The following is a 57,671-nucleotide window of genomic DNA, read 5'->3' on the forward strand; positions in this document are numbered from 1 at the left end:
ACGCTACTGAAGGCCAACTCCCTGCTTATCGAAAACAACCGGGAACTGGAAGCCAGCAACATCATTGATCTGGAAACCGGCCTGTGCAACAGCAAATACGGACGTGAGCGGCTGGGCAAACTGCTGCGCCACGCCGAGGCCCGGGGTGGTTCGTGTGCCTATGTCCTGTGTGGCATTCGCAACTGGCAGGAACTCAAACGCAAGCATTCCCCTACCGTCATGAGCGAACTGGCCATCGGCATCGCCCGGCGGCTGAAATCCCTGATCCGACCCATCGATGCGCTGTGCCGGGTTGGCGACAACCAGTTCGCCATCGTCGCTTACTTCCCCAACAGCGACCACTGCACCACCACCGCGTTCCGGCGGATCTTCGACGGCATCAACCACAAAGCATTGAAGACCACGGCAGGCTATATCTCCGTGGAGGCGGGCATGGTGTTATGCCGTGCTGACGCGGAAAAAGGCACGCCACTGGTTCAGGCCATGGAACGATCAGCTGTGGAAGGTTTGATGGAGGCGTACGAGACAAGACGGTTTACGGAAACATCCCCGGACGTGGGCGCCGAGGCGTAACAATTGAGCAAATTTCAGCCAACATTGCGTAACACAGGGATACGCTTCACACACAGACACCCGAGCCGGAAGCCACTAATCTAGCACTCGTGGATTCAAGCAGTATCCCAATAGCGGAGGAGCCGAGTAGTAACTTCGCTGCAGTATGGGCAAGCTGTGAACCCATGACGAAGGATCTGTGTAGTACCTTCGCGCAGTATGGGTTAGCAATCCCCCATGGCGGAGGAGCCGTGTAGTACCTCCGCCGCCATATGGGGTTGCCAGGCTCAGACTTGAATCACCACAGTCAGAACGCCCTCAACCAGCAGCTTTGCTGGTTTTGTTGTTTCTGGGGCCCTGTTTTTCTCACCGCCCCCGCCCTGCCAGACGCCAAAACTTTGTCAGACACTCCTACTTCGCTCCGGTGCGATAACACATCTCGTAACACCGTGACACCGTTCACACACAGACAGCCAAATGCACACCACCTAAGGTGTGAATGTGGATTCAAGCAGTATCCCCATGGCGGAGGAGCCGTGTAGTACTTCTGCCGAAAAATGGGATGCGCTTCCACAGGATTAACGATTGATTCAGGCCTTTCGTTTTTTCCGACTTTCGGGCCAGCTTTTTAGCTGGCCCTTTTATTTGCCCCCTCCGCACACAGCACCCGACTGCCACAGAACAACGGGCTTCCGTACCCACCCAGGCACAAGCAGATTCTCCCGCATATTTCGGTATACTGTGGCAAAACAAACAGATGCAGTCGCCACCATGAAACCGCTTGGGACCGCCTCCGTCGCCGCCTTGCGCCAATATGTCCGCGCCGCTGAGGCCGCCGGAATTGATACAAAACCGCTTATGGAGCGCTGCCGGCTTGATCCGGCGATACTGGATTCCGATGACGGTCGCATCCTTGGCGAACAGCTCCAACAATTCATTCGCCTGCTGGTGGAGCACACCAACAACCCGATTCTAGGATTGGAAACCGGTGACTTCGTTCAGCCAGGAAGTTACAGCGTGGTTGGCTACATCACGATGAGCTGCGCCACCCTCGGCGAAGCCGTGACCCGCATCCCTCCCTTCGAACGGCTCGTTGGCGACATGGGTACCACGCGGCTTGCCCTACAGGGAAAACAGGCCATCCTGAGCTGGCGATGCAACTACACCGATCCACTGGTTCGGGATCACATCGTCGATAACGTCATTTCATCCTGGATTAACTACGCCCGATGGCTGGCCGACGACGATGCCGCCGGCCCAACTCGAGTTCGCCTGTCCCGCTCATCGCCAGGCAAACATCTGGAAGGCGCTTACCTGAAACGCTGGCACTGCCCGGTTGAATTTGAAGCAGACGAGGATGCCATTGTGTTTGCGAAGGAACTGCTTGAGGCCCGGCTGCGACAACCGGACCCACTGCTGCGCAAAACTCTGGAAACCCACGCCCTCACGCAACTGGCCGCACTGGATACCGACACTGCCCTCACTGCGCGGGTCAAACAGATGATCCAAAGCCAGCTGATGCAGGGCATTACCCGGCAGGACATGGTGGCAGAGGCTCTTGATATGACCAACCGCACGCTGCAACGCCGGTTAAGCCAGGAAGGCACGTCGTACCAGAGACTGCTGGATGAGGTGCGGCAATCCCTTGCCGAGGACTACCTGAAGAACAGCGACCTCTCGATCCCGGACATCGCCCTGCGGCTGGGATACGGCGAAACCACTTCCTTCCACCGGAAATTCAAAGCCACAAACGGCAAAACGCCCGGAGAGTTCCGGGCGTTGAGTCGGCAAGACATCAGGGAGTAATCAGAGCTTTCGGCCCTTGCCGGCGGCAATCCGAAGGCGCAGCGCGTTCAGCTTGATGAAGCCTTCCGCGTCCTTCTGATTGTAAGCACCCTGATCTTCTTCAAACGTCGCGATCTTCTCATCGAACAGGGAATCTTCCGACTTCCGACCCACCACATCGACATTGCCTTTGTAGAGCTTCAGGCGAACGGTACCGTTCACGTACTCCTGAGTTTTGTCGATCAGCGCCTGCAGCGCCTCACGCTCGGGCGACCACCAGTAGCCGTTGTAAATCACTTCCGCGTAGCGTGGCATAATGCTGTCTTTCAGGTGCGCTACTTCGCGATCCAGAGTGATGGACTCGATGGCACGGTGGGCGCGCAGCATGATGGTGCCACCCGGGGTTTCGTAACAACCACGGGATTTCATCCCCACGTAGCGGTTCTCAACGATGTCGATACGGCCAATACCGTTGGCGCCCGCCACCTTGTTCAGGTGCTCCAGAACCTCGTGGGGTTTCATCTCCTGGCCATCAACGGCAACAATGTCGCCCTTACTGTAGGTCAGCTCGACGTACGTCGGCTGATCCGGCGCTTCTTCTGGAGACACGCTCCAGCGCCACATATCTTCCTCGGCCTCGGCCCAGGGGTCCTCGAGGTTCATGCCCTCGTAGGAAATGTGCAGCAGATTGGCATCCATGGAGTACGGGCTCTTGCCCTTTTTCATCTCGACCGGGATGCTGCGCTCTTCACAGTAGGCCAGAAGCTTCTCACGGGAGTTCAGATCCCACTCACGCCAGGGCGCGATCACTTTAACACCCGGCTTCAACGCGTAGGCACCCAGCTCAAAGCGAACCTGATCATTACCCTTACCGGTAGCACCGTGGGAAATAGCGTCTGCGCCGGTTTCATTAGCAATCTCAATCAGGCGCTTGGCAATCAGTGGACGGGCGATGGAGGTACCCAGCAGGTACTCACCTTCGTAGATGGTATTGGCCCGGAACATCGGATACACGTAGTCGCGCACGTATTCCTCGCGCAGATCCTCGATGTAGATTTCCTTTACACCCAGCGCTTCGGCTTTCGCGCGCGCCGGTTCCACTTCCTCACCCTGGCCAATGTCGGCGGTGAAGGTCACCACCTCGCAGTTATAGGTATCCTGCAACCACCGCACGATCACGGAAGTATCCAGGCCACCGGAATAGGCCAGAACCACCTTTTTGATGTCAGACATGTCCTTGCTCCTGACTGAATGCAAATGAATAGCTTGAAAAATAGGGCGCCCATTGTACGGCAGCGCGGGGGGAATGGCTATTGGGGCGCTGGCTGAAAAGAGGCCGAGACGCCCTACAGGTAGGGAATCAAGGCTTCCCCATACAGATGAAGCTCTTCGAGAATGTGCCGCTTACTCGGGGTTAACTCCGGATCAGCGGCCAGTCTCTGCAACTCTTTCCCGTATGCCTCAAGAGAACGCCAGCCCTGCTTCGGACTCATCAGGCGCTGCGAACGGAAGCTTTCCCAACGCTCGACGTCTTCTCCAATGAGGCTACCCGGGTAATTGCGGGCTCGATATCGGAACAGCATCTCATCCAGACGACCATCTTCGAACTGGACCTCCTGTTCACCAAGCTGTTCCACCGGCTGGCTTAGCACCCAATTCAGCTTTTCTCGATCGGTACGACTAATAAAACCACCGGCATAGAGCTGCTCATCCGGGTCGGTCAGATCCGATCCTTCAAAGTCACGATCAAACGCTTGCGCGATCCGGGCCGGCAAATCGCTGCCTGTGCGCAATGTTGCAAGATTAGCCCGCAAGGTCTCACCGTTTAGCTCCAACTCGGCAAGACGCTCCTGAGACAACGTAGACAGCATATTGGCCGGGGCCAGCACGGGGCACTTGTTCAGATGAACCGCTTTCAGGGGGAAGCGACTTGTGGATTCGCCCAACTCCGCCTGTGAAGTAAATACCCGCTCACGAATCTGATCAGGGGTTGCCTGAAGAAGTTCAGATGGGTCTTCACGAAGGTCATACACGATGACCGCATTCTTGTTGGTGGGATGCTCCGCCACGGGTGCCACCAGAGCGCAGCAACCTCGGGTTGCAGGGTATTTGGAAGAGATGTGGAAAACGGGCTTCATCGAGGCCGTATCGAGCATGGACCGGGCGGAGTGCTTGTTCTTGTTATTCAGAACAAAGTCGAACAACTTGGGCTGCTTGTCCTTGATCAGCCTGGCAACGGCAATGGTCGCCTGCACATCCGACATGGCATCGTGTGCGCTCTCATGAGCAATCCCATTCGCCGCGGTAAGCTCTTCGAGACGAAAACTCGGACTGCCGTCCTCTTTTCTGGGCCAGTTAATGCCTTCCGGGCGAAGCGCGTAGGTCAGCCGCACCATGTCAATAATGTCCCAGCGCGAGTTACCGTTCTGCCACTCACGGGCATACGGGTCACGAAGGTTCCGGTACAGGGTGTGACGTGTCACTTCATCGTCAAAGCGAAGGCTGTTGTACCCGACCACACAGGTACCCGGCTGGCTGAACGCTTCATTGATCTGCGCGATGAATTCCGCTTCAGGGTAACCATCCTCAAGGGCTTTCTGGGGGGTAATTCCGGTAATCAGGCACGCTTCCGGGGAAGGCAGGTAATCATCCGCTGGCTTGCAGTAGATCACCAGCGGGTCTTCGATGATGTTCAGGTTTTCGTCCGTTCGGACACCGGCAAACTGGGAGGGGCGGTCGTGAATCGGGTCGACACCGAAGGTTTCGTAATCGTGCCAGTAGAACGAGCGGATCAAGGGACGAAACTCCTGTCATTAAACGGGTGAATGGCAGGAGTTTAACACTTAAAAGAGGTTTGTCCCCAGATCGGTTTGGTGGGTTCGGAGACGCGAAAGACCCGTTGCCAGGTCACTCATATTCACCGTCATGCTGGTCGGCAAATTAAGATAAACCCCTTTTCCGGCATTGATGACATTGGCGCCTGCAGGGCTCTGCCAGGGAACGTCCTCGGCATGGAAGCCTATAAAGAAATCGCTGGTCAAATCCGTCGCCCCATTATTGTCCTGGCCCACGATCAAGGACTGGGCATGGGACAAAGGCGCGCAATTCGCGCCAGTGGCGCAGTCCGTCGTCACTGCCGCGTCATCAATGCCTATGTGGGTCGCGCGGTAATTGGTCGCCTGGGAGTTTGCATTAAGTAGCGCTGCGTCATAAACGACGCCGGTACTGTCGTCCGTAATCTTCAGGCCAATATTACCGCTGAAGCTCGACGTTACAGACGAAACGGAACCTCGCGCCTGCTCGAATCCCATTCGAAAACCAACCAACCGCGGATTTGTGGGATCAGGATCCTCCGCCAATTCGAGGTAAGGCCTGGCAGCCTCAAATGGAACGGTTTCATCGGCAAGATAGTTTTGCCCGTTGTACTCAGCACCGTCGGCCCGGGCGATGTGGCCGAGCGCCACACGGGAAGCTGCCAGATCGGCACCGCTGTTGATATCACCCAAGGTGACGTCGTCAATATTGACTCGAGTCTCGACCTCCATACCCAGGGTCATCCGGGTATAGTCGAGAGTTGAGCCGGTAACATTGTTGAAGTTCTCGATTTCCATAAACGCCTGCCCGGTTACCTCACCCATGGTCTCATCCGACATAGGTGTTAACTCAGCCTGGGCAACGGCAGAAATACCCATAGAAAGCACGGTAAGGGCAGCGTATCCGTACGCCGTATAGTTCATAGTTTGTGCGTCTCTGATTAGTCAGTTAGAGCCAGTTTCGACGCCGGACTCTACCGCCCCCTTTATTCTGCAATCATTAATGAGCGGAGGCAGGTGGCCTGTGAGTTACTCATCTTTTTGCCACAGGTGCACTATATCGGAGGCAGATCAGCCAATGGAGTGAGGCTTGTCACAATCGGGACGCCCATTCACCAGCAACCTGAGCCAAGCATGATCCAACGCACAAAACGCACCAGAGCATCTGTCTGCAACACCCCCATAAGACGCATCAGGCAGCTATCACAATTTGAGGAAATACAGCGCCCTTTGCGGACACTTATTTTCGACAATAAAAAACCCGGCAAATTGCCGGGCTTTTTATTGGGTACCGGTAAGTAACCAGCTTAATCCTGCTGCCAACCCTGTACCGCTTCTTTACCGTACTTATCACGCCATGCGTTCAAAGTTTTATGATTGCCACCGCGAGTCTTAACCACTTCACCGGTATGGGGGTTCTTGTACGTTTTCATCGGGCGCTTCGCACGACCAGCCGGTGCCTCAACTTTTGAGCCAGCCAATGACGGATCAATAGCGGAAAGGATTTGAAGCACGTCTTTTGGTGACTTGTCATATTCGTTCATCAAGTCACGTACTTTATTTTCAAACTCAAGTTCGCTCTTCAGAGCCTGATCTTCTTCTAGCTTTTCCAGCTCTAAAGCCAGCTTCTCCATAAGCTGCTTCTTTTGATAATAATCGTTAATTTTTGCCATGGAAAAACAACCTTATTCAAATTTAGGCTTCAAGGAAACCATCAACATCGCCCGGGCGACGGCGACGATCATATTAAAACATTTAAAAAATAGCAAAACTTTTTAGCAGCACTCAAAAAAGGAATTATTTAATTTGACCACTGAATACGAAAAGATCAAAAAAACAGTTCACACCTACAGATACTTAAAAACTCCAAACCATCGGCATAAGCAAAATAGCAACAAAACCAACCGGCACACTAAGTGGCAGCCTTATGTTCACACAGTCATTAAAACGATAACGCCCCGGACCATAGACCACAATATTGGACGACAAACTATATTGTCAGCCAAAACAATCTCCCCAGATCGCTTTGCGGTCCCTCAGCTCCAATAGGTTTGAAGCACTTCAATGAACTCGTCGAGCTTGTCAGACGGTAATTCATTAATACCAGCAGCGGCCTTCCGACCACCACCAGTAGGAAATCGACGAGCAACCTCATCTGCCCCCGTTCGATTGCTCAAGGGGGCCCGAATACTTACCAGGTAGGTTTGATTGGGCCTCTCAGTGACAATGGCACAGGCCTGGTCGGGATGACGATTGGCCAGCTCATTTCCCAGGACTCCACTGACCCGGCGGGCCCAGGGCTCATCGGGTAGTTGCACAATCAGAGCAGAATCCGATTCAGCAAGCACCGGCGCGGACAGACCTTGTTCCATATCTTCTTCATACCCCTTTCGGAGCTTCGTCCACGCCTCAGGTTCCGACGCTATCAGATCCAGCGGATCTTCGAACTTCACAAACTCACGGAATAAATCGGCAGGGTGAAAGTGCAGATCCTCAACCGTGGCACCGTAACCATTGTAATTGATGCATACGCCCAGGTTTTTCAGGGCTTCGCCCTGCTCTTTTGACAAACCGGCTTTTTCAGCCAAGTCATTGCCAACCGCATTCAGATTATCACCAAAGGCAGCTGCGATAGCCCAGTGGTGAAAGCGCCCACCCAGATAGTTGTCAATCAAGAGGCTGGTGCAGGTAGTAGGTTGGGTATCAATCAGAGCGGTAAACTTTGGGGAGCTGGGCAGCTCGTCACCCGGGAAATGATGATCGACGTAAAATACCTCGCTGCCGACGTCCAGGAGCGCATCTACGGCCTCGCGGTTTTTTTCCAGGCTTACATCGAGGATGTGGGCCCGAACCGGTTCAGATACCGGCACCTGTCGAACGAGCGCAATGTCCCGCTTTACGCCGGTAATCAAGGTGGTTTCAGCAGGCTCAGCCAGACGCAACTGAATGAGGGCACAAATTCCATCTGCGTCGCCGTTAAAAACGTCGTACACCTTCATATGAACTCGCCATTAACAAGTAAGCGGTGGGTTGTCTGGGCAGTTTTTGGCCGTGATAGGTGAGAAAGCACTTCCTATTATTCATCACCTTTTCACTTTGACCAGTGACAGCGTCCTTGCCTGTTATTTTTTTAACTTATCTCACTTCACATTAAAGGCGAATATCAGCTTCACCAGTTGGAAGCACGCCCTTTAAATCAAAAAGCACCCCATCACCTTTGATATAGGTCCTTAATTCAGAACTTGCCTTTTCCGAATATTCACGATGAGGTACGGCAAGAAAAACGGCGTCGTACTTTGATTGCTCAGGTTCACCAATCAGAGAAATACCATATTCATCCTGCGCTTCTTCACTATCTGCCCAACAATCGGTGACATCTACCTGACAACCAAAATCTTCAAGTTCACGAATCACATCAATGACCCGGGTATTTCGCAAGTCCGGACAGTTTTCTTTGAATGTCAGCCCCATCATCAGCACCCGAGAACCGGCAATCGTGTGGCCTTTCTTGATCATCGCCTTCACCAGCTCGGCGGCCGCATAAGGCCCCATATTGTCGTTCACTCTCCGCCCGGCAAGAATTATCTCCGGGTGATAACCAATCGACTGCGCTTTGTGGGTCAGGTAATACGGGTCCACGCCAATACAGTGCCCCCCGACCAGCCCGGGCTTGAACGGCAGAAAGTTCCATTTGGTACCGGCTGCCGCCAGCACTTCATGGGTATCAATCTTCAGCCTGGAGAAAATCATGGAAAGCTCATTCATCAACGCGATATTTAGGTCGCGTTGGGTGTTCTCGATCACCTTCGCCGCTTCCGCCACCTTGATGGAACTGGCCTTATGGGTACCCGCGATAATCACCTCTGCGTAAAGCGCATCCACCTCGTTCGCAATGTCCCGTGTGGAACCGGAAGTCACTTTCATAATGGACGTCACCCGGTGTTCCTTATCGCCCGGATTGATTCGTTCCGGGCTGTAACCGGCAAAGAAATCCTGATTGAACACCAGTCCCGAAACCCTCTCCAGCACCGGCACACAGACCTCCTCTGTAGCACCCGGGAATACGGTGGATTCGTAGATCACAATATCGCCCTTCTTGAGCACCCGGCCCACACTCTCGCTGGATTTGATCAGCGGTGTCAGATCCGGTGTCTTGTACTCATCAATAGGTGTCGGCACCGTGACAATGAAAATCTGGCAATCGGCGATGTCGTCGAGCTGATCGGTAAAAGACAAACCACCGGCTGCGGCCAGCTCCTCGCGGGACACCTCCCGGGTGAAATCCACACCGTCCTTGAGTTCGGCAATGCGCTTGCTGTTGATATCAAAGCCCACGACCTCACGTTTCTCACCAAACGCAGCCGCCAGCGGCAAGCCCACATAGCCCAGGCCGATTACCGCAATTTTTTTCATTTTTCCTCCAACATCTAACAAACGCAGGGGCTGATTGACTTTTTTATCTGCCCGCAAAGTAAACCTTACTCGGGAATCATAATCCGAGTATTGAACGTTTCTTCCAGCAGCGCCCGAAACGCCGCCTTGGCTCCGGAATCCCCGTGAACAATCCGGATCTCCTCCGGCACCTCCGGAATCCCCTCAACAAATCTCAGCAAATCACTCTGCCCAGCGTGGGCCGAGTATCCCCCGACCTGATGAACCCGGGCACGAATGTCGTAGCGCTCACCATCCAGCGTCAACCAGCCACCTTTTGGGCCATAGTTAAGAATATCACGCCCCGGCGTTCCGGCGGCCTGGTAACCGACAAAGAGCACATCATTGCGCTCATCACCCAGCATCGCCTTCAGGTAATTCACCACCCGGCCGCCGGCACACATACCGGAGCCCGCCAACACCACACAGGACCGATGAGACCTGGCGAGGTAATCCACGGCATTCAGATGATCCTCATGGGAATCAATCACCGTCAATTGCTCGAAAGACAGCGGATGCCGGCCGGAGCGGACCCGTTCCCGGGCTTCGGCATCCCAGAAGGGTTTCAGATCCCGGTAGATTCGGGTGAAGTTGGCAGCGAGGGGCGAGTCGACGACGATTTCCAGAGAACGCCAGTCGAACCCGGGTTCAGATGAGTCGGCAATAATCCCTTCAATCTCATACAATAACTCCTGCGTCCGCCCGATACTGAACGCCGGAACCAGAACCGTCCCGCCATCCGCGAGCGCACTCTTCAGCACCGCCTTCAGCCGATGCCTGCGAGTCTTGCGATCCTCATGATCGTGGTCCCCATAGGTACTCTCAATCACCAACCGATCCGCGCGCTCGGGCGATTTCGGCGCTGGCAACAGCGGCGAATGCGGCGCACCGAGATCCCCCGAGAACACGATGCGCTCTTCCATATCTCCGATCCGGGCATCACATTCGACGTAGGCAGATCCCAGAATGTGCCCGGCCCGCTGAAGCCGTACCGACAGCGAACACTCACCCTCATCAAACACCCGGTGCCACTGGCCGTAAGGCACCGGCACCAGCCGCTCCCTGATCAGCCCAAGCACTCGTTCGATCAAACGCCGGTCCCGGGTAAAGCCGATTTTCAGGGCATCCTCCAGAATTTCCGGCAACATGACTGCCGAAGGCTCAGAGCAGACAATGGGCCCTTCAAATCCGGCCGCCAGCAAATAGGGGATCCGTCCCACATGGTCGATGTGGACATGAGTCACCAAGAGCGCACGGATGTGGTCAATAGGGAAATCAATCGTTAGATCGGCGGCAGAGGCCGAGCGCCCCTCATCCTGGCCCTGGAAAAGGCCGCAATCGATGAAGATTCCATGCTCCGCAGACTCAAGCCCGGAAGCGGACTCGGTCTGCAAGCTCAATTCATGACAAGAGCCCGTCACACCAGACGTGGCTCCGTGATGTTTAATATTGATCATTTACAACATTCCCTGTCTTTAAACAAAGAGTCAGAAGAAAGCTTTCTTCTGACACATCTTCAGCTCAGTTTCACAACCGATGCTGACTTGGGCTTGGGCGTCTGTCCCTGACACCAAATCAAATCCGCTACATCACCGTTCGGCGCAAACCCCGTCGGGGCATCACGTAACAGTGAAACAATCCGCCCACAATCAAACTCCTGACTGGCTCGCATCAACTGATCCAAAACCCTCTCCAGCTCATCCCACGGCATGGAAACTTCCCGGGCCTTCATAATCCTCGGATGAGAGGTACCCTGTGGATCATCACCGATGAGCAACTCCTCATAAAGCTTTTCACCGGGGCGCAAGCCGCTGAAGACCACTTCAATGTCACCCTCCGGCTCTTCCTCAGTTTTCTCGGTGAGCCCCATCAGGTGAATCATCTTTCGGGCCAAATCTGCTATCTTTACCGGCTCTCCCATATCCAGGACAAAAACCTCACCACCCTGCCCCATGCTACCTGCCTGAAGCACAAGCTGACTGGCCTCGGGAATCGTCATGAAATAGCGGATGATATCCGGGTGGGTAACGGTGACTGGCCCTCCATCCCGGATTTGATCTCGGAAAAGCGGCACAACCGATCCCGAGGACCCTAACACATTTCCGAAACGTACCATCGAAAACACAGTACCTGCCTGGCGATGGGCAAGCCCCTGGAGGACCAGTTCCGACAATCGCTTGGTTGCCCCCATGACGTTAGTAGGACGCACCGCTTTGTCCGTCGAAATCAGGACAAAGCGGTCCACCCCGGCAGCAATTGCAGCCTCGGCAGTGTGCCAGGTTCCGAAAACATTGTTCTGAACACCTTCAATAACATTATGTTCAACCAGAGGAACATGCTTATAAGCAGCCGCATGATAGACAGTTTGGACGTCAAAGGTTTTCATCACTGCTTCACAGCGACGACGGTGAGTAACACTGCCTAAAACGGGCTGCAGCGCAACCCCAAGCCCCTCTACCAGGTTAATGGATTGGAGCTCACGCTCTATAGAGTACAGGGAAAACTCTGATTGCTCGAAAAGCACCAAAATCTTCGGCTTGTGCCTTAGAATCTGCCGGCACAGTTCAGAGCCGATCGAGCCACCAGCACCAGTAACCATGACCGACTTACCTAATAAAGAAGATGCCACGAGATTTGTATCTGGGCGAACAGGGTCACGCCCCAGCAAATCCTCGATCTCGAGATCTCGTATATCGTTGATCCGAGCCTGGCCGGCTACCAGCTCCGACATCGAGGGAACGGTCTGAACCGGAATTGACAGAGCCTCTAGCTTACGAATCAGTTCTTTCCGGTTTACAGAACCTGAATCCTCCAGCGCGAGAAGAACACGGTCGACACCTAATTCCCTCACCGCTTTGTCGATATGCCCCATTGAGTAGACAGGGAGGTTTCCGATCAGAGAACGATGATTGCCGTTGTCGAGGGAGACAAACCCCACGGGACGAAACTCAACACCTTGGGCTAGTGCTGATGCCAACTGCATTCCTGTGGGGCCCGATCCTACAATCAGAGCATTGTCTTTGGACTTTTCACCTGGTCTGCGAACCACATTCCTAACAACAAACCGTGTCCCTGCCACTAACAAAAAGGCGAAAGCACCATAAATGACCGGTACAGACCTGGGAACAAGGGCTTGAAAAACAAAACCAAACACGATCAGCGATATACTGGAAAAAGTAACGCCGACCATGATCGCGAGAAAGGCGTGTTCACTAAGGTAACGAATTACCGCCCGGTAGAGTCCGAGCTTGATAAACGCAGCAAGTGTCACCGTAACAGTACCCACGGAAACTAAAAGCTGCTTCTGGTCTGGCATCCAAGATGAACTCTCAAATCTCAGCGCAAACGCGGCCCAAATAGCCACGGAAAGTAATACGATATCCGTCACGACGGATATCGCTCGTTTTTGTGGGCGTTTAAGGCGCAATACCTTATTGATCACTGCCGATCTCAAAATCTATGTTCCTTGCATCTAATGTTCGAATAGCCTGTCGCCGATTCAAAGTGAACATTCATCCATCACGGCGTGGATCGCGCCGACTGTCTTCTCCATTTCCTGTTCGGTCAGGGTCGGGTGAACAAGAAACATGAGGCTGGTCTGCCCCAGTTCCATTGCAACAGGAAGCCGGTGGGAAGGAGCAAAACCTGCCTCCTGGAAGCTTTTTTCGAGATACACCTCGGAGCAGGAGCCGGAGAAGCATGGTACGCCTATCCGGTTTATCTCGCTCATGACGGCGTCCCGATCCCAGCCAGATTTCAGCTTGTCGGGTTCGACGAACACGTAACACTTATAGCCAGCATGAACTATATATTCTGGCACCTTGGGAACTCTGAGGCCGGCATACTGGGAGGCTGCGTCCCATATTGCCTTACATTTCTGCTGACGCTGCCTCGTCCATTCTGCCATTCTAGTCAGCTGAATCCGGCCAATCACCGCCTGCATCTCGGTCATTCGCCAGTTTGTACCGAAGCTCTCGTGCAGCCAGCGGAATCCGGGTGGATGTTCGCGCTCGTATACCGCCTCCCAGCTTTTTCCATGGTCTTTGAACGCCCACATGCTAGACCACAGGGATTCATCATTGGTGGTGACCATGCCTCCCTCGCCGCCGGTTGTCATGATCTTGTCCTGACAAAACGACCAAGCCGCAACGTGCCCCAGCGAGCCGACCGGCCGTCCCTTATAGGCCGCACCATGAGCCTGAGCACAGTCCTCTATCAAAAATACGCCGTACTCCTCGGCCAGATTTCTAAGCTCATCCATTTCGCAAGGCCAACCGGCCAGATGTACCGCAAGAATGGCTTTGGTTCGACTGGACAACGCAGAGCGGACTGTATTTGCAGATATGTTCTGAGAATCCCTGTCAACGTCTGCAAATACCGGACGGGCACCCGCATTCACGATAGACGATGCAGAGGCAAGAAAGGTTCGGGATGTCACTACAACTTCATCACCTGGTCCTACGCCCAATCCCTTCAAACACAGGTCCAAAGCGACTGTCCCATTTGAGACTGCAATCGCGTATTTAGTGGCAGTGAATTCGGCAAACTCAGCTTCAAACTCTCTACATTCCCGGCCGGTCCAGTAGTTGACTTTATTGGATAACAGAGTTCGAGAGACCGCGTCAGCCTCCTCTTCAGTAAACGCAGGCCAAGGCGAAAAAGGCGTATTCAGCATATTAACAGCTCATTCTAGAATTAAATAAAAGCACTAAATTTCTTTGGCGGGAATTCCTACCACAGTGGTGCCCGCCAGAGTATCACTGATCACTACAGCGCCCATGCCCACCACGCAAGCCTCTCCCACAACTACTAGTTGTTTAACTGCGGCGCCCGCCCCTATCCAAACCAAAGGCCCTAGAGTTACGCCACCAGACAAAGTGGCATTTGGGCTAATATGAACACTTGGTCCAACTACGCAATCATGTTCGACAACAGCACCCGTATTTACAATGGTACCCTCTCCCACTTCTGCACCAGCATTAATCACCGAACCGGCCAAAATCACGGAGCCACAACCAACGACCGCATACTCACTAACAACAGCAGCGGGGTGGACAATCGTCGCAAGAACAGCCCCTGCCTCCTTCAAAGCAGTCAATTTACGTTGACGAACCATATTGTTGCCTATAGCAACGATAACCCCATCGAAACCAGCGATATCCTTTATCAACTGGTTAAAATTACCAACAACTGGCCAAGTTGCGTTTTTTTCTGGAGAAGCGAAAGCGTCATCGTAGAAGCAAATTTCCCCCCACCCCTGAGCCTGAGCGGCATCTGCAACAACTTTTCCATGACCACTGGCACCGAGGATAGCAAGGCGTTTCATTCATCGTTTCCTCTAAACTTACTCACTGTGGCTTCTCCATCTCCACTGATTCCCTCCCTGGCGAAAACCTTCTTGACAGTGAGACACAAAATCTTCAAGTCCAGCAGAAAGCTGCGATTATCGACATACCAAACATCCAACAGGAACTTGTCCTCCCAGGAGAGAGCATTACGACCGTTAACTTGTGCCCAACCAGTAACCCCCGGCCGAACTTCATGCCGACGGAATTGCTCCTTCGAATAGAGAGACAGATACTCTATTAATAGGGGACGTGGGCCCACCAAACTCATGTCACCTCTCAAAACATTCCATAATTCCGGAAGCTCATCCAAACTCGACGCGCGAAGAAAACGACCAAACCTTGTTAGTCGATCAGCGTCAGAGAGTAACTGACCGTTTGCATCCAGGTCATTACGCATGGTCCGAAACTTGATCATGTTGAACGGCTTCGCTCCATAACCAGGGCGTTCCTGCTTGAAAAACACGGGCCGCCCCAAAGAAATCAATACCGCTCCTGACAGAAACATAAAAACTGGTATGGCTAAAACCAAAAGAACAAGTGAAACCGACACATCAAACAGTCTTTTTGATCTACCCACCTGCTACCACACTCTCTAGCGTTTCAATTAAACGTTGTGCAAGCGTATCCCTTGCGAATTTTGTATGCGCCAATTCAGAAGCCCGTGCTCCGGCCGAAGCCAGCCTTGAATCATCATTGAGAAAAGCTTTCAGATGGACCGCTGCTTCCCGGGGGCTCTCCGCAGAAACTGAGATTCCCGCGTTATAGCTTTCTAACAAATCCTTCTGCCACCCCCCGTAGTTGATCATGACAGGCTTACCAGCAGCCAACGCATCGAAAAACTTGTTCGCACTGTTATGCCACATTGGCTGGAGCGGGATGAATAGTGACGTACAAACAGTTGCAGCACTCAATAACGCCGGCATGTCTTTTTTAGGTAACGGCCCTTCCATAAAGAAATTTCGTCCTAAAACGCCCAAACCCTCTGCTTTCTCGCATACTAGCTCGAATTCAGCGCCTCCTCCGACAACAAGAAAACGAACATCAGGATCTAACGAGCGCATTTCGTGGGCGATTTCTGCAAGATACCCAACTCCGTTTATGCGACCAAAGGTCCCGGCATAAACGACGAGCTTTCTATCCCCTAACCACTCTCTGGAACGCCGAAAATTCAGGCCACGCTCTTTGTCAACCGAGAACAGCTCCACGTCTGCGCTGTTTGGGATACATAAAGTTTGCGTCTCGGGGTAACCAGTTTTGATAACACCCTCACACATCCCCGGAGACAAACCAACAACCCGACTCGCGTTTTTGTAAGCCCAGCGCTCAAGTTTATGCGCCACGGTCTTGGCAAATGGGAACTTCAAAGCTCCCATGGCGATCGGCAACTCCGGCCATAGATCACGCACCTCGAAGACCATCGGAGCCTGGAGCTTCCGACTCACTTGCACCGCGGGTATAGCGATGGTCAACGGTGTACTCGTCGCGAATACCACGTCACCGCCAAGTTTCGCCGCATAACGTCCAGCGCTCGTGGCGAACTGAAAGAACGACCAAAGACGCCGCCCAAATCCCATGGAATTACTATATTCAACAGGAAGCCAGTGAACCGTGATACCTTCGATTACTTCAACGTACCACCCGGTATTTCCATCCGTCGCCTCTGTACAAGAGGTCACCATATGAACTTCGTGCCCCGCTTTAACCATGCGACGGGCCATTTCATAAGACCGAGTCCCCCCAGACATTTGCGGTGTCCGAAAGTACTGGTGCAAATAAATAATTCTCACGAAACAAACTCCAAATACTTGTCGGCGACCCTCTGCCAGTTAAACCGACTAATCTCATTATTAATCCAGGACACCGGCACACCTTCGGGATATTTCTCAAGTAAAGCGATCATATTTTCTGCGAGCTTCTCGGGCGAGCTCGGATCTACGGCCTTTATGAAAGATTCACTCCACATTCCATCTATCCCCTCTCCGGCGCTGCAAATAACCGAACACCCTTGCGATAGTGCCTCAATGTATACGAGACCAAAAGTCTCTGTTAGCGACGGCATAACAAAAAGCCGAGCTAATCGAAATATTTCTAAAATCTCTTTCTTATTTTTCCGCCCCACCACCTCAACGTATGAGGGCAGGCTTTGAATTCCGGTAACACGAAATAATTCCTGAGAACCACCACCAATCAAAATCAGTTTAAAATCAGGAATAATATGCTGGACGTGCTCTGCGGCTCGAATCAGCACATTCAAATTCTTATTGGTATTGAACTTTCCAACGAAACAGGCCGTAGTGGGACGGAGATTATTATTCACAACCGTATGATTGAGCCACCAATCATCAATTCCATTCGCAATGACCTGAATCCTCTTCGCATCCGTGATCAAGCCTGGCCAGCGTTCCAGAACACGGTCGTAATGGGCTCGACTGACGAAAATCAGTCCTTCTGACCTCCGAATACACCACCTCATCAGCCACCTGTAATGCGGGAGCTTTGCAATGAAGAAGTTAACATCTGTATTTCTCACTACCAACACGTATCTCACTGGCTTAATGAATGATAAAAAGAAGGCAATCATCCCATCCGACCAAAAATTGTGAGCAAAAATTGTCGGACGCACCTCTCTCTTCGTCTCTGCATTTACAATTTTTATTAAAAGGCCTGCACATAGAAAGAATATATAAAAAACCTTTAACAAAGGGAAAAAGCGTATAACCTTATTGTTAAATAAGATGTATTCCACCTGAACATCTTCCAAATTTTCGGAGTTTTTTCCGTAATGGCCGGTCTCCCGAATTGGAACGACGACTTTCTGATCCCCGATTTTTTCCGACAAAGCTTTTACTAGCTCACCATGCACAGCACTGCTGACAAAATTATTTGCGATATGGATCATAAAATCACTTGTGATAAGAATTACTAGAAAAAATCCGAGAAATCATTGAGACAAACAAAAAAACAGCTACGGTCGGCAAGAACAACCATATCGCATTACTAAATACTGTAAATTCCACCTTTGGCAAAATAAACCAAAACCGGACCAAAAAAGCAGAATATATCACGCATAAAATAAAACTCCTTTCTCGCGAAAAGCGATTAAAAAGAGCAGCGGCGAAACCGCCAAAAACTATTGAGAAAGCATATGAACCAAACATACCAAAATTAGCGTACAACTCATGCACAACGCCCGGAGGTATTCCACCCACATTATTCGGGTACCATATTTCGCTTATCTTATATCCAATATAAGTACCGTCGAAAGATGGTAAAAATGCAGCAAGCCAATTCGTCAAGGATTCTCCTAGAATGAAATCCTCAACGCCACCAAAATGATCCTCATAAACAAGCATCGCAGGCAAATTAGGAACATTCCCTTTCCCAAAAATCAGCCCCCCAAAACCCTTAATCTTTTCCATTAAGGTGACACTAAAATCGATGCTCTGCCCCACCTGCCCTGCAATATAGGCTTCGACGCTTACCAAACGAAGAAAATAGGCCAATATCATAAACACGAAAAGAAGGGGAACCACGAAGATGACGCACCGAAGATAGGCCGACCTAGTGATGGAGAAAAAGTACTCCAAGACTAACAAGAACAACACAACAGAAAATGTAAAGAAAATTTGCCCTCTGGAGACAATAATCAATAAGGAAATAAGAAGGGCAGCACCGAAAAGTATTAAACGCTTCCAATCCCAGCTTGGGAAAGAGCATCGATAAAAAATTAAAGATACAATGAGAAAGTGGTAGCCAAGTGTAGTAAAAACCCCTTCATTAACTTGGTCACGATATCTTGATACACCAAAATTCATAAAGTATTTCAGCGGATCGCCCGGACTGAACAACCAAATATTGTAAACAGCATTGACGACTCCAATAAAGAAGCAACCCGCCGCAACCGTTTTCAATAAACTCGGATCAAACCCTTCAATCCGATTCACAACGGCCTCGCCTGATAAACTCTCAGGGGGAACCTTCCTCACCAACCCATATCCGATGTAAAAAGCAACCAGCCAACCAGTAACATAAAGCATGGTATACGGCGCGCGCTGCTTCAGGTCCAGAACATCATGAATCGCATGTTCTGCAGTGGAAAACCCTGTTGCGGCCATATACAAACCAGCCAATCCCAAGAACGCAAACATCGCATTCAGGGCACAAACAGGCTCGTACCACCTTAACCGTTCAAGTAGAAGGGGCCAGCAAAGCACCATGAGGAAAAACACTGAAGCCAGGGCGAGATCGAAAAACATCCCAAAAGAGCTAAGCCCAAATGCGATGAGGAGACTGATCGTGAGCAACAGAGAACAAAAAGCCACCCAGCGCCTTTTAGACACGGTCTTCCCCGACAAGATAATCCACCAATCTCTTGGCAAGGACTTTCTCAGAAAGGTTTTCTGAGACCCAGCCTCGGGCCACGTGGTTAATATTTAAACTGCCACACTGAAACTTCTCTAAGAAAAGCTTCAGCCTGTCTTCAATATTCCCCAAAAAATCAGCCGAATAGCTTGGGTCAGGCAACAATTCCGTGCATTCATGGGGGTAGGTATAAAGAACATGGCGACCACAGAGCAGGGCTTCTCGTACCGTCCCACCGAGGGCGTCATGTCGTACCGCGCGTAAGACAACCACACTTTTCAGGTACTGTTCCAGAGAATCAGTCCAACCTAAAAACTTTAGGTTCCCGGGACATTCTGAACACCATTCGCCCTGACCGCCCATGACCCGAAAATCTACCTGAGGCATTCTTCTCGCCAGCTGAACAATTTCTGGACCGCAGTAATTCTCAAAATTATGGTCTGGCACATACGACAGTACTGTGAACTGAGCAGGCCACTCGGAAACATCGGCACCAGCCTCCTCAAAGGTCTCCGTCGGCGTGGGAAACGGAATACAGGTAGCAGAATACCCCATTTCATTGAGCTCACTCACGAGCCAAGGAGCAGCAACACAGTTACGACTGCTTCCAACGAGTTTCCGAGCCACGGGAATGGACCAAAGCCGAGCCAGCAAGCTGGGCTTCGCTAGCATGTGGGCAGTTCGCTGCACATCGGAGCCGGTCCAGTAGAATACGAGTCTACCACCTACCAAAAGATAGAGAAGACAAACCAAGTCTATAATAAGCCCCCTTACTCGAATCTGGCCGGGGCGAAATCCCACGCGGATCGTTGTCCTTGTTCCAAAGATCGTTAGAAGACGATACAGATCTTTCGGCATCACTTCTGATACTGGAGAACAACGTAACCGTCCGTGCTTTTCAAGAGATGCGGCTAGGCGCGGCGTCCATAACGAAGCCCCAATGACGCCAACCCTGTTATCCATAGACAACCCTCTTTCCGGCAATTAGAAAAGCGATTACGGTAAGAGAACATGCCAACAGCCAAAACCCGCTGGTAAAAAGCACCCAACTACCGAGAAGCAATAGCGCCACCAACAGCAAATGTGGTAACACAGGATTCAATGATCTGGCAAAACTCGCATTAGCGAGACTCAATGCGCATTTTACCGATAGCCCGTAAACGACGCCCCCTCCAATCGCGAGGGATATTGTTGCAAGCACCACATCCTGGGCCAGGTAGCCAACTACCAACGCAAAAAAGCGATTTAATATATCCAACGCGCTAAGCCTAAAAGACCATTTCGTTTTTTCGAGAGAAACGAAGACCATGGCCAGCGGCGATGCAATAGACCAAAAACCCACAAGGATCGATAGCCATGGAATGAGCTGAGTGCCAGACTCCCAGCCTTCACCTAGAATGAATGCGAAAAACCATCCACCGTATATCGAGAGACTTCCATATAGACAGACGGCTGTAAGCACAAGTCGTGCGAGGCTGCTCTCGACCACTGCATGTATCGACATTCCCTGTCTTTCCAACCTGCTCAATTCCACGAGCAGCGTATCGCTCGCCACCTTCGAAAGGAGAGCGTTGGGGATCACAACCATCCGATAGATCAGTAGGAACACTCCTGCCGCCGCTGCTCCAACTGACGAGGCCATACCTAAAGGCAGCAACTGGAGTGCCAACGCCCCCAGGAGGGCTCCGGGCAGTAGCCATTTGGCCGTGGGCAATTGATCACGAATGGCCCGAAAAATCTCCGGTTTTTTACGAAATTCAATCCGCTGGAAAACCAGCACCAGAGATAGCAGTCGCCCCGATAGCTCACCCCACATCAAGCCTGGCATTGCCCAGCCTGATGACCCCAGTGCCACCTGGCCACCCAGAACACCACCGGCCTGGAGCGCGCGTCCCCCGGAGGCTCGCAAAGACCTATCTGTCACGATCAACAGATAGTAAAAAGCATTGAAGATCGCCACAGAAAGTGTCGTCAGGGCGACGAACACTGCTTCTTGAAGTGAAAAAAAAGAGTAAGCACCAAACCCGAGTAGCAAAGCCCCAAGTATCGAAGTTGCCAAGACTATCCAGAAATTAGCCGCAGGGTCTTTACTGCTCGGAATTAGTTGCTCGAATCGTGCTGTTACCGCTACAGCACCCACGCCAATAATTCCCAACAAAACGGAGTAACGACCAAAATCCTCAGGATTAAAAAGGCGAGATATAATTGGACCTGACAACACTCCGACAACAAGTGTTATCGCAGGTCCCAGTAGTAATTTCAAAAAACGACTGCGGATACTCACCGCGCCCTCTTAGCTTGAAATACTGTCAAAACCAGAAAGGCCAAACCCATACCCAATGCTCCCCAAATCAGCACCCTAAGGGACAGGGATACAGGCACGGGTGCAACCTGCACTTGAGGAGGCTCATTCAAAAAAGAATCGAAAGAAGGCAAGCTTTGGGCGGCACGTTCAAAATCCTCAGCCATCCGATGCAAATCGATGCGCTGGAGTTTGGAGTACTCACGACCATCCAGATTAGACATGGCCTCCAGGCTATAAGCCTTGCGACTCAACCATGACCGCAATGCTTTGAGAGATAGTTCGTTTCCACGATGTTTGACGTCCGCGACCCATTGCAATAGCTCACTATTGACACTTTCGGGACTATTTCCAACGATCCGAAACGTGATTGATCGCTGTCCGAGACCATCTATAAAACCAGGGTTGATTTCAACATAGCGCTGACCTGAAGCACTGATAGCAGTCGACTTGAGCGCCTCGTCGATAGGAAACTTGAAAAGAGTGTCATCAAGAAGGCGAAACCAACCATTCAGCAAGTCCGCAACAATGGGATCGAGCCCCGAGGCTTTCTCTTGAGAATATGACGACCTCATAAGTTCCGCCTTCAACAGAACGTCCGGAGCCGCCTCCCAGAATTCGTTGAAAAATATTCTCTCTTTGAGGTCCAGCGCGGCAACATATCGTTTCTTCTCGATGAGATTGACCTGAATCAGGCCTATACTTGCCCCGATGATCGCGCCAATCACTAACCCGCCAACCCACCGCTTGTAATCCCGCATCCTATCGCTCCCCGCAAATCGACCGAGCATTATATCGGCTGAACAATGAGTTTACTAACCAAAGCCGAACTGCTGACACCTCCCGGCACCGCTTCAAGCTCTACCGAAATCATCCCATCAAAAAAGCCGGATCACAGCCCGGCTTTTCAATCAGTTCCTGTTCAGCACATGCTTGATTTCAAATCGCCATATCCAACATAAATGTCGATTTCACCACTCCCGCTCAATTCAGCCTCGAGCTGCTTGAGGTGAGTTTTCTGGGAGGAGTCAACGCGATACCGGCTCTTTAGCTCCAAAACTTGGCAATGGTGTCTAAGAAGTCGTCTAATTGCTCGGCTGGGAGCGAATTGATGCCGGCGGCCGCCTTACGTCCACCGCCAGTTGGGAACTGGCGCACCAGTTCCTCGGCGCCATAGCGTTTACTTAAAGGCGCCCGGACACTCACGAGATACGAGTCGTCCGGCTTTTCAGTAATGATTGCACAGCCTTTATCAGGGTTACGGTTGGCGAGCTCGTTACCCAGCACACCACTCACTCGGCGTGACCAGGCTTCATCAGGGAGCTTCACCACAAGCGAAGACGTGGATTCGGCAAGAACGGGAGCCGCCAGCCCCTGCGCCATGTCTTCTTCGTACCCCACGCGCAGATGCTGCCAAGCCGCGGGCGAAGTAGCGATCAAATCAAGCGGATCTGCAAATTTGACGAACTCCCGATACAAATCCGCCGGATGGAAATGCAGGTCATCAACTGAAGCGCCATACCCGTTGTAATTGATACACACACCCAGTGTTTTCAAAGCTTCTGTCTGCTCTGGTGAAAGACCGGCATTCGCTGCCAGCTCCGCACCAACCACATTGAGGTTATCCCCGAAGGCGGCGGTAATTGCCCAGTTATGGAAACGCCCCTCAAGGTAGTTATCCACGAGCAGGCTGGTACAGGTGGTAGGCTCAGTGTCGATCAGCGCCTTGAAATTCGGCGCATCGGGCAGCATCTCTCCCGGGAAGTGGTGGTCGACATAGAACACAGAGCTGCCTGCTGCCAGCAGGCTATCCACGGCCTCGCGGTTTTTGTCCAAACTGACATCCAGGATAGTGACCCTTGCAGGCTCCACAGCAGGCACATGCTTAGCCAACGCTATATCCCGTTTAACACCGGTAATCAGCGTGGCGTCGGCCGGCTCAGCCAACCGGAGTTGAATCAAGGCGCAAATGCCATCGGCATCGCCGTTGAACACATCGTAAAGGTGCATAAAAATCCTTTCGTGCAAAATAGAAAAGAGTGTTCAAGGGTGTTTCAAGAACTCACAGAACTCCGCGCCCAGATCGGGGTGACGACGAGCGTAGGTAACGAAGGTTTGCAGGTAGCCCTGCTTGTTTCCACAATCGTGAGAACGCCCCTGGATGTGAAACGCCTCCACCGCTTCCTTTTCCATCAACATGCCGATGGTGTCCGTCAGCTGGATTTCATTACCGGCCCCGGCGGGCGTTTTCTCCAGCAAATCCCAGATGGAAGCGGACAGCACATAGCGACCAACGACAGAAAGATTCGAAGGGGCCTGGTCAACCGGGGGCTTTTCGACAATCGCCTTCATGGCCGCTGCTTCGCCTTCGTGTAGATCGCCACCCCCAATATCCACCACGCCGTAGGACGAAACTTTCTCTGCCGGAACCGGCTCCACCATCACCTGGCTGGCACCGCTCTTCTCATACCGGCGAATCATACCTGCGATGTTGTCCTTACTGAGATTCGAAGCGTGATCATCAATCAGTACATCCGGCAGAACCACAGCAAACGGCTCATTACCAACGGCCGGACGAGCACAGCTGATGGCGTGCCCAAGCCCCTTGGCTTCACCCTGGCGCACATGCAATAAGGTCACATCCACCGGGCAAATTGACTGAACTTCTTCCAACAGCTGACGCTTTACACGCTTTTCCAGCATGGATTCCAGCTCAAAACTGGTATCAAAGTGATTCTCAATGGAGTTCTTACTGGCGTGGGTAACCAGAACAATCTCTTTCACACCGGCTGCGATGCACTCATTAACCACGTACTGAATAAGTGGCTTATCCACGATTGGCAGCATTTCCTTGGGAATCGCCTTGGTGGCTGGAAGCATACGAGTACCTAGGCCAGCGACCGGAATCACAGCCTTGCGAATGCTTTGCATAAAGAACTCCGTTAAACAGATTTAAAACGCCAAACGGCGAGTGTATTGAAACCGAGTCGCCGTTTTACCCAGTACACCGCCAGAAGGTTTTGGGCGCCAACGGCTAACGCGGTAGAGAGGGCGGCGCCCAGAGCACCGTAGATAGGTACAAGGATAAAAGTCACAACCACACTGACGGGCGCCACAACTAATAAGGTATTGCGAAGATCCCGCTCGTGGCCAGACATTGATAGAAGATATCCAACAGAACCCGTGAGAACATTCACGAACTGGCCCACCGCCAAGACCTGAAGCAACACAGTACCGCCGGAAAAACCTTCTCCAAACAGCCCCATCAAAAAGTCGGGGAAAACGAACATAACGGCAACCACCGGCGTGGCTCCCACCGCCATCAAACGCACCGCGGTTAGTGCCATGCTCTGCAAAGCTTCCATGTTTCCTGATGCATGCAGAGCTGCAAAGCGAGGCGCTACAACCATGTTCACTGCCGTCAGTATAAAGCTCACCAACATTGCAGTGCGCTGGGCTACAGCGAGCTGGGCAATTTCTTCTGGCGGCAAATAGGCCCCCCCTACAAACTGCCCTGTCCACTGAATCAACTGACTCATCAGCAAAACTATCCATAGTGGCCAGGCCGATGCCATCATAGACGCCAACGAAATCTCGTAGGTTTGTTGGCTGATGTCCCTCGTTACTCTTGAATACCAAAAGATTAGAAAACCGGCTAATACCAAAAGTGATCCAACACTGTAAGCAAATGCAGCCTGGGCCCCCAAACGCACCTCAAATAGCGAAGCCGATACAATCAAAGTGATATTGGATACCACATTCATCGCGAGAATCGCCGACGAAGCTCGTCCCATCCCCTGCAAACTCTGAGCGACCAGCCATAGAAGCGCAAAAGAAACCACGGACGGTGCAATCGCTGCAAGTACAGGCGCCAGATCAGGCTTGCCGAAGAAAGCACTTGCCCAATATCCTGAACCTAACCATAGAAAACCGGCAACAAAAGCAGAAAAGATAAGGGTTCCGCCGGCACCGAGGAAAAACACCCGGCGAATAGTGGTCCAATCACTAACGGATTTTGCTGCTGCAGTGTAACGCAGGACAACATTATCGAATCCGCAGCGGGAAACTGCCCCAAAGAAAGAGATTAAAGTTAATCCCAAAAAGAAATAGCCGCTCTGATGAGCTCCTAGTTTGCGAGCCAGCACAATGCTCATCCCAAATGCTGTCAATGCTCCAAGCACCTTGACAAAGAAGGCCCAAAAACTTTGAAGCAAAACCTCTTTGTTTTGGATTTTCAGGAAATTCACTTCTTAAAGACGCCTACAACTTTTTCTCCGTCAAACACAAGAAGAGAAGTTATACGCTGCCTTTCCATAAGTACCAACGCATCTTCCACCCGAGTACCAACTTTAACCATTGTGGGATTTCGAGTCATAAAGTCTGAAGCGCATCGGTCAAACATCTTATTTCCAAATTCTTCGATTACCCGCCTAACATCGCCATCTGTCACGATTCCCCAGCCCTTAGATGAGTCCACAATGGCCAGCCCTAAACTCCCTACTGTCATCGCGTGTATAACATCCAGAACCTTTGATTCCTCTGAAACGACCGGAAGCTCCTCATTAACCATCTCGTCTTCCACGCGGCCTAGCAGCCGCCGTCCAAGCGACCCACCGGGATGAAACCGGGCAAAATGTTCAGGCTGGAAATTGCGAGCTTTCATTAAAGTAACAGCTAGCGCATCGCCCATTGCAAGTGTGGCTGTCGTTGAAGAAGTTGGAGCAAGTTGCAGAGGACAAGCTTCTTTTCTCACACCAATGTCCAAATGGTAATCGGACGCCTTCGCCAACGTAGAATTATCATTACCAGTGAGACCTATCAGAAGATTGCCATTACTCTTCAAAAAGGAAATCAATTTGATCACTTCATCAGTTTCGCCTGAGTTTGATATGGCCATAAAAATGTCTTCGGGTGTTACCATACCAAGGTCGCCATGATATGCCTCTCCGGGGTGCATAAAAAAGCTTGGCGTACCGGTACTAGCAAAAGTAGCAGCAATTTTTTTACCAATGATCCCTGATTTCCCCATCCCACAGACAATTACCCGACCAGACGAGCAAAGAATTTTATCAACAGAATGGGAAAAATCACTATCTAACCTTGCTCCCAAACTCTGGATAGCATTTGCCTCGGCTTCAAAAACACCTTTTGCAATGTCAATATATCCCACAACATCAAATTCCTATTTTAAAACCGACAAGAAAAATAATACCAGTTTGGTCATCAAGTCATTTTATATTTACACAAATAATAGAACTTAAATCAAAATTATCTATCGTCAAAAGAATCAGAAACAACGAAACCTCTTAAATAATTACAAACACCGGATTCTATGCAAGAAAATTAATTATCCAAACCTAGAGTATAGACGAACCAATTCACGAGAAAGTCTCGCACTTGTGTGGCGCTCTCTAATCGAACTAAGGTTAGCATCCGCCCTTGCCCAGGCACTTTCTTCTCCTCGTATTAGACAGCGAAACTCTTCATAAGCATCATCAACATTAGTAACAGTATTCAGTCCTTCTGAAGAAAAAGGACCGATATTCCGCAAAACTAATGGACGACTAACCTCAACCGCCTCCAACACTGAGACCGGAAATCCATCCCATTCTGCGCTATGAAAATAGACATCAAGCTTGGACAAAGCCTTAAGAACCTCCGAGCGTGGAGTCCAACCAGTTACTTTTACCCCGCACTTACGAAGAAACTTTTCACCGACTGGAGCCCCTCCTCCCAGCCAAACGAAATCCGCCTCATCTGCCAGCCGCTTAGATATTTCACCAAAAAACCTATAGCCCTTTTGATTTGTAATCCTGCCTACCATGCCCACCTGCAGCCTGCCCTTTCTCTGAGCCGGTTTACTTTGGATATCAATTGGCTCACATATATTTACAAGCTCAAACACATCCCATTTACGACTCAGTGAAGCTGCAATCGAAGCCTCATCTTTACTACATCCAGCTAACACATGCGTCCTATGACTCAATACTCTTTCCAAAAACAAATATAAATATGACAGTCCAAACTTATCGTCTCGAAGAAATGAAAAACCATGAGGTGTATATATTACTGGGACGCCCAACTTCCAGCAAAATATTCTAACAAAAAATCCCGCAAAAGTACTATGAACGTGAAGAACATCCGGATTTATTTCAACTACAAACCTTTTAAAATTTTTAATTGCAGAAATACTTCTTGAAACAAAGCAACTAGCTTTAAAATTAGCATCCTCCTCCTCACCTGTAATATCCGAAGTTCGAACAGAAGCAAACAAATAATGCTCAAAACATGAAGATGACTTGACATAACTATTAATGGCAGTTGTCACACCAGCGCCCATTGACTCCGTGACATGAAGAACTTTAACCAATTATACAACCCCAAAAGACAAAAAATAAATAAAAAAATATAGATAAAACCAAAGCAAAAATAACAACAACATCACTTAATTAATAAAACACTCGAACAAAACTATTAACAAATGAAAATACTCTTGGAAGCCTATCTTTTATAATCCTATAACAATAACGAATAGCATATTCAAAATTCAAAAAAACAGATCTTTTTCCCAATTTTTCCCTACGTAAGGTTCCATTACGCTCCAATCTTTTAGCGCTCAGAACCAATTCTTCATCGACAACCAAGCCAGCGCGACGGACACAATGCCACTCGGTTTCTGGGTAGCAAATATTAATAGCCATTTTAAATTCATTAATATTAGAAAACCTTAGCCCAAAATCCAAAAAATCTTCGTACCCCTTACGAAAATTAAGAATATAAACTCTCTTATTCGCCAATGAAGCCGTATGCAAAACACTGGATGGTGGCGAAATGACTGCATCTACACATCCAATAACATCTGAAAACGGTGCATCCACGATATTCACCGGCTTTCGTTTCAGAGACGCGTTAATTTTACTTAACAAATAATTATCGAAAATCCTAAGCGCAAAACTTTCCCCTCGCTTATCCAAGTACTCGATAACATCAACCAAAATCTTCGCCAAATCGTCTCTTTCCGTATCATCAAAGTACGCCGTCTTCGCCGAGGTAATAAGGTATTTATATTTATCAACCGCTTTTTCATGACCTTCTTCCAACCCAAACGTCAAACGCTTGGGCAGGAATAAAACTGAATTGCCAAAGTTACTGGCAATATAGTCACGATGTTTTTTTGTGGGCGTAAATATAGTCGTATAACAATTTTCGGACAAAAGTCCATCGACACGGGAAAGCACGAAAGGATTTTTTTCCGCATTCGCAAGATCAAAAATTCCATCCATCAAGAATATCGCGGGAATGCCTAATGACCTAGCATAACCACACAACGTTCTACAGCTTGGATCGTGATCGATGGCGTTTACGACAAGGTCAAATTTTTTTAAAAAATGAGAAACATCTAAACTAACTAAAAAACCAAACTGCGCGTCAATATCTGGAGTAACATCGATTCCTAACTCCTCAAAATAAGACTTTGGCTGTAAAAACAAAACCCTCATATAAACTATTTCCTATATGACTTTGTAGCGGAAAAAAACAAAAACAAAAACAGCCAATAAACAAAAAATGTGGGTCCATATCGTGAAAGAGAGAATATCACAAAAAATAAAACTCCACCTTTTTGACCTAAAGCAAAAAAAAGAACAAAGCCATAACTAAATATAGCAAACAACAAACCAAAACTATAAGCCACAAAGAAGAATGATCCATTACCAGTAACATGGCCACACTCGTAGCATCCAGGAAAATTGGTGCCCAAACCATAACCGAAAAAAATGTTATAAAAATCGCCGGAAAAAAAGTAACGTAAATTATTTAATTTATAAGAAGTCGAGCTATCAGATTCTGCACCACCTTCGAAACGATCTACAAGGTATCCAAACACATCTAGATACTTAAAAATAAAAAGAAAAATGGGCAGGAGAACCAGGATCAGAACAAGACTACCTCGCCTGCTGAACAGGTATTCTCTAAAAAAGGTCAAAGAGATACAAAAAAACAGGAAAACTCCAACAAATGAGAACGTTAATGGAACTGAGAGCAGCGCAGCAAAGAAAATCCAATCATTCCTCTGGACTACTAAACGATATATAATCAAGGCCATAGATACGATTGTCGAATATGCTCCAGGCTCCAGATGATACCCCGAAAACCGATAAAATTGGCCTAACTCCACCAACTGATAACTTTGCCGTGAAAAAGAAAATATCTTTCCATGGATATACGTATTCTCGCCAAAAAATAGGACATTTAAAACCTGAACAAAAAATGCTAAAAGGTTTAATATCAGAAATATCCTTATCGGCGCCACCAAATCATCGACTCGCCCCTTAACACTCAAATAATATATATACGAAATTATTGATGTAATAATTATTGATGAAGCGTCATTAAAAGATATCTGTAAGGAAAGTGTGGCAGGAATTAAATACAAAAGAAAAAAAACAAAATTTTTTACATCAAAATCATATAAAAAAATTTCTTTAAATCTCACACTAAACAGCAGAACACAAAAAAAAAGGCAAATTAAATAATATTTTGAATATATGCTTCCAGTAGCCGACTCTGTGGAGAACGACAAAAAAGTGAGGAATATGAAAAACAATGAAACTATAGAGGCTAACCTATTAACCAACATCTAAATATCCAAGTATCTTTTTACGACGCTAGCCACATCAAATTTTTCGTAATCAACTTCAAATATTGGGTAAATATTATTTGAGGCTCTCTGAATATTTTTCATAAGTTTCGTTTGATCATTAATAGAAAATATTTCAGAGTAGTACTTTTCCTGAACAACATCATATGCAGCCCCTCCACACTCGCCTATAATCAGAGGTGTCTTTAGAAACTGCGCTTCTATCGCCAATGTCGGCAACCCCTCATAAAAACTATTTATAATTACGGCGGTGGCCTTGCAAATAAAAGGATAGGGGTTGTCCAGAAACCCCATAAAATGAACGTTTTTTCTTATACCAAGCCTCTCGACTATCGTTTTTAGATTACTATATTCTGGCCCATCTCCAACAACTACCAATTGCTCCGAAACACCGGAATCCGCCCAGGTTTTTATGATAGACTCAAAGTTTTTTTCTTTCGATAGCCGTCCACAGAGGAGAAAATATTTTTCTGGTATATTTTTGAAGACCTTAACTTTGGCAAGCCTTTCTACTCGCTCTTTATTTACGGGGTTATTGATAACCTCAATATTGTCAGCGGCGCTTCCAATAACTCTCTTCCAATCTTTTTTAACCCCATGAGAAACAGCGATCATTCGATCGGACAAAATGTTTTCAAGCCAAATAGAATTTAACTTTGACAATAGATTTGATTTTTTAAATATAATCCTACTCTTCAAACTATGAGAAACGAAAACAAACCGCCCGTCATTAAACCGGTTAAAGTTTGAATAAGCCCCAAACCCGCATAAAAACACTTTTTCTACATTGCCAAGCCTTGATACAAATCTAACAAATAGGGCGCGACTTAATGATCCAAAAATCCAACTGCCAAGAAACGGAAAAAAATAATTTAATGCTCTAGCCAACTTTCCAAATACGGAGTCTATGGGGAAAGAAAAGAACTCAGTCCTCACCTCAGAAAAACCTTTGTATTCTTGTTTTTCTCGGGAAAGCGATACAACTATTACATCATACAGACCCTGAACTTGTATTTCTTTCACTAATTCAGATGTAACAGTATTAATTCCGCCAATTGATAAGTTTCTCACGACAAATATTATTTTTGGCTTTAAATTTTCCATGCAGATAAATCCCGCGCTAGAAGTTCCTCCAATTCCACAATTTCATCTCTAAATTCCACCTCTAACTCCCTCTTAAAACTGGGCTTCATCGGTTCCCTAGGACCCTTTATTGTATTTAAGTCCAAAATAACGTCGTATAATTTAGTATGCCCTTTTCCTATGAGCGCGCGTTTGAGAGTCTTTAGCCATGAAGGAGGGTGCCTCAGAATGCGTGAAATCCATGGGAATCGATTAACCTGATTTGGGTTGATGATGGCGTTATCGGATGTTAGAGGTTCTATCTCGAGGAATTTGCATAACTCGCTTGTTACGCTTTCATTTTCTTTCTTTAAATCGTCATAAAAGAAAACTTTAACCTGCCCCAGTGGAAAATAACTATACACTCGTTTCAGTTGGTCGGAGTAGGCGAACACCTCCCTGTAATTCAAAACTTTTGGACTTTTGCATACATTAGGAATACCCTCTCCATGCTGCCTATTTCCTATTAATCGCCACGCACTTTCGAAATCTCGTTCCGTCTCATCCTGCGTATAAAGCAATTGCGAATGAAATGAATGGGCCGCTTCGACAGGGTTTCTTAAAATAACAACAATCTTCGCATTGGGATTATGGTTATATATATTACCCATTGCTACTGACGAGTACATATGAAATATTGAGGCATCACCAGTAATCTGATTCGACCTACGTTCCCTGTAGATATTTAAAAACTCTCTTTCGGTTTTGTGAGATTTGTATTTACCTAAGTCATCAGCGAAGAAATGTGGTTCCTTTTCCTCCGGAAGAAATACCTCAGGATGTTTTCTCAAATAATCATACAGTTTTGTGGTTCCACACTTTGGAGCACCAACAATAAAGAAATTGATCATGCGTTATTCCGAACAAAGAATATAAAATATGACCTGAAATTTGTATGCCATTAAAATTACGACAGAATAAAACCAAAAAAGAATCCAATGGGCTTTATTCCATGGAACCTTCGAACAGCGCCACATTGTAGTTTTTACCCAAAGAAATTCTACGAAATTTTCCTATTTTTCAGCCGAAATAAAACCATCTGCAGGGAGCCCAATAGCTATAAAAATGACTTTTTGAAGACCCAAAAATAGTAAAATCATGATTCTGTGGTTTTGTAGTCGTATAAATAGTATTCATATCCCGCTAACATTGGCCTTTTCTTAACGGCATTCAAAACACAACCATTTATACAAATACCAGCAAATTCTAGCTTTTTCTTGGCAAGTTCAATTTCCTTAATTGAGTTTACGCCGAATTTTGCAGTTAGCAGCGTTAACCCTACTTGTTGACCTATAATGGCGGAGTCAGTTACCGCCCCAATTGGTGGAGTATCAATAATGACCCAATCATATTTTTCGGAAAGATCTTCAATGAGTTTAGAAAGGCGCTTGCTCTGCAATAGTTCTGAAGGGTTCGGAGCTACCGAACCCCTAGAAATAAAGTGGAGATATTCATCATTTGTAGGTTGAACGATTGTTTCCAACTGCACCTGATTGCTCAAAAAATCCGTCAACCCTCTCTCGTTGCCCACTCCCAAAGTATTATGGGTGTATCCTCTCCGCATATCCGCATCTATCAACAATATTTTTTGCTGTGTTTGGGCAAAAACGGCTGCCAGATTCGCAGAAAGAAAGGATTTTCCAACTCTGGGACTGGGTCCTGTAATCATTAATACGTTTTTCTTCGCCTCTGTAACAGCAAATTTCAGACTGGTCCGAAGGCTCCGAAGCGACTCAATAGCCAAATCAGCAGGGTTCTCAGTTGCTAACAACCGCGCTTTTGGCGGATAGTTTTCGCTGCCCCGCTTTAACGCTTCTTTGCTCATTGCCTCCTGAGTCTGAGAAACCGGAAGAACGGCATAAACGGGTATTCCAATGGCTTCAATATCATCCGCACTCTCTACGCCTCGGTTAAACAAAGATTGGATGAGCACTAAAGCAGTACTAAATAAAACTCCCGTCATTATGCCAATTGCAATTATCAGAAGCTTTTTGGGGCTTACAGGCTGCTGAACATTAACTGCAGCCTTGTCTACAACGCGGACACTTCCAACTGTTCCTGCACGAACAATATCCAATTGCTGAATGTTCGACAGCATCTCCAGATAGATCTCATTGCCGACCTCCACATTACGGCGCAGCCGTACCAGTTCCTGCTGGGTTTCTGGAAGACCACCAATACGACTGTCCAGCTCCTGACGGCGCTCTTTCAGCTCCTCCATCTGGGAAGCCCAGGCCTTGTAGCGGGGGTGGCTCGGTCGGAAGCGCTGTTCGATTTCCGCTCGCTTGATTTCAAGCTCAGAAATCTGCTTCTCCAGCTCTACCACCTGCTCGAGAATGGCTTCGCCTTCGGCCGTAATGTCAATCGTTTCAGCACGAATCTGGAACTCATTCAGGCGCTCTTCCGCCGTTTCCAGTTCATGCTTCACTTCCGGCAGCTTTTTACGCAGGAAATCCAGCGACTTCGCAGCCTCTGCACTGTTGCGCTCAACATTCTGACGCACGTAATGGTTACCCACTTCGTTCAGCACGCGTTCAGCCAGTTGATAGTCGTTGTGCTGGTAGCTTAGTGAGATAATGCCCGAATCTTTCCCGACCTCACTGGCCCCAATGTCTTCCTGCAGTTCAGCGATCGCGCTGAAACGGCGGCGTTTTGTTAACTCGAAAGTCGTGCCTGGGCGCGCCATGAGTTCTTTCACCGTCAAGGCGTAGTCACCTGACGTTTCGGCACGGCCAACAATCCCCTCCAATACCGGCTCGCCTTTACTGTTTTTCAGCAACCAGCCGGAATCAGTTGCATGCAGCGTCAGAGGGTCGCCATATTCCATGGCCGGCACTTCCAGCCGGGAAACTTCCAATACTTCACCACCCCAGGCGTACTGCTCACCCAGCAGAGGCTCCGCCAGCTCACCATCAGAGCCCACAAAGCGACGGGCAATGGCCTGGCCAACGACCGGGAAATGGTTCGGTTCCACCACAACATCCAGTCCCAGTTCGTCCACGACGTTGCCCAGAACTGCGCGGCTTTTGATGAGCTGGATTTCGGTGGTCGCGGTGGAGGCGGAACCAAGCAGGCTGGAAATGTCCTCCATGCCCGGCATGGAGGCCTGCTCATCCTCTACCTGAATAAGCGATGTGGCTTTGTAAACCGGCGTTGCCAACAGCGCATAGGCGACGCCAATGACGGTAAAGGCCAAGGTAATACTTGCGATCAGCCAACGGCTGTCCCACAAAGTGCCAAATAGGGCCAGCAGGTCAATTTCGTCTTCATCCGGACGATGGGTAATCTTGGAGTCACTCATGGGGGTTACTTATCCAGGTATTTGAGCCAGGCATCGGAGGCCTGATCAATCAATTTGAACGCATGATCAAAGGCAGGGCGCTGCTGCCGGTAGGGATCTGGCACGGGCAGATCGTCGATCCATTTACCGAACAAAAAGGCTTTACCACGAACCTGCGGCGCCATGTCGTACAGATGTTTGAGGTGTTTCTCTTCCATGGCAAGAATCAAATCGGCGTGTGCCAGCATCTCTGCCGTAACCGGCCTTGCCCGATGGCCACCCGCATCAATGCCATGTTCGCGCAGCACCTCAACAGAGGTGGGGTCGGCGGGCTTACCCACCAGCGCGCCGACACCGGCCGACTCAATAGCGATGTCCGGTTTGTGCGCCAGCTTGTGTTTCAGGAGGTACTCGCCCATCGGGCTACGGCATATGTTGCCCACACAAATCACGAGAATGCGTTTAAACATGGCGTTGGTTACTGCTAGTTCGTCAATTCATCTTCCGCCTGGCCAAAGAAGTAAACGGCTTGTGCGGTGGGAAGTATTTGAGCAATCAGGCGGTTCCAGCGGGCAATCGGCGCAGCCGTCACGTAAACAATATCCCGGGGCTGCAGTTTGAACTGGTCCGCCAGGACAAGCGCAGTCGCGTTGCGAGCATTGAGCTGGTAAACGTCCGCGATCTTGTCGGAGCCTTCCTTTGCCTTGCGTACCACGAACACGCCACTGGCGTCAGCGGTCGCCTGGGCAAACCCGCCGGTATCGGCCAGCGCATCGGCCAGGGTGAGATCACTGCGGCCGAAATTGATGCTTTGCGGATCAACCACCTCACCGAGCACGAACACCTTGGCGGCGTCGTTGCGGGCAACGTGCACGATGTCGTTGGGGCGCAGCAGAATGTTTTCCCGGGTATCGCCCCGCTGCAGGAGCTCTCGCAGGGAAAACTCGGTGGTTTCGCCCCCGCGAGTCAGGGTCACGCTTGTCCAGTCCGCCAGTTCGGTCAGGCCGCCGGCTCGGGTGACCGCTTCTAGCAACGTTAGGGGCACATTGGTGACCGGTTGGGTTCCCGGCTGTTTCACCTCACCGGTGACATACACCCGCTTGGACCGGAATGAAGCCACCGTTACGTCCACCTGGGGGTTGGGGATGTACTCGGCCAGTCGCTCCCGCAGGATGTCCCGGATTTCAGTCACTTTCAGGCCGGCAACCTCTACCCTGCCTACGTAGGGGTAGAAGATGGTGCCGTCGTTATGCACCCAGTTGCCGGCATCGGATGGGCTTCGATCTGAACCCTGAGGGATGGTCAATTCCGGATGGTCCCACACGGTGATGTTCAGGATATCGCCCCGGTTTACCTCGTAATCGTAATCCCGCAGGCTGGCTTCCAGCGCCTCGTTGAACACCGGTTGCCGGATGGGCTGTGTTTTTTGCTCTGACAGCAACCGGGGGGTAATGGCGTAAATGTTGACCTGCTCTTGGAGATCAACCGAGCTCTGATCATTCTTGCCCTCGTACCAGGACGATTGGCCAGAGGGAATATGGGCACCGGGAATAACGGTGCACCCACCGAGTGTCGTCAATACCAGGGCAGCGGCCAGGCGTTTCATCAGGCGAATTTGTCCAGTTTGATTAGGTTGATCTTTTTGAAGGCTGGGGAGCATGCGAAATTCATCCACCAGTGGCAACAAAACTTGCGTTTCAATCTGCAACACATGCAGTTCCGCATGGTAAGCACACTGAGCTCAATAGGCCCCGTCTCTGCCCAACACGACTCTGACGGTTCGAAAAAGAATGACGATGTCGCTCCACAGAGACCAGTTCTTCACATACCAGGAGTCCAGGTAGATCCGACTGTCATAATCAACATCGTTTCTGCCGCTAACTTGCCATAGCCCCGTCATACCCGGTTTTGCGAGAAGGTAATGTCCGGTCTTTTCGCCATATTTTTCAATCTCTTCAGCGACTACCGGACGAGGGCCAACGAGGCTCATATCTCCCTTGAGCACATTCCAGAGCTGAGGCAATTCATCCAAGCTGGTTCTACGCAGAAAGTTGCCCACCCCAGTAACTCGCGGGTCATTTTTTAGCTTGAACTCTCGATTCCACTCATCACGAGCCTCGGGGTCATTCTCAAGAAGCTCCTCCAATACATCTTGAGCGTTCACTACCATGGACCGAAACTTGTAACACTTGAAGCTCCGACCAGCCATTCCAATTCGCTCATGGCCAAAAAACACCTGTTTGCCGGTTTTTCTAACTAAGAACCACAAAACAAAAAAAGCCGGCGCCAAAACAATCAGTAAAAGCAAGGAACCAAACACATCGAATAGCCGCTTTGCTAACCTAGACATTGGCCGATGAAGATTATTTCGCACATTAAGCATCATAACTTCATGACTAAAAAAGCTGTCGACATCCATACCGAAGAGCGGCACGCCTCTGAGAGCAGGAACAACCGAGAGCCGACGATAGAAAAGATTTAGCTTATCGAAGTAGTACTGCATCCGGTCGAGTCCGCCTCGCTCCAGTGCAATCACCACGTGGGGATAATTCAAAGCCTCAAGCGTGTTCTCCGGGTGCTGTCCTAAATGCGCAACAGGGTAGTTTCGTTTGCCTATTCGAATCTTCGGGTCTCTCGAAGGGCCGGCTGATAAAAAACCAATAACTCGGTAACCCAGGGTCTTGTCCTGCATGAGGGCTTTCGCTGTTTCAACGGCGTTCGGCCCGTCACCCACAATCACCGTCGGCCGCTCCCACAGATCAAGCAACGCCATTGTCTTGATAGCCAAGAACCTGGCAACCGGTAGAGTGATACTTCCGATCAACCATATTACCCAGACTCTAGAACTGTCCTGCCCCGTCAAATTCGGAATAGCAGCAGTAAGAAGCGCGAGAAGAAAACAAACTTCGAGGAAATGGTAAATTTGATCCCAGAATGGCTTTCGGCGAGTGTATTGACTTTTCCTGATCTGGAAGATCACGAACAAACAAACAGATAGCAGCAGAAGAGAAAGATCATACAATCCCCCCGCAAAAATCACCTGAGTCGCTACTGAATAAGCAGCGGACAATCCGATGACTTCAGAACTCAGCAAACCAGCTGACTGAAAAAATCTACGTTGTCCAGGCTGCCTATTCGATATGTCAAATTCAGCGAAACTTTCATCGCTCTCGTTGCTTTGTAAATTTTCTTTCTGTTCAACTAATAGCACTACAAATACCCGCCAATATCAGACCAACTGCGTCTTTAAAGAGACAAATGCCACCCAAGAGAAGCCGCTAAGGAATCGAGTTCTCCATACTCGAGCTCAATATCATCAGTACTAATTACAACTTGGAGCTCTGCGCGACCAATTGGCAACGCTTTTAAATACCTCAAATTAAGAACGACCAAGTCTTGAGAAGATTCAGGGACAAAGTAATCGACATCTTTTGGAGGAAAATCTTGAGGACGACTGCGCCCATCCCGGTTGAGCTCTGCATAGGTAATATTTGCATTCCAGTAATTCGCCTCATCGAAGAAATGGAACATACCAATTGTCAGAGCTCGCGCATCAGAATCAAAAGTGGAAGCTATATTTCTTCCCAAGTACCGAAAACCAGACTTATAGGTATGATGCTCGTAGGCATAATTAGGCCTTGGTTCGCCGCCGAGACCTCCCTCGGTCATGGTATCGACTCCCTCTAAAAACCATTGCTGTTCTGCCCCTCCAAAAGCCGTGGTCCAATCCAGACCAAACTGATAAATCTTCCTCGATGGCAGATAACCCGCCTCATCATCGCCCACCACGTGGGCGTATAGCCCGACAGTCGATCTTCTGACCAGGAACCCATATCGAACATCAATTCCGGCGAGCTGATTGGCTGGGTCACGCCGCCCGTCGTCAGCATAAGTGTTATCGTCACCAATAATTGCCTCCCAGAGGGTGGAACCACTCTCTGGACGACCATCTCCGCCCCACTGCATCAACCGGGATAACCCAACTTCCAGTCCCTCAAGAGGTCTGAAATTTACCCGCACACCGATCAATTTGGCTTCTGGAACGACACGTTCTTCCTCCAACTGGCCGGCAAACACAGTAAAGTGCCATGGGCCCAGCCAGCTGAGCCAGGGACTTTCAGAGGCCTGCGTGTTACGCCGGCTCAACCAGACGGAAGGGATCGGGCGAGCGTTGTCGGAAAGGATCATGCTGGACTGCCATCCCGGCCCCCACCAGCGATCGATATAGCCTGCACCAACCGTCAGATTGCTGAAAGTGCCAGCCAGGTAGCTACCGTCAAGACGAAGGTTTTCATCATCTGTCGGGTCCGGCACATACGATGGACTGAAGCCCACCGCTATGGAGTCTCCAACGTACTCAAGCGAAATATCCAATTCGCCTTTTTCCCGGACGGCTCCGCCGAAACCACGAATCATCACCGGGCTTGTGCTGCCACTGAAGGAAACCTCTGCGCTACCCCCGATGGGGCCGGCCAAATCGGTCCACAGCGACTGATCCGGATTACCATCAGCCTTCGTATCGTTTTTCGCGTTAGCACGAGACAACGGCCAAGTCGTTACCGTTGCTTCCACTTCTCCACGGTCTGCAGCTTGCTGAACTTTGAATCTTGCATAGGCATCCCCGGGATTGATCCACGGAGAAGCGGCCGGGGCAGACGAGTAACCTGATACGATCAGGCACGCTACCGCCCCACCGACCAGGGTCCAGTGTTTTGAGGGCATGATGTCCATCAGTTTTTCAGTGGCAAAGCGGGGCCGTGGACATGAAAAATGCCCTAGCTTGGTCCCGTTCAAGTGATTTTGGTTATTTGGATATACTTCGAATGGTGGCGGGATTCTAACGGCTCTGTAATTTGTGGCAAGCCTCGATTGCTCGCCTCACGGTGATTCAGGCAGTTAGACGCGTAAAGAATTGTTAAAGGGTGAGGACGTGAATTAAATGCGGGGGAAAGACGCAGGAATAGAGTCTCAACGCCGAATGGACGCTACCGGGACATTGACCAACTGCTGCTTCTGCATGAAGCTGATAAGCACAATCGCCCTCTCCTCACCTTCATAGGCCTGGAAGATGGCGCGGATACCTTTGAACGGCCCTTCATCCAGCTCGACAGGCTCACCCTCTTTAATACCTCCCGTCGCAGCGACCTTATCCAGACTGTCTTTGATGTGCTGGATAACCTCATCCCCAATGGGCGCAGGCCGGTTGGCAAAGCCAACGACTCGGATAACGCCGCGGGTTGAACGCAGCTTGCCCCAGACGGAATCGGTGGGTTCGAGGTTGACGAACAGGTAACCCGGGAAGAGAGGCTCGAGCTTTTTGGTGCGCTTGCCCGCCCTGATTTTCTCAACCTCGATCTTCGGGAAGAAACAGTGGATATCCTGATTCTGGAGATGCTGCAGGGCACGGTCGCCCTGAGCCGGCTTGTGCTGGATGGCGTACCAGGTCATGACCACTCCATCTGGGTGAGATTGCTCAAAGCTCGGACCGCAGATGGTACCAGTCCCGACACTAAAAATACCAATTCGCAGCGCCCACAAACCAGGGATTCAGGACATCCTCTTTGCCGTAGCGCAGCGGCGCACCCTCCAGGGTCCGCACCTCGCCCCCGGCAGCGGCCAGTACCGCATGCCCCGCCCCGGTGTCCCACTCGCTGGTCGGGCCAAGACGGGGGTAAATATCGGCCCGGCCTTCGGCGATTCGACAGAACTTGAGCGAACTGCCCGCCTGAACCAGTTCATGATCACCAAGCGCTTCAATGAACGTTCGGGTCTCGTCGTTCAGGTGGTTCTTGCTGGCCACCACGCGCCGCCTTGCCCTGGGCTCGGCAACCTGAATTCGGTAAACCTTGCCCGCCCGGTCTCGTTTATGGGCACCCTCCCCTACCACTCCCCAGAACGCTTCTTTGAGAGCCGGGGCCGTGACGATGCCCATCACCGGTTGGCCATCCTCAATCAGGGCAATATTGACCGTGAACTCGCCATTGCGTTGGGTGAATTCCCGGGTGCCATCGATCGGGTCTACCAACCAGAAACGCCGCCATTGCTTTCGCTCCTCCCAGGGAATATCTCGCCCCTCCTCAGACAGAACCGGAATGTCGTGGCTGATTGCCCGCAGCCCGTTCACGATCACGTCATGGCTGGCCAGATCTGCGGCGGTTACCGGTGAATCGTCGTCCTTGTAGTTGACCTTAAAGTCCGACTCGTAGATGCGAAGCACCCGATCACTCGCCTCGTCGGCGATTCTGATGACATCGGGCAGTATGTCGCTGCATTGCATGTTTTCAGGCTCCTGCCTCAGATCAATAAGCCATGAACTATGATCAGTGATACTTACATTATCAACCACCCGTGCATGAGGCTGGCACCATGAAACTTCAATTCCTCGGTGGCACCGGAACCGTCACTGGCTCCCGCTACCTGCTCTCCGACGACAAGCACAGACTTCTGGTGGACTGCGGCATGTATCAGGGCGTGAAGACACTGCGTCGCCGGAACTGGGCCAAGTTTCCTGTGGAGCCCTCAACCATCAATGCGGTCGTGCTCACCCATGCCCACATTGACCATTCCGGCTACCTGCCGGCACTGGTGAAGAACGGTTTTCGGGGAAAAATCTACTGCACCAAAGGCACCCACGAACTCTGCAAAATTCTGTTGCCGGATGCAGGGTACCTGCAAGAAGAAGACGCAAAATACGCCTACCGGAAAAAGTTTTCAAAACACGAACATCCGGAACCCTTATTCACCGAAAAAGATGCGCGTGAAGCGCTGAAATACTTTGAATCGCTGCACTTTCACGAAACCTTTGAACCGGTAAAAGGCTTGGAGGTCACCTTCACCCCCGCCGGCCATATCCTGGGCTCATCCTGTGTGCATGTGCATAACAAGGAAGCGGACAGAACGATTGTCTTCAGCGGGGACGTGGGGCGCCAGAACGACATCATCATGCGCCCACCGGAACCTATCGCCAAGGCCGACATACTGGTTTGCGAATCGACCTACGGGGATAGAAAGCACGGGGAGGTAGATCCGGAGGCCGAACTGACAGAGATCATCACAAGAACCGCCGGCCGGGGTGGGATTGTCCTCATCCCGGCCTTCGCCGTCGGACGAGCCCAGATGCTTCTGTACGTCGTGCACAAACTGATGACCGAGGAGAAAATCCCCAGATTGCCGGTATTCCTCAACAGCCCCATGGCGATTCACGCCACGGAAATCTTCTGCCGGCACCACAAGGAACACAAACTGACGCCAGAAGACTGCCACCTGATCGATCAGAACACCAAGTTCGTCCGAAAGGTTGAGGAGTCCATAGAGCTTAACTGTGTGCGCTACCCCTGTGTGATCATCTCAGCCAGCGGCATGGCAAGCGGCGGACGGGTTCTGCACCACCTGAAGACGTTACTGCCGAACGAACGCAACAGCATTGTATTTGCGGGCTTTCAGGCGCCGGGCACGCGGGGCGACGCCCTGGTGAACGGAGCCGAATCGGTAAAGATTCATGGGGAGTATTGGCCAGTGAGGGCGGATGTGTTCAATCTGGATTCACTGTCTGCGCATGGAGATTATGAGGAGATTCTGGCGTGGCTTGAGCAAGGAAAACTGAAACCTGAGAAGGTTTATGTCACGCACGGGGAATTAGTGGCGAGCGATGTTATGCGGAAGCGGATTTGTGAGCGGTTTGGGTGGAGTGCGGAATCACCAGAACTATACGAAGAAATTACTTTCTGAACCTTGAAAAAGAAAGCCCTCTCCGCAGAGAGGGCCAGCTAACTCTATACCAGACCCAATCGGCCCAATATGGAATTACTTACAAGCTGAAGGCAGGTACTTGTCGTCCAAGTTACCAGTATCACAGGTCATGGTCAGACCGGTAGCCGAGCCAATATATTCAACGATGAACGTATCCCCATCGGCACCGGCACCCAAGCCCCCCAGTGTCAGAGTAAACGTTCCACGGTTGTCGACACCGTCACCGCTTTCATCGTCCGCAGCGTAAGTGGTCGCTGCAGCGGTGTAAGCAGATGCATCAAAGTTGGCGAGCTGGTCGATAATCACTGTATCGGTATTGTCAGCCGGCATCGCTCCAGTACTCGCATATGCCTCGTAGAGCGGTGTCTTCGCTGCAGTTGAAATGCCAATGATCTCAGAAACTTTAGCCCGGATGGTGTAATCTTGATACGCAGGAATAGCAACAGCGGCCAGGATACCGATGATTGCAACAACGATCATCAATTCAATCAGGGTGAAACCCTTCTGAGCCTGATTCATACGAATGCTTTTCATTATTCACCTCTATTTTTCGTTAGTCACTTCCACGGAGCTCAGACCCGAAAGAATTTTCTCGTTCGGCGGCAGGAGCTTGAACAATGATAAGCACTGGGCGTGCCAACTTCAAAACTTTGTAAAACATACGGCAAACCGCCGCAACCCCATGCTCCCAACCGCTCGGTCACGCCTCGCCTTAGCGAAACATCATGACCCAGAACGTCTATAGGTGACACTTTTTGTCACTCACCGCTTTCCCGCCGCAGATACCGAACAAAACAAAAGCCTGCAAAACCATGCTTTCAATACGGCAACCATGCCTCTAAACTCGGGAAGCAAAAGATTAAGACCCGATTTCAACAACTTGAACGGCCTTCTTGAACACTTATGTCGAACAATAAAAGCAGCATCACCCTAACCGGACTGGCCAGACGCTTTGTGGACGACGGCCTTTTGGACGAAGAAATCGCTAAAGATGCATTTCTTCAAGCCTCCCAGAACAAAATTCCGCTGATCACCTACCTGGCTCAACACAACCTTGCCGACAGCAGCAAGCTGGCTTCTTCGGCAGCCCTGGAGTTTGGGTTCTCGGTTTTGGATCTGGACGCGTTCTTGCCGGAGATGATGCCCGAGAAGGCTGTTGACGAAAAGCTGATCCGCAAACACAACTCACTCCCTCTGTACACAAGAGGGAATCGCCTGTTTGTCGCCGTCTCCGACCCTACCAACATTCAGGCACTGGACGAAATCAAGTTCAACACGGGCTTGAGCACTGATGCCGTCTTGGTGGATGACGCCAAGCTGCGAACCGCCATCGAAAAATATCTGGAATCTCAGGACACCACCATGGGCGACCTGGACGACGCAGATCTGGAAGGCGTTGAAACCGAAGGTGGTGATCAGGACGAACAAGACAACGTTTCCAGCGCCGAAGTCGACGATGCACCGATCGTCAAATACGTCAATAAGATGCTTCTTGACGCCATTCGGGGGGGCGCCTCTGACATCCACTTCGAACCCTACGAAAAAACCTATCGTGTTCGATACCGGACCGACGGCATTTTGAAAGAAGTTTCTCGCCCGTCCATCAAGCTCGCCCCAAAAATTTCGGCCCGGGTCAAGATCATGGCCCAGCTGGACATCTCCGAGCGTCGCGTACCTCAGGACGGCCGAATCAAGATGAAGCTGTCGAAAACCAAGGCCATCGATTTTCGGGTCAACACACTTCCCACCCTGTGGGGCGAAAAAATCGTATTGCGAATCCTGGACCCCAGCTCAGCCAAACTTGGCATTGACGCCCTGGGTTACGAAGAGGATCAGAAACAACTCTACTTGGATGCCCTAAAGCAACCGCAAGGCATGATTCTGGTTACCGGTCCCACCGGATCGGGTAAGACCGTATCTCTTTATACAGGCCTGAACATCCTGAACACGCCGGAAACCAACATTTCCACTGCAGAGGACCCGGCGGAAATCAACCTGGAAGGCATCAACCAGGTCAACGTAAACACAAAAGTTGGATTGGGATTTGCCGAGGCCCTGCGAGCATTTCTCCGTCAGGACCCTGACGTCATCATGGTGGGCGAGATCCGAGATCTGGAAACCGCGAACATTGCGATCAAGGCCGCACAAACCGGTCACCTGGTACTTTCCACGCTGCACACCAACAGCGCCCCGGAAACCCTCACCCGAATGATGAATATGGGCGTGCCCGCGTTTAACATTGCCACTTCGGTGAGCCTGATTATCGCCCAGCGCCTGGGCCGACGACTCTGCAGCGCCTGCAAACAACCTTTAGACGTCCCCAAAGACGTGCTTTTGAAGGAAGGGTTCACAGAGGAACAAATTGAAACAGGCTTCACGTTGTACCGCCCCAAGGGCTGTGATAAATGCAGTGGAGGATACAAAGGCCGCGTCGGCATTTACGAGGTGGTCAGGATTACCAACGAACTGGCGAACATGATTATGGAAGAGGCCAGCTCCATTCAAATTGCAAAGCAGGCTCAGGCGGAAGGCTTCCGGAATTTGCGGCAGTCTGCCCTCATTAAAGTAATTGAGGGTGTAACCAGTCTCGAAGAAGCCAACCGCGTGACGAAGGATTAGTAATGGCAGAACAAGCGCAAAAGCTGGAAGCATTTATCTGGGAAGGAAAAGACCGAAAAGGCAACAAGGCGCAGGGGGAATTAAACGGAGCAAGCCTTGCTCTGGTTAAAGCCCAGCTTCGAAAGCAAGGCATCATTCCTGACAAGGTCAAGAAGAAACCAAAGCCTTTGTTTGGTGGAAGTAAGAAAATTACGCCATTTGATATTGCCATGCTAACCCGGCAGCTCGCCACCATGATGAAGGCGGGCGTGCCACTGGTCCAGAGCTTTGACATTGTTGCCGATGGACTTGAAAACAAAGGCCTTCAGGAGCTGGTTGTTACCATTAGAACTGACATTGCCGCTGGCACAAGCTTTGCCGGAGCACTTCGGAGGCACCCAAAGCACTTTGACGACCTGTACTGCAATCTGGTGGACTCCGGCGAACAAGCTGGCGCCCTCGAGCAAATGCTTGATCGGATAGCCACCTATCTCGAGAAAACGGAATTACTCAAGAAAAAGGTTAAGAAAGCAATGACCTACCCTGCGGCAGTAGTGGTAGTTGCTCTCGTTGTAACAGCAATTCTGTTGGTCAAGGTAGTCCCTCAATTCGAGAGTCTGTTTAACGGCTTTGGCGCTGAACTCCCAGTTTTCACACAAATGGTCGTGAATTTGTCAGAGTGGATGCAAAGTTGGTGGTTCATCGTTCTAATTGGCATTGTCGGATCGATCTTCTTGCTGAAAGAATCTATTCGGCGATCTCAAAAATTCTCCGATCTTGTCGACAAATATGTTCTCAAACTACCAATAGTCGGTGAGATTTTAGACAAATCAGCTGTAGCTAAATTTGGACGGGTTCTTTCGACTACTTTTGCAGCAGGTGTACCACTGGTGGACGCCCTGGATTCTGTATCGGGAGCTACCGGTAATGCGATTTACCGTGACGCGATTCAACGAATTAAAGCCGACGTATCAAGCGGAACACAACTACAAGCATCCATGCGCCAGCAAAACGTATTTCCTGTAATGGCCGTACAACTCACCGCCATTGGAGAGGAATCAGGAAATCTGGATGACATGCTTTCCAAGGTCGCGGAACACTACGAAGCCGTAGTCGACGACATGGTCGACAACCTGACCGCGCTGATGGAGCCCATGATCATGGCCGTACTCGGCGTGCTGGTAGGTGGCCTGATCATCGCCATGTACCTCCCCATCTTCCAGATGGGGCAGGTCGTCGGTTAACACCACACTTTCGCTGTAATCAGCCGGGCCACCATGGCCCGGCTTTCTCTTTCTAACGGATACACCATGGCTTTTTTTGACACGCTGCTTGCCACGCCCTGGCTGCTTTACCTGACCGTCATTTTCGTTTCCCTCTGCATCGGAAGCTTCCTCAACGTCGTCATACTGCGCCTGCCCAAGATGATGCACCAGGAATGGCGCTGCCAGTGCGAAGAGTTCCTGGACGTTCCGGAAGGTGAGCGGAAACAGGAAGACGTCATCACCCTGTCCAAGCCAGCGTCCACCTGCCCTTCCTGTGGCCATGGCATCCGGGCTTGGGAGAATATTCCGGTCATCAGCTACTTGCTTCTGGGTGGCAAGTGTTCAAACTGTAAAACCCGCATCTCTTCGCGCTACCCGATGATCGAAGCCCTGACCGCGATTTTTTCCGTGGTCACGGTGGCGTTGCTCGGACCCTCGGACGCCGCTCTGTGGGCCCTGCTGCTGGTCTGGTCGCTGGTCGCTATGACCATGATTGACTTTGATACCCAGCTGTTACCCGACAACATCACCCTGCCTCTGATGTGGCTGGGCCTGATCCTCAATTACTTCGGCGTTTTCACGGATTTCTCCTCCGCCTTCTGGGGCGCTGTCGCGGGCTACCTGTCTCTCTGGTCCGTGTACTGGCTGTTCAAGCTGGTTACTGGCAAAGAGGGTATGGGGCATGGAGACTTCAAGCTCCTCGCAGCCCTCGGCGCGTGGCTTGGCTGGCAGTTGCTGCCTGCGATTATTTTGCTTTCATCGATCGTGGGCGCGGTTGTTGGCCTCAGTCTGATGGTGTTCAAGAAGCACGGTCGGGAGGTTCCCATTCCCTTTGGCCCCTATCTGGCCGCAGCGGGCCTCCTCTGCCTGTGGTTTGGGTCAGACATCCAGCGCATCTGGTTTGGCTTCCTGGGCGTCAGCTGATGGCAGTTATTGGACTCACTGGTGGTATTGGTTCGGGAAAGTCCACCGTAGTGAAAATGTTTGGCAAGCTCGGCATTCACTGGGTGGATGCCGATGATGTTGCCCGGGCGGTCGTTGAACCCGGCACCCCCGCACTGAAAGATATTGCAGACCATTTTGGGCAGGACATTCTGACCCCCGATGGCGCCCTGGACCGGGCTCAGCTCCGGGTCATCGTATTTGAACATCCCGAGCAGCGGAAATGGCTGGAAGCCCTTCTTCATCCGGTTATCCGTGAAGAACTGCAGCGGCAATTAGTGCCCGACAACTATAACCAACCGTACACACTCCTCGTTTCCCCCCTGCTTTTCGAGACGGACCAGCATCAACTCGTAGACTGCAGCATTGTCGTCGACGTGCCTGTTGCCACCCAGATAGAACGGACCATGCAGCGGGACAGTAATTCCCGGGAACAGGTCGAACGGATTATTGCCGCCCAGATGCCCAGAGAGCAGCGACTGAAGCGGGCGGACGCTATAATAGATAACAGTCGTCCGTTCAATGACGTGGAGCGTCAGGTTCGTGCTTTACACGAAAGATTCAAGGTGGAATTTGTCTGACCGGACATTGTCAGCACTATGGTCATGGCTGGTACTTCTTGGTTTTTGCACTCTTAGCCTACAACTGTCGGCTGCCGAGCCCGCAATAGAGGTTCGGGAAATGCCTCTTAGCGAGGTTTTGTCACCGCAGAGTCTGCCTCAGTCCTTCTACGACTTCGAACCGTCGGAATACTGGGCAGAACCCAGAGACTCCTACTGGATCCAGTTCAGCAACTGGGTGCTTCTTCAGGAGCGCCGGCAAAGTCCGAAGGTCGAACGGCTTGGACAATGGGCAGACAGGACGCTGTCCGGCAGCGACCGGGGCCTGCCCAACAACGCCAGTTATTTGCGCATCGGTTTTGCCGCGGAATCCGCCTACGGTAACCTTGCAAGCTTCGACCCGGAGGCCCGATTCCGGCTCGATATTCCGACTACCCGTCGCAAACTCCGCCTGGTCATCGAAAGTGAAAGTGAAGAGCTGATCCCCCTGGAAGAGCGGCAGCGCGATCGGCAACTGACGGATGATGAGCGATCCGACACCGAAGCGACCGGCGCGCTCCGCTTCCTCACCCAGATCGGTGATGCGGTAAATCTGTCCAATGACTTTGGTGTTCGGTTGCGGCTGCCTCTCGACGCATTCTGGCGCGCCACCGCCGAGAAGCAATGGCAACTGGACGACGATTGGACCCTGAGCGCTCAGCAACGGGTTTACTACTTCAACAACGATGGCTGGGGTGAGCGCACCTGGGTCGCAGTCGGCAGAACAACGGGTAACGGCTGGTACTTCCAATCATCGTCAGAGCTGGAGTGGGTTCACCGGGACAGGAAATTCGTCGGTGCCCAGGTTTTCAGTACTCAGAAGCAACTGAACAACCGATCCCTCCTGACGCCTCGACTGGGCGTCCTGGGCGAAAGCCAGCCATCATGGCGCACAACGGATGTGTTTGCCGAGCTTACCTGGCGGTACAGACTTTACAGCGACTGGATATTTGCCGAACTCATACCGGCACTCAATTTCCCCCGGGAACGCAATTTTAAAGACCAGGGCTCCCTGTTGTTTCGGGTAGAGCTCTACTTCTCCGGTAGCATTAAGAGACCCTATCTGGACTGACCATGCCACGACACCCTTCCCGACCAGCGCAGGAAGCCCTGACGCTGACACCCATTGCCATCACCCGTTCCTGTTTCCGGGACAAGTTTGGTGTGCCGCGGCAGCCCGGCCTCACTCTCCACGCCCATGCCGACCTGATCATCCAATCCCCATTCGACCGTGAAGACGCCTTCCGGGGCCTGGAGTCCGCCAGCCACCTCTGGCTGACCTTTCAGTTTCACGAAGCGGTTCGGGCCGAATGGAGGCCGGTCGTTCGCCCTCCCCGGCTGGGCGGAAACAAAAAAATGGGTGTTTTCGCAAGTCGTTCTCCCTTTCGCCCCAATAGCCTGGGCCTCTCCGTGGTTCGAAACAGGGGCATTATCCGCCGCGACGGCAAACTGATTCTGCAAATCAGTGACCACGATTTAATTGAAGGCACCCCGATTCTGGACATCAAACCCTACCTCCCATTTGCCGACTCGATTCCAGAAGCATCTCTTGGGTGGGCAGAAAGCGCCCCTACAGAGCGGATGGAGGTCATGTTCCTGCCCGAGGCCCGGATTCAACTCAGCCAGTTATCACCCGAGCTCTATCCGGACCTGCAGGCTCTTATCGAAGACGTTGTCAGCTACGACCCTCGCCCATCGTTCCGCCGCGGGCAGGAGGAGGAAAGAATCTACGGGGCTCATCTCTACGATCTCAATATTCGGTTTCGTTTTGTGAACCGGGGACCGGATCAATGTGTGGAAGTACTGACGGTCTGTTAAACTGCCCAGGCAGACGTTGCTGTTGTCAAAAGGAATTTGAGCATTGCCTACATCTCGCCTATCCAAGCGCCTGGGGATCAGACCCCTGGCGGCCCGCCTGCTGGTGTACGTCCTTCTCTTCAGCCTCGTTTTATCGGTGGTCACCACGGGCATTCAAACCCTGAGCGAACTTCGTCGGAGCAAAAACGACCTTCTGGCCAGCCAGAACAAAACTGCCCAACTGGTTGCCGGGAGCCTGAGCCATAACCTGTGGATTTTGAACTTCAGCGAAGCGGCCAATGGGCTGGATGACATTACTGCGCTGGCAAGCATTCAACAGGCACACATACAGACAACCACCGGTCGCGAATTTACATCTGGCCAAAAGCCAGATGGCGCGGTGATTAACCAGAGCTTCCCGCTCGTATACGACCGCACACGTAACCTTCCTCCGGAAACGGTAGGAACCCTGACGCTGACTTCCTCCCTGACCCAGATTTACGCCGACCTGACCAAACGGACGCTCCTGAACCTCCTGGCACAATGGTCAGTCATGTTAATGGGCACCCTCGGACTGTTTGTAATCGTTCGCCTTACCCTGTCCAGGCATCTGGAAGCCATTGCAGACTATGCCAGCAGGCTCAATCTGGACGCATTAATCGCGCCATTGGAACTCAAGCGGCGACCGCCAAAAAAACCGGATGAACTGTCGGAACTGGAACACGCTCTGAACACCATGCGGCTTCAGTTACTCGAAGACACCCGTTCCCTGCGCCAATCCACACTTCAGTCCCAGGATGAGCGAGACGAGGCTTTGCGGGCCAATCACATCAAAAACCAATTCCTGGCCAACATCAGCCATGAATTGAGAATCCCGCTGCAATCGGTGCTCGGTTATTCGACTCTGCTGGCTGATACGCCCCTGGATCCGGAGCAGCGGGAATACGTGCAGACACTGCTCAGCGCTTCGGAAGGACTGTCTTCGATCATCAACGACCTGCTCGACATTTCCAGTATCGAGGCCGGCAAGATGGTGCTTGAGGATATCCCTTTTGACCTGAGAGACACCCTCAACGACATTGTCCAAATGCTTGGCCCAAGGGCCCGGGAAAAGGGTCTCGCGCTGGAATTGAGGGTGGATGAAACCCTGCCCTGGGCGTTGAAGGGCGACCCGGTGCGCATTCGCCAGATCCTTCTGAACCTGACCTCAAACGCACTCAAGTTCACCGACTCCGGCCATGTTCTGATCAGCATCGAGGTACTGAATCGCCGGGACGCCATGGTGCGACTCAGGTTGTCTGTGGAAGACACCGGGATTGGCATCAACCCAAGCGACATTCCCCTAGTCTGTGAACCCTATGTTCAGTTGAACCAGAGGTTCCAGCGTCAGCTCCCGGGGGCAGGGCTAGGCCTTAGCATCAGCCGGCAACTCGTCCAGCTGATGCATGGAACTCTTGAACTTGAAAGTCAGGTCGGTGAAGGATCCACCTTCTGGATGGAGTTGACGCTGCCCGTTGCCGAGGAAGAGACCCGCAAAGCCGCCCCGGACACCCGTATGATCAGAAACAAGCGGGTTCTGGTCGTCGACTCGTATCACCTGTCCCGTAAGATCACCCTTGAAATGCTGTCCCGACATAACCTGAACATTGAGTCGGTAAAATCGGCCGGTGAAGCCCTGACATCCCTCCGGCAGGCATCTGACAGCGAGCATGCATTCGATGCCATTATTCTGGATGGCTTCGTCCCTGACATGGATTGCGACCTTCTTTGCCGCCAGATCCGCAGCAATCCCGACTGGTCGCACATGCGACTGCTGATCCTGTCTTCAAATCCGCAACGGGGCGATGCCGAACATTTTCGTCAGGCCGGCGCCGACGCATTCCTGAGCAAGTCCCTCAGGGAGTCCTGCCTCGCTCCCATTCTCAACCTGCTTTTTTCAGATGCGGCAAAACACGAACGACGTTTCCTGACCCGTTTTTCACTGCAGACCGTCAGCGATGCGCACCCGAGGCCCGACCTGCCCTGCGGGAGAATGAAAGTGCTGCTGGTGGAGGATAATCCGGTTAACCGAACGCTCACCAGCCGGCTCCTCGAAAAGCTGGGGTGCAACGTCATGACGGCACCAGACGGCGAGGCCGCGGAAAGTCTTTGGCAGTGGAACAGCTTCGACCTGATCTTCATGGACTGCGCAATGCCGCGCGTTGACGGCTTCGAGGCCACTCAGCGCCTGAGACATTGGGAAGAATCACAGGGCCGTGACCCTGTGCCGGTGGTTGCACTGACCGCCAGTGCCAGGGAGGAGGATGAAGAGAAGTGCCACAAGGCTGGCATGAATTCTTTCGTTGCCAGGCCTGTCAATATTGAAATGCTCCGTGCAGTGCTGGAACAATACTGCAAAGCGCCTGCGGCTTTTTGATTAGCTGCGGTCGCAGAATTCGCCACACTTCCCGAATAGGCCACCATGAACGTAGAATGCCCAACCTGTAAGAAGTCCGTCGAATGGTCCGACGACAACCCTTTCCGGCCGTTCTGCTCTGAACGCTGCCAGCTGATTGACCTCGGCGCCTGGGCCAATGAGGAGTATCGTGTGCCTGCTGAAAACAGCTCGCCAGAGGATCTCGACCAGGGCGACAGCGACACACAACACTAAAAAAGCAGTCCGCACGCGACAACTTACCACCGTTTCACTTGAGACGGTCCCGAGCGGGACATTAAAATATTCCAAATATTTAAACAGTTACAATAGGTGCATCCATGAAAGCCACCCGCATTACTCTTTTGGCGCTGTCCCTGGCCGCCACGCCCGCTATTGCCAGCGACCTGGATCTGAGCCTGACCAACGACTCAGTCAAAGGCCAGGCCAACTTCTTCAATGCCAGCAATGAGCTGCAAATGGGCGTCGGCTACGCCTACCACGAAGGTGGTCGCGACATCCTGAACCTGGACTTCCACGCACAGGGAAGAACAGCCATCGGGAACCTGCCAACCACAGCCGGCATTGGCATCCGTGGCTATGCCTGGGAAGACGACAATCTGGACGGTGGCGCCGGCGCCTTGGGCGGCTTTGCCACATTGAACATCCCCCGCGCTCCGGGTCTGTCGTTCACCGGCTCGCTGCATTACGCCCCCAGCATCATGTCGTTTGGTGATTCCGACGACCTGACCAGCCTGGAACTGCGTGGCAGCTACCGCCTGATCCGCAACGGTGAATTGTTTGTCGGTTACCGTTACCTCAACACCGACTTTGACGGCCCCATCCGTGGAGACCTGAATCTGGATGAAGGGGTCATGGCGGGCATGAAGATCTTTTTCTGAAATTAATCCCCTCCCCCACCTGATTTTTGGATCTTTCCAACCGGGTGCCCGAGCCTGAGGGCACCCATTCCGTGGCTTTTCTCACGCTTTCCTGCGTTATCGGTTGATATACTCAAGGCCGAATTCAAACGCATGGACAGCACATAATGCGATCTCTTTCCGGCCCGGCTCTACTTTCAGCGTTTCTCTTCCTCGGCGGCTGCACCAGCGACGCCATTGATGCCGCAAAAAAAGACACCAATGACTTCGGCGGCGCCTCATCCGGAGGCGAAGGGTTTACGCCCGGAACGCCCGGTGGAGGCGGCACGACCTCGGGACTCGGCCCCAATGAAATTCGACTGACGATGGAGGTGCCCGAAACAGCCGCTCCGGACGCAGAGTCATCCCGCCGCAATCTGCGCCTTGTGAAGCCGGAAAGCATCTCAGTTTACGCCACGACCGACAACTCTGTGTCAGTCCCGGCTGAGATCACCTACAACGACGATCTCTCCGCTACCATCGCTTTTCCAGGTGGACTACCGCTAGGTCCGGACACCCTCATTGAAGCCAGATTTGGCGATGAGGTGTACCGTTCGATGGCCGCCGACGCGGACCAGAACGTCCAGGTCAATCCATTCTCAGAGTTTCTGGTCAGACAGACGATCGCCAAGTACTCCGCGTTCGACATACAAGCGATCACAGACTGCACAGAACAAGACGACTGCACAGGCAAGGCGGCCTGGGCCTCGCTGGCTGACCAGATTCACGATTTCGAGATAGACATTCCAGGTACGGCCAGTAAAGAGACGGCGCTGTCTTTATTGGGCGCCCGTGGCGATTTCACATCTTACATTGACGACATGATGCAATATGCATTGAGCCTGGACACGTCATCCGGGGAGCTCGCCGTACTCGAAGGAAACTACAACTCAGTATTCTTTGGTGTTGAGCTGGGCCAGACCTTTCTAGAGAGCAACTTATCAAATGCCGGCTTCTGGGGCGTGCGCACAGGTCAGGAGCAAGTTCTCTCACCCAGGGAGGACCATGTTTATCCCGGCCTGTCATTTGCCAGTGTCAGTGATCTCTTACCCGGATTGAACTCTACCGTCCTGTCCGGTGATATTCCCTACAGCCGTGAACTACTGACACATCAGGCAGGAAATACCTTCTGCCTGCGCGATAACAGTATCTGGGAACTCAACTCCCACACACCCGCAGTCGGGTCCGCAAGCATTGTTAATGATATTCGCCTGACTGCCGGGCGTGCATTATTCCAAACCGTCACCAACAATTTTTCCAGTAGCATTGGCTGGACCCGCAATCCCTACTATATGGATGCCTTTATTAGCGAACCGCCGGCCGACTCCAACACACCGGATCGAATTGTCAGTAGCTACTTCACAGCTGGAAAAGCGATTGCCCTGGAACTTGAGGGAGAAAGCTACAAGCGCAGAGACATTCTGGAAAATCATTTTCTCTCCGTCATAGACATCAATGTTGAGCGCCAATCAGGCTTTGAATTGTCATCCGTTAACGGCGCCTACAACATCGTCTACACCTCTCAACGACAGGGCAGCTCAAGCAGCTGCCAGACATTCGATAACCAGCCTGTGATGGAAGTCGAGACGGGCACCGGTATCTGGACCGTGAATAGCGGAAACGGCAGCATCAACGAGTCAGTGGCAACCTCTGTACTTGCCCGTCTGCCCTCGGGATCCGTGCAGTGGGAAAACACAACCAGCGTGACCCGGAACCGGCTTGTGAGTCGCCGTCCCTCATACAGAAACAATGCCGTTCTGTACGATGGCAGACTGAACTTCGGCATCAGTCAGCTACCAACAGACGAAATGGCTAAACCGCAGCTGGGTGTTGGTGCCAGCACTCCGGATGGCAGTTTCATGGCAGTGAACATGAACGATAGCCCGGGCGGCGACGGCCTTCTGATTGCCAGCTCGCAGCACGCGATTCCCGCCCCGACGAATGGCCGATATCGGCTCCAGGGAGTCAGCCTCGGCATGTCAGAAGACACCAATGTCCTGCAGCACATGAATCATGCGACGTTAACGATCAACTCTGCGTCAAGCGCCACACTCGATCCCCGTATCCTGGAAGTCACACACAGTGTGAGCGGCTCGACAGTCTCCGCGCCTTCCCTCGTGGATTCATTGGGTGACAGCGTCACTCTCGTGTACGCAGATGCCGGTAATGGGCAGGCAAGTTTTTCCTGCACCGACACAACCGGCGAATTAACGCTGGAAGGGTTCTTCACCCCCGACCAGAACCAGTTCTACCTGCGCCTCCGAGACACCCGCAACGGCGAGGAAAACATCGGACTGGTGCTTGCCACTCGCATCCGTTGACGGGCCCGTGAGCCTGTGGTCGGGATAACTGCATAAAAGGCAAGAACTGTTATACTTTTGCCTCACCCTTTTCAAGTGAGGCCTTATGTCTTCAGGCACAAAAGCTTTGATGCTGATGGTTCCCCTGCTGGCGTTTGCGGTCGGGGGCGGTTTTTACTCCCCATACGACGACATGGGCGGGTTTAACGACCGGAAGCAAAATAGCTCACAGCCTCCCCTTCCTGCACTGCCAACATGGGCGAACGCGGATCTACCAGACTTTTCCCAGTACAACGACATCACCGAAAAGAAGGCCGCTTTTTTCTCGTTCCTTTACCCGCGAATTGTGCTTGCGAATTCGCGTATTTTGATGGAGCGACACTATCTCGAAACGCTGGTTGGGAAAAGCGATCTCTCTTCCAAGGAACAGCGCTGGCTGGCCACTCAGGCTGATCGCTTGCGGGTTAAAGGCGAGCCCGGCAGCCAGCAGTTTTTCCAGCAGCTAAAGCACCGGTTGGACGTTATTCCTCCTTCACTTATTCTTGCTCAGGCGGCGAATGAATCGGCCTGGGGAACCTCTCGCTTTGCCACAGCCGGATTCAACCTGTTCGGCCAGTGGTGTTTCTCTCGCGGCTGCGGACTGATCCCAAAACAACGTAAGGAAGGCGCGCGTCATGAAGTAGCAACCTTCGATTCTCCCTATCGATCGGTCCGCGCCTACATCGAAAATCTGAACCGTCACCATAGTTACGGAACCTTGCGAAAACTCCGGGCCGACAATCGCCAGGATCTGCCCTTGTCAGGCTTCGAGCTTGCTGCGGGGCTGGTGGGCTATTCCGAACGGGGAGAGGCATACATCAACGAAATCCGTTCGATCATTCAGTACAATAATCTGAGCTTTTACGATCAGGATTTCAGCCGCGTCATGCAAAACCTGTCGCCTGACCGGTTGCTAAGCATGGCAACGTCCATTTCCGAATCAAACCTGTTACCCGGACAAACCACAACCAAAACCGAAAGCTGACCCCCATAAAAGGACAGAGACCCCGAGCATGCTGTATTTCTTGCCCGCACCTCTGAAGGGTAGCCTTGCTGCCCTGCTGATACTCCTCGACACCCTGGTACTGTTTCCTATCCTGCTGATCGTTGCCATTGCCAAACTGCTTGTGCCTATGAGCGGATTCAGGACTCTATGCACTGTAATCCTGAACCGAATAGCCTGGCTCTGGATCGGATTCAACAACTGTCTGATGGATCTGTTCCACAAGGTCCACTGGGACGTTCGGGGGCTGGAGGAGCTTGATAAGGATCACTGGTATTTCGTCACCTGCAATCACCAGACGTGGGCAGACATTCCGGCTATCCAGTACGTGCTCAACAATCGAATTCCACTGCTCAAATTCTTTCTCAAGAAACAACTGATCTGGGTGCCGTTTCTCGGCATCGCGTGGTGGGCACTTGATTTCCCGTTCATGCACCGACACACCAAAGAACAACTGGCCCGCCGGCCTGAACTCAAGGGCAAGGACATGGAAGCCACACAGGCCGCCTGCGAAAAGTTCCGCTATACCCCGGTGACAATTTTCAATTTCATGGAAGGAACCCGCTTTACCGAGGCCAAACACCAGCGGCAGCACTCTCCCTATCGCCACCTTTTAAAACCGAGGGCTGGCGGCACAGCATTTGTCCTGCAGGCGATGGGAGAAATGATCCACACCATGCTGAACGTCACGATCGTCTATCCGGACGGTAAGGCGGGCTTCTGGGATTATCTGTGCGGACGGATCGATAGGATTGTGATCGATATTCAGACCAGAGAAATTCCGGAGCAGTTTCTGGGCATGGACTACGGGAATGACCGCGCGGTTCGGACCGAATTCCAGCGCTGGGTATCCCAGCTCTGGGCAGAGAAAGACGCCCGCATCGACGAGTTAAAGACAGAGCTGAAAAACGCTTAGAGCAAGCCGAGTTCCCGGGCACGAACGATGGCTTGAGTCCGGGACTTTACATCCAGCTTCGCATTGATCCTTCGAGCGTGGGTTTTCACAGTATGAAGTGAAATATGGAGCTCGTCCGCGATCTCCTGATTCGACAGCCCCTTGGCAATCAATTCAAGAACGCCATGCTCGCGATCACTGATCGGCTCAGGTAATACATCCCTGTGGGCCGGAGCAACCTGCAAATCGAAAACTCGACCGAGCGCCAAGGTGAAAGCGCTCTCCTCCAGGCGCGGAAAGACCTTCTCCATCAGCGGCCTGAGTTCATGTGCCATCTCGACAAAGGGACTGACAAAGTGCTCTTCCGCAGCGGACTGAATAACCGCTTGCAGTATCTTCTGGTCACAACCGTCCTCGGCGAGCAACGCGTCCAGAAGGCGCACGTGTATGGCAACCCCTGAGGGCATTCGCTCACCATAGCGGTGCCTGATGCTGCA

Annotated in this window: 50 protein-coding genes (2 of these 50 only partly in view); 15 read left to right on the forward strand and 35 right to left on the reverse strand. The window is 51.3% G+C overall.

Annotation, left to right across the window (positions count from 1 at the left end):
* Both K8I84_RS06495 and K8I84_RS06500 read left to right on the forward strand, forming a co-directional pair.
* Window positions 1–573, forward strand: the 3' portion of a protein-coding gene (locus tag K8I84_RS06495; RefSeq protein WP_223793925.1) for a response regulator. The gene continues 399 nt to the left of window position 1, outside the view; 573 of the gene's 972 nt are visible here — the last part of the coding sequence; its start codon lies beyond the left edge, outside the window; its stop codon occupies window positions 571–573.
* Window positions 574–1,323: 750 nt separating this feature from the next.
* A complete protein-coding gene (locus tag K8I84_RS06500; RefSeq protein WP_223793926.1) occupies window positions 1,324–2,358 on the forward strand; it encodes an AraC family transcriptional regulator in 1,035 nt (344 codons plus the stop codon).
* Here K8I84_RS06500 and K8I84_RS06505 read toward each other — a convergent pair whose 3' ends face one another.
* The 33 genes from K8I84_RS06505 to cysQ form a co-directional block, all read right to left on the reverse strand.
* Entirely contained in the window at window positions 2,359–3,570 is a 1,212-nt protein-coding gene (locus K8I84_RS06505) for an argininosuccinate synthase (RefSeq protein ID WP_223793927.1), read from the reverse strand.
* Window positions 3,571–3,683: 113 nt separating this feature from the next.
* Window positions 3,684–5,132: an exodeoxyribonuclease I gene (sbcB, locus tag K8I84_RS06510; RefSeq protein ID WP_223793928.1), complete on the reverse strand. Its 1,449-nt coding sequence runs from the start codon at window positions 5,130–5,132 to the stop codon at window positions 3,684–3,686.
* 48 nt (window positions 5,133–5,180) lie between these two features.
* Window positions 5,181–6,074: a DUF6160 family protein gene (locus K8I84_RS06515; RefSeq protein ID WP_411722660.1), complete on the reverse strand. Its 894-nt coding sequence runs from the start codon at window positions 6,072–6,074 to the stop codon at window positions 5,181–5,183.
* A gap of 383 nt (window positions 6,075–6,457) precedes the next feature.
* Window positions 6,458–6,823: a histone-like nucleoid-structuring protein, MvaT/MvaU family gene (locus K8I84_RS06520; RefSeq protein WP_223793930.1), complete on the reverse strand. Its 366-nt coding sequence runs from the start codon at window positions 6,821–6,823 to the stop codon at window positions 6,458–6,460.
* Between the two features lie 363 nt (window positions 6,824–7,186).
* The gene (locus tag K8I84_RS06525; protein WP_223793931.1) at window positions 7,187–8,149 is read right to left on the reverse strand and encodes a DHH family phosphoesterase; all 963 of its coding nucleotides are present in this window, start codon (window positions 8,147–8,149) and stop codon (window positions 7,187–7,189) included.
* 151 nt (window positions 8,150–8,300) lie between these two features.
* Window positions 8,301–9,563: a Vi polysaccharide biosynthesis UDP-N-acetylglucosamine C-6 dehydrogenase TviB gene (tviB, locus tag K8I84_RS06530; RefSeq protein ID WP_223793932.1), complete on the reverse strand. Its 1,263-nt coding sequence runs from the start codon at window positions 9,561–9,563 to the stop codon at window positions 8,301–8,303.
* A 65-nt stretch (window positions 9,564–9,628) separates the two neighbouring features.
* Window positions 9,629–11,038 (reverse strand): MBL fold metallo-hydrolase RNA specificity domain-containing protein, encoded by a 1,410-nt coding sequence (locus tag K8I84_RS06535; RefSeq protein ID WP_223793933.1) that lies wholly within the window; start codon window positions 11,036–11,038, stop codon window positions 9,629–9,631.
* 59 nt (window positions 11,039–11,097) lie between these two features.
* On the reverse strand, window positions 11,098–13,023 hold the full coding sequence (locus tag K8I84_RS06540) for a polysaccharide biosynthesis protein (protein WP_223793934.1): 1,926 nt from the start codon (window positions 13,021–13,023) through the stop codon (window positions 11,098–11,100).
* A 57-nt stretch (window positions 13,024–13,080) separates the two neighbouring features.
* Entirely contained in the window at window positions 13,081–14,256 is a 1,176-nt protein-coding gene (locus K8I84_RS06545) for a DegT/DnrJ/EryC1/StrS family aminotransferase (protein ID WP_223793935.1), read from the reverse strand.
* A gap of 33 nt (window positions 14,257–14,289) precedes the next feature.
* Window positions 14,290–14,907: an acetyltransferase gene (locus K8I84_RS06550; RefSeq protein ID WP_223793936.1), complete on the reverse strand. Its 618-nt coding sequence runs from the start codon at window positions 14,905–14,907 to the stop codon at window positions 14,290–14,292.
* Window positions 14,904–15,506, reverse strand: coding sequence for a sugar transferase (locus K8I84_RS06555; RefSeq protein ID WP_223793937.1), 603 nt, complete (start codon window positions 15,504–15,506; stop codon window positions 14,904–14,906). Before K8I84_RS06555 ends, K8I84_RS06550 begins: the two co-directional genes overlap by 4 nt.
* On the reverse strand, window positions 15,499–16,716 hold the full coding sequence (locus K8I84_RS06560) for a glycosyltransferase family 4 protein (protein WP_223793938.1): 1,218 nt from the start codon (window positions 16,714–16,716) through the stop codon (window positions 15,499–15,501). Before K8I84_RS06560 ends, K8I84_RS06555 begins: the two co-directional genes overlap by 8 nt.
* Complete coding sequence (locus tag K8I84_RS06565) at window positions 16,713–17,828, reverse strand: glycosyltransferase (RefSeq protein WP_223793939.1); 1,116 nt, start codon at window positions 17,826–17,828, stop codon at window positions 16,713–16,715. Before K8I84_RS06565 ends, K8I84_RS06560 begins: the two co-directional genes overlap by 4 nt.
* Before the next feature lie 4 nt (window positions 17,829–17,832).
* Window positions 17,833–19,269 carry a hypothetical protein gene (locus K8I84_RS06570; RefSeq protein WP_223793940.1) on the reverse strand — a complete coding sequence of 479 codons (1,437 nt, stop codon included), beginning with the start codon at window positions 19,267–19,269 and terminating at the stop codon, window positions 17,833–17,835.
* A complete protein-coding gene (locus K8I84_RS06575) occupies window positions 19,262–20,254 on the reverse strand; it encodes a hypothetical protein (protein ID WP_223793941.1) in 993 nt (330 codons plus the stop codon). The genes K8I84_RS06570 and K8I84_RS06575 overlap by 8 nt, the downstream gene beginning before the upstream one ends.
* Entirely contained in the window at window positions 20,247–21,575 is a 1,329-nt protein-coding gene (locus K8I84_RS06580; protein WP_223793942.1) for a lipopolysaccharide biosynthesis protein, read from the reverse strand. Before K8I84_RS06580 ends, K8I84_RS06575 begins: the two co-directional genes overlap by 8 nt.
* Window positions 21,572–22,354: a hypothetical protein gene (locus K8I84_RS06585; protein ID WP_223793943.1), complete on the reverse strand. Its 783-nt coding sequence runs from the start codon at window positions 22,352–22,354 to the stop codon at window positions 21,572–21,574. The genes K8I84_RS06580 and K8I84_RS06585 overlap by 4 nt, the downstream gene beginning before the upstream one ends.
* A 286-nt stretch (window positions 22,355–22,640) precedes the next feature.
* On the reverse strand, window positions 22,641–23,603 hold the full coding sequence (locus tag K8I84_RS06590; protein WP_223793944.1) for a DHH family phosphoesterase: 963 nt from the start codon (window positions 23,601–23,603) through the stop codon (window positions 22,641–22,643).
* A 33-nt stretch (window positions 23,604–23,636) separates the two neighbouring features.
* On the reverse strand, window positions 23,637–24,524 hold the full coding sequence (galU, locus tag K8I84_RS06595; RefSeq protein WP_223793945.1) for a UTP--glucose-1-phosphate uridylyltransferase GalU: 888 nt from the start codon (window positions 24,522–24,524) through the stop codon (window positions 23,637–23,639).
* Window positions 24,525–24,535: 11 nt separating this feature from the next.
* The gene (locus K8I84_RS06600) at window positions 24,536–25,840 is read right to left on the reverse strand and encodes an oligosaccharide flippase family protein (protein ID WP_223793946.1); all 1,305 of its coding nucleotides are present in this window, start codon (window positions 25,838–25,840) and stop codon (window positions 24,536–24,538) included.
* Entirely contained in the window at window positions 25,837–26,763 is a 927-nt protein-coding gene (locus K8I84_RS06605) for an SIS domain-containing protein (RefSeq protein ID WP_223793947.1), read from the reverse strand. The genes K8I84_RS06600 and K8I84_RS06605 overlap by 4 nt, the downstream gene beginning before the upstream one ends.
* Window positions 26,764–26,940: 177 nt before the next feature.
* Window positions 26,941–27,963, reverse strand: coding sequence for a glycosyltransferase (locus K8I84_RS06610; protein ID WP_223793948.1), 1,023 nt, complete (start codon window positions 27,961–27,963; stop codon window positions 26,941–26,943).
* Between the two features lie 79 nt (window positions 27,964–28,042).
* The gene (locus tag K8I84_RS06615) at window positions 28,043–29,092 is read right to left on the reverse strand and encodes a hypothetical protein (protein ID WP_223793949.1); all 1,050 of its coding nucleotides are present in this window, start codon (window positions 29,090–29,092) and stop codon (window positions 28,043–28,045) included.
* 5 nt (window positions 29,093–29,097) lie between these two features.
* Window positions 29,098–30,087 (reverse strand): hypothetical protein, encoded by a 990-nt coding sequence (locus K8I84_RS06620; protein ID WP_223793950.1) that lies wholly within the window; start codon window positions 30,085–30,087, stop codon window positions 29,098–29,100.
* Between the two features lie 144 nt (window positions 30,088–30,231).
* Window positions 30,232–31,356: a glycosyltransferase gene (locus tag K8I84_RS06625; RefSeq protein ID WP_223793951.1), complete on the reverse strand. Its 1,125-nt coding sequence runs from the start codon at window positions 31,354–31,356 to the stop codon at window positions 30,232–30,234.
* A complete protein-coding gene (locus K8I84_RS06630; RefSeq protein WP_223793952.1) occupies window positions 31,344–32,225 on the reverse strand; it encodes a sulfotransferase family protein in 882 nt (293 codons plus the stop codon). Before K8I84_RS06630 ends, K8I84_RS06625 begins: the two co-directional genes overlap by 13 nt.
* Before the next feature lie 245 nt (window positions 32,226–32,470).
* Window positions 32,471–34,675, reverse strand: coding sequence for a polysaccharide biosynthesis tyrosine autokinase (locus tag K8I84_RS06635; protein ID WP_223793953.1), 2,205 nt, complete (start codon window positions 34,673–34,675; stop codon window positions 32,471–32,473).
* 5 nt (window positions 34,676–34,680) lie between these two features.
* Complete coding sequence (locus K8I84_RS06640; protein WP_223793954.1) at window positions 34,681–35,124, reverse strand: low molecular weight protein-tyrosine-phosphatase; 444 nt, start codon at window positions 35,122–35,124, stop codon at window positions 34,681–34,683.
* A gap of 14 nt (window positions 35,125–35,138) precedes the next feature.
* Entirely contained in the window at window positions 35,139–36,260 is a 1,122-nt protein-coding gene (locus tag K8I84_RS06645) for a polysaccharide export protein (RefSeq protein ID WP_223793955.1), read from the reverse strand.
* Window positions 36,261–36,395: 135 nt separating this feature from the next.
* A complete protein-coding gene (wbaP, locus tag K8I84_RS06650; protein ID WP_223793956.1) occupies window positions 36,396–37,865 on the reverse strand; it encodes an undecaprenyl-phosphate galactose phosphotransferase WbaP in 1,470 nt (489 codons plus the stop codon).
* A 35-nt stretch (window positions 37,866–37,900) separates the two neighbouring features.
* Window positions 37,901–39,385 (reverse strand): capsule assembly Wzi family protein, encoded by a 1,485-nt coding sequence (locus K8I84_RS06655; protein ID WP_223793957.1) that lies wholly within the window; start codon window positions 39,383–39,385, stop codon window positions 37,901–37,903.
* A 237-nt stretch (window positions 39,386–39,622) separates the two neighbouring features.
* Window positions 39,623–40,102, reverse strand: a complete 480-nt coding sequence (gene rfaH / locus K8I84_RS06660) for a transcription/translation regulatory transformer protein RfaH (RefSeq protein WP_223793958.1) — start codon at window positions 40,100–40,102, stop codon at window positions 39,623–39,625.
* 61 nt (window positions 40,103–40,163) lie between these two features.
* A complete protein-coding gene (cysQ, locus tag K8I84_RS06665) occupies window positions 40,164–40,931 on the reverse strand; it encodes a 3'(2'),5'-bisphosphate nucleotidase CysQ (protein ID WP_223793959.1) in 768 nt (255 codons plus the stop codon).
* An 89-nt stretch (window positions 40,932–41,020) separates the two neighbouring features.
* Here cysQ and K8I84_RS06670 point away from each other — a divergent pair, with 89 nt between their 5' ends.
* Window positions 41,021–42,382 (forward strand): MBL fold metallo-hydrolase, encoded by a 1,362-nt coding sequence (locus K8I84_RS06670; RefSeq protein WP_223793960.1) that lies wholly within the window; start codon window positions 41,021–41,023, stop codon window positions 42,380–42,382.
* Between the two features lie 75 nt (window positions 42,383–42,457).
* Here the strand turns inward: K8I84_RS06670 and K8I84_RS06675 are convergent, their stop codons facing one another.
* Entirely contained in the window at window positions 42,458–42,937 is a 480-nt protein-coding gene (locus K8I84_RS06675) for a pilin (protein WP_317848205.1), read from the reverse strand.
* A 369-nt stretch (window positions 42,938–43,306) separates the two neighbouring features.
* Here K8I84_RS06675 and pilB point away from each other — a divergent pair, with 369 nt between their 5' ends.
* From pilB to K8I84_RS06740, 12 genes are all read left to right on the forward strand, one after another.
* Window positions 43,307–45,022, forward strand: a complete 1,716-nt coding sequence (pilB, locus tag K8I84_RS06685; protein ID WP_223793961.1) for a type IV-A pilus assembly ATPase PilB — start codon at window positions 43,307–43,309, stop codon at window positions 45,020–45,022.
* Between the two features lie 2 nt (window positions 45,023–45,024).
* Window positions 45,025–46,245 carry a type II secretion system F family protein gene (locus K8I84_RS06690; RefSeq protein ID WP_223793962.1) on the forward strand — a complete coding sequence of 407 codons (1,221 nt, stop codon included), beginning with the start codon at window positions 45,025–45,027 and terminating at the stop codon, window positions 46,243–46,245.
* Between the two features lie 66 nt (window positions 46,246–46,311).
* Entirely contained in the window at window positions 46,312–47,190 is an 879-nt protein-coding gene (locus K8I84_RS06695) for a prepilin peptidase (protein WP_223793963.1), read from the forward strand.
* Complete coding sequence (gene coaE, locus K8I84_RS06700) at window positions 47,190–47,789, forward strand: dephospho-CoA kinase (protein ID WP_223793964.1); 600 nt, start codon at window positions 47,190–47,192, stop codon at window positions 47,787–47,789. Before K8I84_RS06695 ends, coaE begins: the two co-directional genes overlap by 1 nt.
* A gap of 100 nt (window positions 47,790–47,889) precedes the next feature.
* Window positions 47,890–48,879: a hypothetical protein gene (locus K8I84_RS06705; protein ID WP_223793965.1), complete on the forward strand. Its 990-nt coding sequence runs from the start codon at window positions 47,890–47,892 to the stop codon at window positions 48,877–48,879.
* 2 nt (window positions 48,880–48,881) lie between these two features.
* Window positions 48,882–49,625 (forward strand): tRNA (N6-threonylcarbamoyladenosine(37)-N6)-methyltransferase TrmO, encoded by a 744-nt coding sequence (tsaA, locus tag K8I84_RS06710; protein WP_223793966.1) that lies wholly within the window; start codon window positions 48,882–48,884, stop codon window positions 49,623–49,625.
* A gap of 43 nt (window positions 49,626–49,668) precedes the next feature.
* Window positions 49,669–52,020, forward strand: coding sequence for a response regulator (locus tag K8I84_RS06715; RefSeq protein ID WP_223793967.1), 2,352 nt, complete (start codon window positions 49,669–49,671; stop codon window positions 52,018–52,020).
* A gap of 45 nt (window positions 52,021–52,065) precedes the next feature.
* Window positions 52,066–52,254 carry a DNA gyrase inhibitor YacG gene (gene yacG, locus K8I84_RS06720; RefSeq protein ID WP_223793968.1) on the forward strand — a complete coding sequence of 63 codons (189 nt, stop codon included), beginning with the start codon at window positions 52,066–52,068 and terminating at the stop codon, window positions 52,252–52,254.
* Between the two features lie 104 nt (window positions 52,255–52,358).
* The gene (locus K8I84_RS06725; protein WP_223793969.1) at window positions 52,359–52,919 is read left to right on the forward strand and encodes a YfaZ family outer membrane protein; all 561 of its coding nucleotides are present in this window, start codon (window positions 52,359–52,361) and stop codon (window positions 52,917–52,919) included.
* A 146-nt stretch (window positions 52,920–53,065) separates the two neighbouring features.
* Window positions 53,066–55,258: a hypothetical protein gene (locus K8I84_RS06730; RefSeq protein ID WP_223793970.1), complete on the forward strand. Its 2,193-nt coding sequence runs from the start codon at window positions 53,066–53,068 to the stop codon at window positions 55,256–55,258.
* Between the two features lie 85 nt (window positions 55,259–55,343).
* Window positions 55,344–56,261: a glucosaminidase domain-containing protein gene (locus tag K8I84_RS06735; protein ID WP_223793971.1), complete on the forward strand. Its 918-nt coding sequence runs from the start codon at window positions 55,344–55,346 to the stop codon at window positions 56,259–56,261.
* A gap of 28 nt (window positions 56,262–56,289) precedes the next feature.
* The gene (locus tag K8I84_RS06740; RefSeq protein WP_223793972.1) at window positions 56,290–57,195 is read left to right on the forward strand and encodes an acyltransferase; all 906 of its coding nucleotides are present in this window, start codon (window positions 56,290–56,292) and stop codon (window positions 57,193–57,195) included.
* Here K8I84_RS06740 and K8I84_RS06745 read toward each other — a convergent pair.
* Window positions 57,192–57,671 carry the 3' portion of a LuxR C-terminal-related transcriptional regulator gene (locus K8I84_RS06745; protein WP_223793973.1) on the reverse strand. 2,202 nt of this gene lie beyond the right edge of the window, so the window shows 480 of its 2,682 coding nt (coding positions 2,203–2,682); its start codon lies beyond the right edge, outside the window; its stop codon occupies window positions 57,192–57,194. The genes K8I84_RS06740 and K8I84_RS06745 overlap by 4 nt on opposite strands.

The organism is Marinobacter sp. F4216 (assembly GCF_019931195.1).
GTDB classification, from domain to species: domain Bacteria; phylum Pseudomonadota; class Gammaproteobacteria; order Pseudomonadales; family Oleiphilaceae; genus Marinobacter; species Marinobacter suaedae.

What these genes read in the sequence shown, in the direction of transcription:
- K8I84_RS06500 (WP_223793926.1), top strand. Translation starts at nt 1,324, where the DNA reads ATGAAACCGCTTGGGACCGCCTCCGTCGCCGCCTTGCGCCAATATGTC.
- K8I84_RS06505 (WP_223793927.1), bottom strand. Translation starts at nt 3,570, where the DNA reads ATGTCTGACATCAAAAAGGTGGTTCTGGCCTATTCCGGTGGCCTGGAT.
- K8I84_RS06515 (WP_411722660.1), bottom strand. Translation starts at nt 6,074, where the DNA reads ATGAACTATACGGCGTACGGATACGCTGCCCTTACCGTGCTTTCTATG.
- K8I84_RS06520 (WP_223793930.1), bottom strand. Translation starts at nt 6,823, where the DNA reads ATGGCAAAAATTAACGATTATTATCAAAAGAAGCAGCTTATGGAGAAG.
- K8I84_RS06525 (WP_223793931.1), bottom strand. Translation starts at nt 8,149, where the DNA reads ATGAAGGTGTACGACGTTTTTAACGGCGACGCAGATGGAATTTGTGCC.
- tviB (WP_223793932.1), bottom strand. Translation starts at nt 9,563, where the DNA reads ATGAAAAAAATTGCGGTAATCGGCCTGGGCTATGTGGGCTTGCCGCTG.
- K8I84_RS06535 (WP_223793933.1), bottom strand. Translation starts at nt 11,038, where the DNA reads ATGATCAATATTAAACATCACGGAGCCACGTCTGGTGTGACGGGCTCT.
- K8I84_RS06545 (WP_223793935.1), bottom strand. Translation starts at nt 14,256, where the DNA reads ATGCTGAATACGCCTTTTTCGCCTTGGCCTGCGTTTACTGAAGAGGAG.
- K8I84_RS06550 (WP_223793936.1), bottom strand. Translation starts at nt 14,907, where the DNA reads ATGAAACGCCTTGCTATCCTCGGTGCCAGTGGTCATGGAAAAGTTGTT.
- K8I84_RS06565 (WP_223793939.1), bottom strand. Translation starts at nt 17,828, where the DNA reads ATGATCCATATCGCAAATAATTTTGTCAGCAGTGCTGTGCATGGTGAG.
- K8I84_RS06575 (WP_223793941.1), bottom strand. Translation starts at nt 20,254, where the DNA reads ATGGATAACAGGGTTGGCGTCATTGGGGCTTCGTTATGGACGCCGCGC.
- K8I84_RS06585 (WP_223793943.1), bottom strand. Translation starts at nt 22,354, where the DNA reads ATGCGGGATTACAAGCGGTGGGTTGGCGGGTTAGTGATTGGCGCGATC.
- K8I84_RS06590 (WP_223793944.1), bottom strand. Translation starts at nt 23,603, where the DNA reads ATGCACCTTTACGATGTGTTCAACGGCGATGCCGATGGCATTTGCGCC.
- galU (WP_223793945.1), bottom strand. Translation starts at nt 24,524, where the DNA reads ATGCAAAGCATTCGCAAGGCTGTGATTCCGGTCGCTGGCCTAGGTACT.
- K8I84_RS06615 (WP_223793949.1), bottom strand. Translation starts at nt 29,092, where the DNA reads ATGAGGGTTTTGTTTTTACAGCCAAAGTCTTATTTTGAGGAGTTAGGA.
- K8I84_RS06625 (WP_223793951.1), bottom strand. Translation starts at nt 31,356, where the DNA reads ATGGAAAATTTAAAGCCAAAAATAATATTTGTCGTGAGAAACTTATCA.
- K8I84_RS06630 (WP_223793952.1), bottom strand. Translation starts at nt 32,225, where the DNA reads ATGATCAATTTCTTTATTGTTGGTGCTCCAAAGTGTGGAACCACAAAA.
- K8I84_RS06635 (WP_223793953.1), bottom strand. Translation starts at nt 34,675, where the DNA reads ATGAGTGACTCCAAGATTACCCATCGTCCGGATGAAGACGAAATTGAC.
- K8I84_RS06640 (WP_223793954.1), bottom strand. Translation starts at nt 35,124, where the DNA reads ATGTTTAAACGCATTCTCGTGATTTGTGTGGGCAACATATGCCGTAGC.
- K8I84_RS06645 (WP_223793955.1), bottom strand. Translation starts at nt 36,260, where the DNA reads ATGAAACGCCTGGCCGCTGCCCTGGTATTGACGACACTCGGTGGGTGC.
- K8I84_RS06655 (WP_223793957.1), bottom strand. Translation starts at nt 39,385, where the DNA reads ATGGACATCATGCCCTCAAAACACTGGACCCTGGTCGGTGGGGCGGTA.
- rfaH (WP_223793958.1), bottom strand. Translation starts at nt 40,102, where the DNA reads ATGACCTGGTACGCCATCCAGCACAAGCCGGCTCAGGGCGACCGTGCC.
- cysQ (WP_223793959.1), bottom strand. Translation starts at nt 40,931, where the DNA reads ATGCAATGCAGCGACATACTGCCCGATGTCATCAGAATCGCCGACGAG.
- K8I84_RS06670 (WP_223793960.1), top strand. Translation starts at nt 41,021, where the DNA reads ATGAAACTTCAATTCCTCGGTGGCACCGGAACCGTCACTGGCTCCCGC.
- K8I84_RS06675 (WP_317848205.1), bottom strand. Translation starts at nt 42,937, where the DNA reads ATGAAAAGCATTCGTATGAATCAGGCTCAGAAGGGTTTCACCCTGATT.
- pilB (WP_223793961.1), top strand. Translation starts at nt 43,307, where the DNA reads ATGTCGAACAATAAAAGCAGCATCACCCTAACCGGACTGGCCAGACGC.
- K8I84_RS06690 (WP_223793962.1), top strand. Translation starts at nt 45,025, where the DNA reads ATGGCAGAACAAGCGCAAAAGCTGGAAGCATTTATCTGGGAAGGAAAA.
- K8I84_RS06695 (WP_223793963.1), top strand. Translation starts at nt 46,312, where the DNA reads ATGGCTTTTTTTGACACGCTGCTTGCCACGCCCTGGCTGCTTTACCTG.
- coaE (WP_223793964.1), top strand. Translation starts at nt 47,190, where the DNA reads ATGGCAGTTATTGGACTCACTGGTGGTATTGGTTCGGGAAAGTCCACC.
- K8I84_RS06705 (WP_223793965.1), top strand. Translation starts at nt 47,890, where the DNA reads ATGCCTCTTAGCGAGGTTTTGTCACCGCAGAGTCTGCCTCAGTCCTTC.
- tsaA (WP_223793966.1), top strand. Translation starts at nt 48,882, where the DNA reads ATGCCACGACACCCTTCCCGACCAGCGCAGGAAGCCCTGACGCTGACA.
- yacG (WP_223793968.1), top strand. Translation starts at nt 52,066, where the DNA reads ATGAACGTAGAATGCCCAACCTGTAAGAAGTCCGTCGAATGGTCCGAC.
- K8I84_RS06725 (WP_223793969.1), top strand. Translation starts at nt 52,359, where the DNA reads ATGAAAGCCACCCGCATTACTCTTTTGGCGCTGTCCCTGGCCGCCACG.
- K8I84_RS06730 (WP_223793970.1), top strand. Translation starts at nt 53,066, where the DNA reads ATGCGATCTCTTTCCGGCCCGGCTCTACTTTCAGCGTTTCTCTTCCTC.
- K8I84_RS06735 (WP_223793971.1), top strand. Translation starts at nt 55,344, where the DNA reads ATGTCTTCAGGCACAAAAGCTTTGATGCTGATGGTTCCCCTGCTGGCG.
- K8I84_RS06740 (WP_223793972.1), top strand. Translation starts at nt 56,290, where the DNA reads ATGCTGTATTTCTTGCCCGCACCTCTGAAGGGTAGCCTTGCTGCCCTG.